This window comes from Desulfovibrio porci, from assembly GCF_009696265.1.
Lineage (GTDB): Bacteria > Desulfobacterota > Desulfovibrionia > Desulfovibrionales > Desulfovibrionaceae > Desulfovibrio > Desulfovibrio porci.
This window is the reverse complement of record NZ_VUMH01000007.1, coordinates 56,398-113,725: the sequence shown is the minus strand read 5'-3', so window position 1 is coordinate 113,725 and position 57,328 is coordinate 56,398. Positions and strand designations below refer to the sequence as shown.

Genomic DNA, 57,328 nt, shown 5'->3' with positions numbered 1-57,328 from the left:
ACGCGGACAAAGGACAAAAAGATCATTAATCAGTCTTTCCTTAAAAAAGACGGCCGATCAGATAGGCGCCCAGACCACGAGGATGCAGATCTGGGCGGTAAATTGCGCGGCGCTGCCCATGTCCTTGGCTTTTTTGGACAAAGGATGCGGTTCGGGCGAAATGCGGTCCACCACGTTTTCAATGGCGCTGTTCAGCAGTTCCACCAGCAGGGCGATGACCAGCACCAGGCCAGCAGCACGCGGTCGCTCCAGCTTTCACCCAGCCAGCAGGCCAGGGGCAGGCCCGCGAGACAGCCCCAGACGATCTGGCGGAAGGCCTGCTCGTCTTGCCAGGCCGCCGCAAAGCCGTCACGGGAATAACGGCAGGCATTCCAGAGCCTTTGCGGGCCGGAGCGGCCCTGAAAGCGTTACGAAGATTATCCGGTCTCTTGCTGACCATGCTTATCGCCTCCTGCATGCTTTTTTGCGCTTCCGGGGGAACCGCCGTCAGGCAGTGTGTCTGAAAAATCCCGGCGACGCCAGACACGGAGTATGACCATGCCCGATCTTGAACAACGCCTGACCCGGCTGGAAGAATTGAACTTCTTTCAGGAACAGCGCCTGAAAGAACTGGACGCCGCGCTGACGGCCCAACAGTCTCAACTGGACACGGTGGAGAAAGAGCTGGCTGACGCTCTGGCCGTGATCCGCCTGCTGCGCGAGAAGCTGTCCGAACAGCCGGACAACAGCCTGCCGCCACATTTCATGCCGGAACGCTATTAGAGCAATTTAACTTCAAAAAATTGCTCATGGAGTCGAATAAAACGAGACTCATCTCTGCTCTCTTCATCCGTAACTCGCTTCGCTCGAACGGCTGAAGGCATCGCGATGCCGGAGTAGCCGCAATTCAATTGCGGCTACTCCGGCGGAGGCGCGAAACTTACGGGTCAGAACATCGTGTCCCGGCCATGTATAATCTTAAAGTTAATTCACTCTTGGAGGTCAGATGGAAATCATTTCCGTCCGCGCGCAGCCGGACTACGCGGCTGCCGCCATCGCGTTTTTGCAACAGGCCTGGGGCAGCGGCAACAACGAGATCATGTATGAGGACTGCATCCGGCACTGTCTGGACAGCCCCAGTCCCCTGCCCCAGTGGTATCTGCTGCGGGACGGTGAGACGCTTACGGGTTGCGCCGGATTGATCCCCAATGATTTCATCAGCCGGATGGACCTCTGGCCCTGGATCTGCGCGCTGTATGTGGCGCGGGAGCACCGGGGGGCATGGGTACGGCCGCCGGCTGCTGGATTACGCCAGGGCTGACGCCAGGCGGCTCGGTTTCCGCAAGATCTATCTCAGCACGGAACATGTCGGTTATTACGAACGCTATGGCTTTGTTTATTTGGGGCAAGGCTGGCACCCTTGGGGAGAAAGCTCCCGCATCTACGCGGCCCCGCTCTGAGCCAGGCGCAACGCGCGTGTCCTTTCCGCAAAAAACGGCCCTTCCGCGTTGGCGGAAGGGCCGTTTTACTTACATATTGGACAGCCAGAGGCTAGAAACCGAAGCCGTCCGAATTGGAGCCGGAGGAGCCGAAGCCGAAATCATCCGGCACGGCATTTTCCTCAGCGGGCGCGGCCTCGGCGGCGTCAGCACCAGCAACGGCGGCTCCGGCGGCGCCGCCCACCACCATGCCCTTGAGGCCGTCCTTAATGGCGTCCTTGATGGTCTGCATCAGGTCGTCATGGCTCACGGCCACCTTGCCCTGGAATTCGGCCACCTGCTTGCGCAGACCGCCCATATCGGAATTCATGGTCTTGATCTTGGCTTCCAGTTCGTCGACCTTTTTCTGAAGCGCTTCGGCGCGGGCCTCGGCGGGTTCCAGTTCGCGCACGCGCTCTTCCAGCTTGACCACGGCGGCGGTCTGGGCAGCCAGACTGCTGTAGGTGTCCGCCAGATAATTCAGGCTCTGGGCGGCCAGCGCCTTGGTGCGGCCGTCCATGGGGGTCAGGGAGACGTTGTCGCCCAGCAGCCCCTTGGCGCGGGTGACAAAGCCTTCCCAGGACTGGTCCTCACTCCAGGTCATGTCCATGAATTTGGGGTACCAGCGGGCCAGCCAGGCAGCCGCGAACGGCCCCACGGCCTTGGCGCAGCAGTCGCAGGCGATGGAACGACCCACCACAAAACCGGCGACATCCTTGACGTCCACACCCTCTTTGCCCACCACCAGGGCCAGCACGGACTCCACGGGAAACACTTTGCGATCACTATCAGACATGGCGGCCTCCTCCTCGGAGATCGTTATTTTTTACTTCGATGCGTTGCTCTTTCTGATCCTGCCGGCAGGTGCGTTTTTTGTTCTCTGGCCAGAAAAACGAAGTCTGACGCCGCCAGAGGGCAAAAGGCGCGCCCGCCTAGTTGCTCCTGCCGTACATGCGAACGTACACCAGCGCAGCCGTGCGGTACACCAGGTGCCCCAACTTGGACCAGGGCAGATAGGCGAAGAGCATCCAGACAAAGACCAGGTGCAGGTAATAGACCATAAAGGCCGGTTTGATGGCGTCCGCCAGGCGGAAGCACTGGGAAAGCACGCCGGTCACGGCCACCAGCCAGATGATCCCCAGCAGGTACCAGTCATAGAAGCTGGAACCCTGATAGTCGGGATTCAGGCGCAGACGGCGCACCGTAAGGATGGCCAGGCCGCAGAGCAGCATGAGCGCGCCGATGTTGGCCAGAATCTTGACCGGGAAGGTCAGGGGCATGGGCGTCTCGATCTTGATCAGCGGAATGATCTTGCCGCCCCAGTGACCCAGGGCCACCACGGCGGTGACAAAGGCCAGAATGACGAAGCTCCAGACCAGGATGGCGTGCCCGTACTTGCGGTTGGGCGTGTCCTTGCCGGTGGCCGGGCCGTCCTCGCAATCGTTGAACTTGCGGTGGGTGATGATCTCATCCCAGAGCACGTCCCAGAGGTGCCAGACCCAGCACTTGGTTTTGCCGATGACCGTCATGCGGCCCTCGGGTTTGAACATGGCCCAGAGTTTCATTACCCCGCGCAGCAGGATGAAGCAGGCCCCGAAGAAGGTGAGCATGAAGATGGGGTCGATGGTGTAGTCGCCGTAGAAGATCTGGCCGAAGACGATGCGGCCGTCGGCGGCGCGCGGGAACCATTCGCCGTTGTTGTAGCCGGCGCGGATCCACCAGACAATCAGCCAGAGCACCGCCGGAATGGCGAAGAGGATGGGCAGGCCCGAGGCCTTGCTCATCCACTTGCCCACGATGGAAGGCGCGGTGAGGTCTTTATAGATCACGTTGCGGGCCGCGGCCATCATGTCCGCTGGCTTGGCGCCGCGCGGGCAGAGGTCCGAGCAGTTGCCGCAATTGTGGCAGAGCCAGAGGTCCACATCGGCGCGCAGCTTGTCCCTGAGGCCCCAGGAGGCCCAGACCATTTCCTTGCGCGGATAGGGCGCATTGGCCGGGGCAAGCGGGCAGGCCACGGAACAGGTGGCGCACTGGAAGCATTTCTTGAGGGATTCGCCCCCCGCTTCCGTGAGCTCCCGGGCAAACTCAAGATCCGGTTTAAGCGTACATTGTGCCATTGCTGCCATCCTCCTACATGCCCTTGAACGGGTTGGGGCCCATGGCCGTGATACGGGCCACAAAGCCGTCGATCAGGTCGGGCACCTTGTCATATTCGTCAATGGCCACTTCCAGCTGATCCACGCGCTCAGGCTGCACGCCCAGACGGTTGAGCGTCTCGGCGATATTTTCCTTGCGGCGGTTGCAGATTTCGGAGCCTTTCACAAAGTGGCACTGGTAATCATCGCCGTATTTGCAGCCCAGCAGCATCACGCCGTCAAAGCCCTTGCTCATGGCGTCGGACACCCAGATGGCGTTGACCGAACCCAGGCAGCGCACCGGGATGATGCGGCAGTACGGACTCCAGGCCTTGCGGCGCATGCCGGCCATGTCCAGAGCCGGGTAGGCGTCGTTTTCACAGGCCAGGATCAGGATGCGCGGGCCTTCCTTCTTGAAGTCCTTGGGGACCTGAACCTCGCGGATCATGGAGCCGATCTGGTCGATATTGTAGTTGGCGAAAGAGATCACGCGCTCGGGGCAGGCGCCGAAGCAGGTGCCGCAGCGGCGGCAGCGGGCCGGATTGGGCTTGGGCGTGCCTTTTTCGTCGTCGTCCAGAGCCCCGAAGGGGCATTCCTCGGTGCAGCGCTTGCACTGGGTGCAGCGCACGAAGTTGAACACCGGGTAGGAGCGGTCGCCGGAACGCGGATGCACGGCCACGCCATGCTCGGCCGCCTCAATGCACTGCACGGCCTTGAGCACCGCGCCCCTGGCGTCTTCCTCGCAGGCGTCCATGGTCAGGGGCTGACGCACGCAGCCCGCCGCGTAGACGCCGGTGCGCCGGGTTTCGTAGGGAAAGCAGATGTAGTTGGAGTCCGCGAAGCCGTCAAAGAGATCCAGATCCGGGAAGTCCGGGCCCTGGCGGTAGTCGAAGTTCACGGTCACGTCCTTGGCCGTGGTGGGCACCAGGCCCGTGGGCAGCACCACCAGATCCACGTCCAGATCGAAATCCATGCCCAGCAGGGTATTTTTGCAGGCCACCACCATGCGGTCGCCGTGATCGCGGATTTCGGTCACGTCGGCCTTGGTCATCATCACGCCCAGGCGGTCCTGCATCTTCTTGTAGAAGCGCTCCAGAATGCCGGGCACGGTCATGTCTTTATAGAGGATGAAGGCCTGGGTGGCGTCATCGGTCTTTTCGCAGATGGTGTTGGCCAGCCGCAACATGCCCACGCTGTTCACCGCGTTGGAGTACTGGAGATGCTTAATGCTTTCCAGGTCTTCCTTGACGAAGGGCTTGGCCTCGCCCTCTTCCCCTTCGGGGGCGGGCTTGGCGGCTTCAGCTTCGGCCGGAGCCTCGGCGGCTTCCTCAGCGGCCTTGCGCACGGCCTCCTCGGCCAGGGTGGTGTCCAGCACAAAGGCGATGCGCCGGGCGGTCACTTCGCCCGCCACCAGCATTTTGCCGAACTGGGCCGCATGCACCACCTTGGGGCTCACGCCCAGGCCCATGGGAGCCAGGTATTTTTCATCCAGCGGCACCCAGCCGGTGGCCAGAACCACCGCGCCCACCTGTACGGTCACCGGACCGCCGCTCGTGGCGATGACGGCCGTGAATTCGCCGGGCTGGCCTTCCAGTTTTTCCATGTGGGCGTTGCAGTGCACCGTGATTTTCGCGTCGCCCGTGACCTTTTCAATCTTGGCGGCCAGGTTGACGGGCTGTTTGTCGGTCCACAGCGGTCCCAGGGGCGAACCGGTGGGAATATTGTTGGCCGCGCCGCCCAGCTTGTCGGCTTTTTCCACCAGCACCACTTCGTAACCGGTGGCCGCCGCCTCGGCGGCAGCGGTCAGGCCCGTCCAGCCGCCGCCGATGACCAGAATGCGGGCCACGCCCGTGATGGCGGCGGAATCGGGCACTTCGCTCTTCTGCAGCTTGACCACGCCCATGTTCACATAGTCGCGGGCCATGAGGGTCAGCAGTTCCGGCGCTTCCTCGCCGTCCACCGGGCTGTTGCCCGGGTTCCTGAAGGCCAGCACGCACTGCTCGCGCAGGTTCACATGCTCCACCTGCACGGGGAAGCGGTAGAGATCACCGTCCACGCGCGGCGAAGCGCCGCAAAGCAGCACGCCGTCCAGACTCTGGGCCTCAATGTCGGCCTTGATTTCGTCCACCGCGCCCGCCAGCAGGGGAACGACCTTGACCACGGCGGTGAGGTCGCCCCACTTGTCGCGCGTTTGGGCGGCCAGAGCCTCCACGTCGAGGCCTCCGCCGATATTCTGCAGGTCAAAATAGACGCCAATTTTACCGGCCATGCCGCCTACCTCCCTTTCACCGTTTGTACCGCCTTCAGGGCGGCGGCTGTGCCGGACTGCGCCGAGCGCGTCACATCCAGAGGCATGCGCGCGCAACCTGCCGCGAAAATACCGGCCTCCTCGCCGCCCGCAATGAAGCCGTCTTCATCCAGCGGCACAGGCAACGGCGGATTTTCACCGGCCAGTGAAGGCTGCATGCCTGTGGCCAGCACCACGAGATCATAGTCCAGGGTCAGTTTTTCGCCGCGAACGGCGTCTTCCACCGTAACGCGCACCCTGTCGCCTTCGGCCTGGACCGCGTCGGCCACCTTGCCCTTGACGAAACGCACGTTGGGCAGGGCCTTGACCTTTTCCAGCACGTTCACGTAGCGGCCCGGGGCCCGCAGATCAATGTAATAGACGGTGACCAGGGTTTCCGGATTCTGCTCGGCGATGTACAGGCACTGCTTGAGTGTGGCCATACAGCAGATGTAGGAACAGTAATTCAGATGGTTCTGGTCACGCGAACCCGCACACTGCACAAAAGCCACGCTGTGAGGCGCGCGGCCGTCCGAAGGCCGGACAATGCGGCCGTTGGTGGGGCCGAAGGGCGAAGCCAGACGCTCCATCTGCATGTTGGAAACGCAGTTCTTCACCGAACCCGCGCCCAGATTGGTCAGGCGGGTCACGTCATAGGGCTTCCAGCCCGTGGCCAGCACAATAGCGCCCACGCTGAGCTCGATTTCGCGCTCTTTTTCCGTGAGGTCGAGAAATTTGTTGCCCGCCACCCGCGCCGCGTCGGACTTGGACAAGGTGGCCGGATCCAGCACATAGCGGCCGGGGAAGGCAAAGGGCATGGCCTTGTACAGGCCTTTGCGACCGCAAAGTCCCAGGTCGAATTCGCTGGGGCTTTCACCTTCCAGCGCGGAAGCCAGCAGGCTGAAGTCCACGTTGTGGGGCGCGGTGCGGCGCGGGCTCAGGCGGACCCGCACGTTGTAGTCGCCCTTGCTGCCCGTGAGCCCGACGACTTCGGCCAAGGTAAGGCATTTGATACGCGGATTTTTCCTGATGCGCTGGAACTGGATTTCCAAGCCGCAGGAGGGGGGACAGAGTTTGGGGAAATATTTGTTGAGCTGAGCCACGCGGCCGCCGAGCCAGGGCGACTTTTCGACGATATAGACGTCGTGGCCCAGTTCCGCCGCTTCAATGGCGGCTGTGAGGCCTGAAAAGCCGCCGCCCACGACGAGAATGGCATTGGACATCCTGGATATCCTCCTGCGTTGTTAGCGGCTGAAGAAGGAAAACCGGCCTCCCGCCGCGGGAAAAAAGAGGGCGGACCGCAAAAGGCCAACCCTGACAGATGCCGGCTCCGAAAAAGCAAGCCGCGCCACGGAACCCGCGCGAACCGCTTTCCATAACGGCCCCGCGCGCCGGATCACCGGCAAGGGGCGGGGGCGGCCCGAGGGCCGCCCCCTGATGGTCAATACCGCCGACTAGTCGGGGATGATCTGATGGTAGGGCTTCTTGAAGATCTTGGTCTCGCCGGTGGCGGGATCGTACTTGGAGTTCACGAAGCACTTCCACTTGCTGTCGTCCAGACCCATGAAGTCGGCACGATAGTAGAAGCCGGGGTAACGGGATTCCTCACGGAAGGCGATGTGCTGCATGTGCAGACGCACGGTCCAGAGGCGATGGTAGTTTTCCCAGCAGCGCAGCAGTTCGTGCAGGTCGCGGGCGGCCAGCTTCTGGGAGTCTTCTTCCATCATGCTCAGCAGATGGAAGCCCGTGTCGAGCAGCGCCTGGGAGGTGGTGTAGTAGGTGCCCACGCCGCCGCCGTATTCATCAGTGCACTTGATGAGGCGCATCATGAAGTTCTTGGGCGAGATGTAGTTCGGGTTCACCACGGGATCGGTGGAAGCGTCTTTGCCTTCCACGTAGTTGTAGTACGGGCGATAGATCAGCTTCCTCAGTTCGTCGGCCGATTCCTTGAAGTCGGGAGTGTAGTCCTTGTGGTCCAGGCACCAGCGCACCATCTGCTTGCCGGCGATGCGGCCTTCGGCATGCGAACCGGAGGAGAACTTGTGGCCGGAAGCGCCCACGCCGTCGGCGCAGGTGAACAGGCCTTCCACGGTGGTCATGCGGTTGTAGACCTTACCGTTGGAAGCTTTGACCTTGTAGTCCTCGGGCACCCAGGCTTCGTCCGGGCCGGACACCCAGATGCCGCAGCAGCCCGAGTGCGAGCCGAGCAGGTAAGGCTCGGTGGGCATGATTTCGGAGCCGCGTTCTTCAGGAGCGGTGTTGGTGCAGGCCCACAGGTTGGCCTGGCCCACGCACATGTCGAGGAAGTCTTCCCAGGCTTCGGACTCAAGGTCTTTCTGCTCTTCTTCGTTCAGGCTGGCGAAGGTGTTCAGCAGGGCGGTCTTGGTGTCCATGTAGATGGGGCCGCGGCCTTCGCGCATTTCACGCAGCATCATGTGGTTACGCAGGCAGGTGGGGATGACGTTGCCCTTGGCGTAGCCGCGGTCCTCGTAGGGCTTCAGCATGGCCTTGTTGGTGGCGCAGTAGTCTTCACCCTTGGAGTTGGTGGCCTTGGCCTTGAACAGCAGGAACCACGCGCCCACCGGGCCGTAACCGTCCTTGAAGCGGGCGGGCACGAAGCGGTTTTCCATCATGGTCATTTCGGCGCCGACCTGAGCGCACATGGTGTAGGTGGAACCGGCGTTCCACACGGGATACCAGGCGCGGCCCATGCCTTCACCGGTGGAGCGGGGGCGGTACACGTTCACCGCGCCGCCGGCGGCCACCATGATGGCGTTGGCTTTAAAGATGTGCACTTCGTTGGCGCGCAGGTTGAAGCCCACGGCGCCCGCGATGCGGTTGGGGGTATTTTTGTCGAGCAGCAGCTTCACGATGAAGATGCGTTCCATGATCCGGTCTTCGCCCAGGGCGTTCTTGGCCGCTTCGGCCACGATGCACTTGTAGGACTCGCCGTTGATCATGATCTGCCAGCGGCCGGAACGCACGGGCTTGTCGCCCTTGCGCAGGGACTTGCCGGCGGCCTTGGCGGCGGCGCCGTTCAGATTGTGGCCGTCGTCGGCTTTGATCCAGCAGGGCAGGCCCCAGTCTTCGAACAGATGCACGGAGTCGTCCACGTGACGGCCCACGTCGAAGATCAGGTCTTCGCGCACCAGGCCCATGAGGTCGGTGCGGACCATGCGCACGTAATCGTCGGCGCTGTTCTCGCCCAGATAGGTGTTGATGGCGGAGAGGCCCTGCGCGACGGCGCCGGAGCGTTCCAGCGCGGCTTTGTCGCAGAGCATGATTTTGAGGCCGTGTTTGTCGCCCCAGCGCACGGCTTCATAAGCGACGCCGCAAGCGCCCATGCCGCCGCCCACGATGAGCAGGTCAACCGCATGTTCTTTCACTTCGGGTTCGCTGATGGCTACGCCCTTGTTCGCTTCCTTAACGGGAATCATCGGCATAATCGTTTCTCCTTATCGCACTAGCGGTTGAAGCGGCTTAACGACCGTGTTCCATGCAGGTGAAGACCTTGTCGGCTTCGGACACGTCGAACTTCTTGCCCAGGACTTCCTTCGGAGTGGCCAGAGCCTGTTCGGTGAACAGCAGTTCATCTTCCAGGTTGGCGCCTTCGGGATGGCCTTCGAAGGGCTTGATGGAGCCTTCAGGCGTGGTGCGAATGGGGAACTTGAAGCGTTTCACGCTGCCGTTGCGGAACTTGACCGTCCACATGATGGAGTCGGCCGAACGCATGGGGATACAGGTGCCGCCCATGGGCGCGAAGTCCGCGTAGGGACGGGCCGTAATGGCGCCCTGCGGGCAGATTTTCACGCAGGAATAGCATTCCCAGCAAGCGTCGGGTTCCTGGTTGTAGGCCTTCATTTCCTCGGGATCGAGGATCATCAGGTCGTTGGGGCAAATGTACATGCAGGCCGTCTTTTCGCCACCCTTGCAGCCGTCGCATTTGGACGGATCGACAAACGTCGGCATACGTATCCTCCAACTCTTAAAGTGTTAAAAACATTCCGCCAAGCCCTCGGCGAGGCGTGCGCGCCCCTTGCCGGCACGCCAGATTAGTCGCGCGCCTCGAAAAATAGTGGGGGCGCATGGCTTGCGCATTTAGTAACAAGCGAGTGCGGTTTGCGTCAAGCCCCTTTTGCAAAATTTCGCGGGTTCTTTACAAGCCCGTCTCCCGGAAAGCTTGGATTTCCAATGCCTGGAGCATATTCGGAAAAAGAGGCCGCGTAAAGCCCCCCGTCATTTTTTTCCCGGTTCGGCGGCAAAAACACGCGCGTGAACGCCGCCGGGCGGCCCCCCGCCGCTTGCCAGCGGGCGCGTTTCGGGCTAACAGGCTTGCGCAGACAAAAACCCGCCGCACGCATTTCCCGCAGAGGACAGAGCATGACCGAGCAATCCCACGACACCCGCCCCCGCCGCCCTTTGCGGGAGGTGGTCAGCGACATTGACCGCGATATCCTGCGCCTGTTGCTGCGCCGCCATAATCTTTTGGCGCGCATGCACAACAGCAAGGGCTTCCTGGAACCGGCCGAGGAAAAGGCCCTGCGCGAATCCTGGGAGGCCGCCGTCTCCCGCGTGAGCCGCGACGCCCGCCTCTCGGGCCGCTTTTTTTCATTGATGCAGGAAGTGGAATTTCTGCCCCGTCCCAGCGCCCAGCGCGAGGAAGGCGAAGGCGGCGAGGACGGGCAGGCCGCCGGAGCGGAACGCCGCCCGGCCTTCAACCTGGCCCCGGCCCTCAGGCCCGTGCGCCTGGCCATGTCCGCGCCCCTGGCCTGTCGGGCCACGCGCGCCTGGCTCATGCTGGCCGCGGCTTCGGGCCAGGCGTTGCGCATTGAGCCCTGCCTGATGAACGACCCCATCGTGGACTGCGTGAAGGCGCTCAACCAGCTCGGCGCGGGTCTTAACCGCGAAGAGGACGGCGTCACCGCCCGCGAGACGGCGCCCGTAGGCGCGCCGGACAAGGTGCTGCACGTGGGCGACAGCGCCTGGAATTTCTTCCTGCTTCTGGGCCATTATCTGGGCCGCCCCTCACGGGCCAAGTTCACCGGCGAAACAAGCCTCAAACTGGCGGATTTCTCCGCCGTCCGGCGTTTTCTGCCCAATCTGGGCGCGCGGCTCGTGCATGTGGTGCCCAAAAGCGACGGCCTGCCCGCGCGTCTGGAATGCTCCGGGATTCTGCCGGACGCGGCGGCCCTGCCCGCCGACGTGCCGGCGGAACTGGCCGAAGGCATTCTGCTGGCCGCACCCTTTTATGAACGCGCCCTGACGCTGGATCTGGCCGCCCACCCGCAACAGCAGCTGATTTTGGCCCGTGTGCTGCCCATTCTGCGCGCCGCGGACGCGGATATCAGCGTGACGGAGGGCCGCGTGCGGGTCGCGCCCGGTCCCCTCCGCCTGCCCGCTCGGCCCCGGCTGCCTCTGGAGCCGGAACTGGCCGTCTTTCTGCTGGCCCTGCCCCTGGTTCTTTCCGGCGAGACCCGTCTGGACGGCGGCTGGCCGCAATGGCCGGGAGCCCAGGCCGCCTGGGAACTGCTCCAGGCGCTGGGCCTGGATCTGCGCCGCGAACAGCCCGGCGAGGGCAGGCCGGAAGGCACGGTATGCGCCCATGCCGCCGCGCCTCTGAAACGCGCTTCGCTGGCTGCCCTGCCCGCCGGGCTTCTGGCCGGACTGCCCACAGATTGGGCTCCTCTGCCTGTGGCTCTGGCCGCCTGCGCGGCCTTGCGCGGCGGTGAGGCAAGCCTGCCCGAACTGCCGGGCGCAGACATGAGCGAAGTGACCAGTTTTCTTCACACTGTGGGTCTGGAGCGGACTGCTGAAGGCCGCTTGTGCAAAACAGAACAAGCGACCCTCCAGCAAAATGCCGCGCAGGCCTGGAACGCCCCCTCCCCGGTCTGGGCTCTGGCCCTGGCCCTGGCCGCCTGCGCGCGCGACACGCGCAACCAGGGTTTCCGCCTGGGCAACCCCGGCATTATGACCGGCCTGTTCCCGGCCTTCTGGACCCTGTACAACGCCCTGCCCGAACCGGCGGCCAAAAAACCGGCCGGGAACGAAAAGACAACGGCGGCTCCCGCGCGGCGGCGGATCATCACCACTGCCGTGGCCGTGCCGCCGGAACTCAAGGAAGAAGAATAATTAGAACAGGTTTATCTTAACCTTGCTCCGGCGGCTGTGAGAGCAGACGCCCGCCACAAAGGCGTAAGCGCAGGTTATTTGCGCTGGTACGCGCCAAAGTGGGCGTCTTCAAATTTGAATATAACATTAATCTGCTCTACGTTGCCGGGCGGTCTGACCATGGCCGGCAATCCCGTAATATTCCGCGAACCGGCCTGGAAAGTTACGCAAAGCAAAAGCCCCGCACGGTTATGGACCGGGCGGGGCTCCTTGTTGCGAAAGGCATGGACGCGGCGTTTATTCCTGAGTAAAACGATAGAGCCGCACGGCCAGGGGCTGGATATTGTCCTTGCTCATGGCCGAAACGACAAAGGCGTAGTCCCGGCTCTCGCCCGCCGGGGGGCAGGGGCCGCGGTAATGGCGGGTCAGGCCGCCCTCGGGGATGACGCCCGAACCGTCGTTGGCCCAGGTGCCGCCGCCGAAGAAACGCTCCTCGTCGCCGTACTCCACCAGGCGCACGTCAAAAGACTCCGTGCCGGCGGGCATGTCGGTGACGAGAATTTCAGGAGAGATGCGCGAACAGCGATGCACGTCGCGCAGGGTGACGGCAATGGACATGCCCTGCTCTTCCTCGACCTCTTTGGCGGCGCAGGCGGGCAGCAGCAGGGCGGCGAAAAGCGCGGGCATAAAAAGCCGCGCCGTTTTTGCGAAGACATTCAGACGCATTCAGAGCCTCCAGTGGAGATTGCATTCTCTAGCTCGACAAAGCTATAACCAATAGTCATGGCGAAGACAACAACCATCAGGAGTCGTTTATGTCAATTCTTGCCGACAGCGTAACCGGATACCTGGGCAACGCTTCATGGATCCGCCGCATGTTCGAGGCGGGCGGCCAGCTCAAGGCGCGCTTCGGCGCGGAGAACGTCTATGACTTCAGCCTGGGCAATCCCGACCTGCCCGCGCCGCCCGCCGTGGCCGAAGGGCTGCGCGATTTCGCCGAACACGCGGGCGAACCCTTCGCCTTCGGCTACATGCCCAACGGCGGCTTTCCCTGGCTGCGCGAAAAACTGGCCGCACACCTCAGCACCGAACAGGGCGTCAAGCTCACGGCCGACGACGTGCTGCTGAGCTGCGGCGCGGCGGGCGGGCTGAACGCTTTTTTGCGCGCCGTGCTCAATCCCGGCGAGGAAATGATCAGTTTCGCCCCCTACTTTGTGGAATACGGCTTCTACGTCGCCAACCACGGCGGCACGTTCAAGGCCGTCATGAGCCGGAAGGACACCTTTGCCCCGGATCTCAAGGCGCTGGAGGAGGCCATCAGCAAAAAGACGCGTGTGGTGCTGATCAACTCCCCGCACAATCCCACGGGCGTGATCTACAGCCGCAAGGAACTCATCGCGCTTGCCGACCTTCTGGAAAACAAAAGCCAGGAATACGGGCGGCCCATCTGGCTGGTGGCTGACGAGCCTTACCGCTTCCTGGCGTACGACGGCGCGGAAGTGCCCTCGGTGCTGCCCCTCTATCCCTATGCCGTGGCCATCAGCTCCTTTTCCAAAAACCTCTCCCTGCCCGGCGAGCGGGTGGGCTATGTGGCCCTCTCGCCCCGGCTGCCGGAAAAAGCCGAGCTCATGGCCGGTCTGACCCTGACCAACCGCATTCTGGGTTTTGTCAATCCGCCGGTCATCGGCCAGCACATCATGGCCAAAGCCCTGGGCAGCCAGGTGGACCTCTCCGTGTACGCGGCCCGGCGCAAGGCCATGGCCGAAGTGCTGCGCGAGGCGGGCTATGATTTCCAGATGCCCGCGGGCGCGTTCTACTTCTTCCCCAAGGCCCCGGGCGGCGATGACGTGGCCTTTGTGAACCAGCTGCTGGAGGAACGCGTGCTGGCCGTGCCCGGCTCGGGCTTCGGCTGCCCCGGCTATTTCCGCCTGGCGTTCTGCGTGGACGAAAGCGTGATCCGCAACGCCGCCGACGGCTTTGCCAAAGCCCGCGCGGCCGTCAAATAAGGAAGCGGGCATGATTCGGCATCCTTTCCCGTCTCTCGTCGCCGCCGTTGCGCGCCGCATCCCGGCGGCCCGGCGTCCGTTGGTCCGCGCCGTGTTCTGCGCCGTGTTCTGCGCCCTGCTTTATGCCTGGCCGTGCGCGGCCCAGGCCAAGGACATCAGCGCGCGGGAAGCGGCGGCTCTGCTCCAGTCCCCGCCCGCGGGACTGTTGATTCTGGACGTGCGCACGCCCGGCGAATTCCGGCAGGGACACCTGCCCGGCGCGCGCAATATGGACTTCTTCGGCGGCCGTTTCGATCTGGACGCGGCGGCCCTGCCCAAGGATCATCCTGTGCTGCTCTACTGCCGCACGGGGCAGCGCTCCGCCGGAGCCGCCGAGGCGCTGGAACAGGTCGGGGTCAAAAACATCCTGCACATGAACCAGGGTATTGAGGCCTGGGAAAAAGCCGGTCTGCCCCTGGAAAAATAGACAGCGCGCAAACGCCAGGGGCTGTCTCTAAGATGAATTTTGTTTCCTGGCAAGAAAAAAGCCGTTCGCGGGCCGGGGATAGCACTCTTCCGGTACAGACCCGGGCCGCGAACGGCTTCTGACACAGTCCAGGGGGCAAAAGACGCTTTTGAGAGGCCGCCCCTGTGTCGTTGGCACGGATACTGCTTCATAGGGGGCGGGGAGGAAGATTTTTCCTCTTCGCCCGTTTTTTACGGGCAAGGTAACTTTAAGAGTGCCAATTCTTAAAGTTAACCCGTTCCAGGAGGCAGCAGCGTGAACTCGGCACTGTACATCGGCGCCACCGGCATGAAGGGCCTGAGCCAGGGCATGCAGGTGACCAGCAACAATCTGGCCAATGTCAGCACCATCGGCTATAAGCAGCAGGGCATCCTGTTCTCCGACCTGATCTCCACGAGCCAGGCCGGTATGGGCGAATGGTGGAACAACCAGGAGAACTCACGCGTGGCCCTGGGCCAGACCGGCAAGGGCGTACAGGTGGACTCGGTGCGCACCATTTTCAAGCAGGGGCCCATGGAGTCCAGCAATACGGTCACGGACATGGCCATCAACGGCAAGGGCTTTTTCCAGGTGACTGACGGCGTGAGCCTCTACTACACCCGGGCGGGCGACTTCCGTCCGGACAATGAGGGCGTCTGGCGCACCCCCACTGGCCTAGCCCTCAACGGCTACAAGTATAATGAGGACGGCAGCCTGGGCGACCTGCAGGAAGTCAAGATCGACAAATTCGGCACCATGCCGGGCAAGGGAACGGCACGGGTGGACCTGACCATGAATCTGAACTCGGGCCAGGACAATGCCGTAAACGCGGACAACCCCTATTTCGGCCTGCTGGGCCTCTACAATGCCACGGCCGCCAAGCCGCTTTCCAGCGGTTCATACAGTTACGCCCAGGGCATGACCCTCTATGACGCCGAAGGCAACGCGCGTACGGTCACGGCCTATTTCGACGGCGCGCCCGACAGCACGTCAGGTTCCATGATCGAATTTCTCATCGCCGCCGGGGCTTCCGCCGCGGGCAAGACCGATGCGGACGGCAACGTCATCCCGCCTTCGCCGGGCGACGGCCTGTTGATGAGCGGCGTGCTGCAATTCGACGCTTCGGGCCGCCTGACGGGCATGTCCGCTTTCACGCCCACAGTGGAAGGCAGCAAAAATCTGGCCGACTGGCAACCCGCCGAACTGAAGGACGGCCTGCCCCAGCTTACCCTGGACGGCGCGACCATGGCCGTGAACTTCGGCGTCAGCGCCGCCGGAGGCTGGCAGAACGCTCCGGCTTCGGCGGCGGATGTGGGCACGGACCAGAGCAAGCTGCCCTCCATGGGGGCGGACGCCGTGCGCGCTAAAGACGCCACCACGGCCTACAACAGTTCCTCGCCCACCGGCGCCTACAAGCAGGACGGCTATGCCGAAGGCGTTCTGAGCGCCATCAGCATCGGAACCGACGGCACGGTGGTGGGCCGCTATTCCAACAGCCAGGATCAGAACCTCTGGCAGATTCCGATCTGCCGCTTCACCAGTGAGGACGGCCTGCGCCGCGAGGGCGGCAATCTTTTTTCCGCCACGGACGACGCCGGCCAGATGGACATGGGCGTGGCCGGCACTGAAAACTACGGCGCCGTGAACGCCTATAATATTGAAGAATCCAACGTGGATATGGCCACGGAAATGGTCAACATGATCATCACCCAGCGCGGTTTCCAGTCCAACAGCAAGGTGGTGACCACGGCGGACCAGATGCTCCAGAAGGCCATGGAGCTGAAGCGCTAGGCTCAGCCCTTATTACATCGCCGTCCGCGCGAACTTTCACGCCGTGCCGGGAATTCCGGACGCCGGCTGCGCCGTTTCTCCGGCGGCCGCGAGAGGGTCCGGCCCGTAAAGGTTGGCCCCCCGCACGCCCCGTTGCAAGGTCATCCGGAGCAGGACCAAAGTATACACGCAGTTCACCAGCAGCAAAAAAAGCGGGATGCCGGGATCACCGCGCATCAGGCTATGTTCCGCCGCAAAGCCGGAAAAGAACTGCACGAGCGCATAGCCCGCCACCCAGCCGCCGCTGTGACCGGCATCATGCAGACGGCGCACCAGGACTGCCAGGCCCGGCAGCAACAGGGGCAGCAGCGCGATGCCCGCCAGCAGAAAAGGCTGGTCGGCGGCAAAACGCAAAAAGACCATGAACGGGGAGGAAAAGAGGTCCGGGTTTTTGCTTGCCAGCAGGCGGAAAACGCGCGGCGGCGTGTACAGTGAAAAGCACAGAGAGACGAAAATAAGCTGGCCCAGGGCGAAATACCAGTATTCGGCGCGACAGGCGCGACCGCGAAAGCCGACGTAGTTGCGCAGCACGCAGCTTTTGAGCGCCGTGGGAAAGTCCATGCCCGCGCGGGGCGCGGGCGCGCCCGCGGAATCCGGCGCGCCCGGCGCCGGTCCGTAACGGTTGGCGGCGTTTGTGCCCTTGCGCATCAGGCAGACTCCCAGGCCGATTACGGCCGGCAGGCTCACGGCCAGCCGTGCCAACTCAGGATGAAAATTGAACCGGTGCGGATCGACGCCATAGAGCCCCCAGAGGGCGTCCAGAGGAGTTTGAAAAAAGATCTGCGCCTGTTTTGCGGCGTTTTGCACCACGATCAGCAGCAAACGCGGAAGCTCGAGATTCAGCAGAAAACCCGCGCGCAACGGGATTCCCGTCCAGAACATCCAGACCAGCCAGAACGCCGCCCCGCCGACGGCCGAAGAGATGAGCATCCCCCAAAACCAGGCTCCGCTGCGGCCCGTATCATGCAGACGGCGGATCTGCGCGCCCCAGGCGGGCAGCAGTAAAAGAAGGAATACCGGGGCATGCGCCAGACGGAGAGCAAATGCGCACCCCCACGAATCCCTGCCGAGAAACAAAGCCAGCCGGAAAGCTCCCTCGACCAGCACGCAGAAGAGCAGAAACCACCAGAATTCGGAACGGCCGGCCCGGCTCTGGAAATCGGCGTATTTTGTGGTCAGGCAGACTTTGACGGCGGTAAAGAACCCCATACTCACCTCCGGCTAACTATGTCCCAGCGGCGCGCGGGCGCGGGCGACTCTGCCACGATACACGCCGCTGCCGCCTTCGGCAACGCCGTGGGCCGCCCCGGCATATTTTGCCGCTGTCCCGATCTGCGCGCCCCAGGGCAGGCGTATCGAAAAATCTTATTTTATTGACCCGGTAGCTCGAGAGACGGACAAAAAAGGGCAAAGCCACTTTTCTCCGCCGTAACGAAGCCCAGGCGGACGGCTGATGTCGGGAGAATACTGCGCCGGCCGTTGTCGCGCCGGCGGCTTGTTTGAGCCGTTCACGGCGAAGCCTTGTTACGGAACAAAACAGCATCGCTACGGACAGCGACAGTGACTTCCCTGGACATAATTTCGCGTAACCAATTGCTGTCTTTATCCGTACGGCTCACAAGCTCACCTACGGCTAAAGCTCCTGCGTCGCAACGGCTGAAGCAAGATTTTCCGGCGCGGGCAAAAAAAATGGCGCTTTTTGCGCGGAGACCGAGCGGAAGGCGGCCCAAGGGCTGTGCCGTTGGCGACTTACGGGCATCGAGAGCAGAGATGTACTCAGGCACGTGAGCAGCAAACAGCGCCGGATGACGCCGCCGGCGCCTAACAGGCTGGGACGGATAATCACGACAAATAACAGACCGGCAAAACTGAAATCAGCCGCGCCCGCCCCGGCTTGCGCGTCTGGAGCCTTCTTGCCCGCAAAAGCGCGATGGGCTATCGTGAACAAATGCACTCCATACCGCGCTATGCGCCGAAACTCTTTCTGCCCGCCGACCTCTACGGCGTGACCGGCTGGCCTCTGGCCCAGAGCCTTTCCCCCCTGCTGCACAACACCGGCTTTCAGACCCTGGACATTCCGGCGGTCTATCTACGCTGGGAAGTGCCGCCGGAACGCCTGCCCGCCTTTGTGGACAGCGTGCGCCTGCTGGGCATCCGGGGCTGTTCGGTGACCATACCGCACAAAATGGCCCTGCTGCCCCTGCTGGACCGGATCAGCGAGCAGGCGGAACTGGCCGGGGCGGCCAACACCATCTATTGGGACGGCCAAACCCTCTGCGGCGACAATACCGACGTGAGCGGCTTTCTGACGCCCCTGGCGGACGCGCCCCTGGAAAACACGGACGCCCTGCTGCTGGGCGCGGGCGGCGCCGCCCACGCCGTGGCCGCCGGACTGCGCCTGCGGCGCTGCCGCAAGGTCTTTGTGACCACGCCTTCCAACCGCAGTCATCTGCCCCTGGCCGAACGCTTCGGTTTTACGCCCGTGCCCTGGGAGCAGCGCCACGACGTGCCCGCCGGGCTGATCATCAACACCACGCCTCTGGGCATGCGCGGCAAGCATGAGGGCGAAAGCCCCTACGACTTCAGCCTGTCCGCCACCGCCCATGTCGCGGACACGACAAACGCGGCCGACGGAAAGGCCTATGCTGATACGGCCGGCATAGCCTACGACATTGTGTATAATCCGCTGGAAACCCGTTTTCTGCGCGAGGCGCGGCGGGCCGGGCGGCGTTGCGTCACGGGCCTGGACATGTTTTTCGGCCAAGGCGACGCCCAGTTCCGGCTCTGGACCGGCAGGTCCCTGCCCCCCGAAGCCCGGCAAAACCTGGAAAAGGCGCTCTACGGCGCGCGATGACGCATAGTCACACGACGGATACACCATGAACATTCTGATCCTGCACGGCGTCAATCTGAACATGTTCGGCAAGCGCGATCCGGCCCATTACGGCACGGCCACGCTCACGGACATCGACGCGGCCCTGGCGGACCTGGCCCGGGAGCTGGGCGCGGGCCTCGTCACCTTTCAGACCAACCACGAAGGGGAGATGGTGGAGCGCATCCACCGCGTCCCGGAGGAAGACATCCAGGCCGTGGTCATCAACGCCGGAGCCTGGACCCACTACAGCTACGCCATCGCGGACGCTCTGGCCATTCTGGCCGTGCCCGTGGTGGAGGTGCACATGTCCAACGTGCACGCGCGCGAAGCCTTCCGGCACAACTCCGTGCTGGCCCCGGTCTGCGCGGGCAGCATCGCGGGATTCGGCGTGAACAGCTATCTTCTGGGCCTGCGAGCCGCCTGCGGTATGGCGTAAAACACACGTGATACCAGGAGGTTGTGAAAGAAAAGATTTTATATTTGACTTTCTCCCGTCAGCACCTAGATTTTTACTATCTTCTCCTGTAGATACAAAAAAATTTGACTTTCATCCGCTCCTGTCCTTCAGCTTCTAACCAGAGAGTTGTCATGAACGACGCCATCAACCTGAGCCGGATGCGCGACGCCGCCTTTACGGCGGAAGTGGAGGCGCAAAGCGGCCAAAACGTGTCCACCTGCTACCAGTGCGGCAATTGCACCGCCGGCTGTCCGGCAGGCTTTGTCTACGACCGGCAGGTCAACCAGATCATGCGCGGCGTGCAGCTCGGCCTGAAAGACGAGGTGCTTAATTCGCGCTCCATCTGGATGTGCCTGTCCTGTTCCACCTGTTCCCTGCGCTGCCCCAACAATATCGACGTGGCGGCGGTCATGGAGACCCTGCGCCACATGGCCCGCAAGGAAGGCCGGGTGACCGTGCCCAAGGTGGAAAAATTCTGGTTCTCCTTCCTCGACACCGTGCGCGCCTTCGGCCGCACCTACGAAATCGGCACCATGGCGCTGTACATGATGCGCTCCATGCGCCTGTTCACGGATCTGGACCTCGCGCCCGAGGCGCTGAAAAAGAAAAAGCTGGGCTTCAAGCCCCACGTCATTCCCGGCGGCGGGGCCGACGCCGTAGCCCGGATCATGCAGCGCTATAAGGAGCGCGCCAAACGCGAGGGGGTGCGGCCATGAAGTTTTCCTACTATCCCGGCTGCTCGGCCAAAGGCTCCTCGGCGGATTACGAAAAATCCACTCAGGCCGTGTGCGCGGCTCTGGGCCTCTACCTTGAGGAACTGCCGGGCTGGAACTGCTGCGGTTCCACCCCGGCCCACGCCGTGGATACCGAGCTTTCCGCCGCGCTCTGCGTGCGCAACCTGGACATCGCGGCCCGCCAGCAGGCCGAAACCGTGCTGACGCCCTGTCCCAGCTGTCTTTCCAACCTGCGTCACGCGGCCAAGCGCATGGAAGATCCGGCGTTCCGCGCGCGCGTGGACGAATTGCTGGACACCCCGGCGGCGCAGTTTCCCGAGGTCACCTCGGTGATGCAGGGCATCGCCCGGGTTTACGACGCCGAGGCCATTGCCGCGCAGGTGAAAAAGAGCCTCAAAGGCATCAAGCTGGCCGCCTATTACGGCTGTCTGATGAGCCGCCCGCCCGAAATCATGGACTTCGGCGATCCGGAAAACCCCACGCTCATGGAAAGCCTGCTTTCCGCCTGCGGCGCGGAAATGGTGGATTTTCCGCTCAAGACCGTCTGCTGCGGCGCGTCCTTCGGCATCCCGGAACGGGCCATGACCGCGCGCAATTCGGGCCGCATTCTGGAGCTGGCCACGCAGATGGGCGTGGACGCCATTGTGGTGGCCTGTCCGCTCTGCCAGATGAATCTTGACCTGCGCCAGAAACAGGCCGCCAAGGAGGCTGACGCCTTCTTCCGCATGCCCGTGCTTTACTTCACGCAGATGATGGGCCTGGCCTTCGGCATCGCGCCCGAGCATCTCGGGCTTGAAAAACTCCGCGTCAGCGCCGACGAACTGCTGCGCAAGATTGACGGCGCGCAGGCCGGCGAAGGAGACAGATAATGAGAATAGGCGTCTTTATCTGCCATTGCGGCAGCAACATCGGCGGCACCGTGGACTGCGCGAAAGTGGCTGAAATCGCCCGCGGCTTCCCGGACGTGGTTTACGCCGACGACCCCATGTACACCTGCGCCGAGCCGGGCCAGGCCGCCATTGAGGCGGCCATCCACGAGCACAAGCTGGACGGCGTGGTGGTGGCCTCCTGTACGCCCCGCATGCACGAGCCCACTTTCCGCCGCACCGTGGAACGGGCCGGACTCAACCGCTACATGTTCGAGATGGCCAACATCCGCGAGCACGTCTCCTGGATCGGCAAGGACAAGGAAGCCAACACCAACAAGGCCGCCGAACTGGTGCGCCTGGCCGTGGAAAAGCTGCGCAACGACAAACCCCTGGTGGCCAAGTCCTTTGACGTGACCAAGAAGGTGCTGGTCATCGGCGGCGGCGTGGCGGGCATCCAGGCCGCGCTGGACTGCGCCGACGGCGGCGTGCCCGTGGTGCTGGTGGAACGCGAGGCCACCATCGGCGGCAAGATGGCCAAGCTGGACAAGACCTTCCCCACCGTGGACTGCTCGGCCTGCATCCTGGGCCCCAAGATGGTGGATGTGGCCCAGCACCCCAACATCACCCTCTACGCCTACTCGGAAGTGGAGGACATCTCGGGCTATGTGGGCAACTTCACGGTGAAGATCCGCAAGAAGGCCGCCTACGTGGACTGGAGCAAATGCACCGGCTGCGGGGCCTGCACCGAAAAATGCCCCAGCAAGAAGACGCCGGACGCCTTCAATGAATTCACCGGCCCCACCACGGCCATCACCATCGCCTTCCCCCAGGCCATCCCCAAGAAGGCGGTCATCAACGCCGCGCACTGCCGCCAGTTCGTCAAGGGCAAGTGCGGGGTCTGCTCCAAGGTCTGCCCCACGGGCGCCATCCAGTACGACATGCAGGATGAGATCGTCACCGAGGAAGTGGGTTCCATCGTGGCGGCCACGGGCTACGACCTCATGGACTGGACCGTGTACGAGGAATACGGCGGCGGCAGATACCCCGACGTGATCACCTCGCTCCAGTACGAGCGCCTTTTGTCGGCCTCCGGCCCCACGGGCGGGCACATCGTGCGCCCCTCGGACGGCCGCGAACCGCAAAAGGTGGTCTTCATCCAGTGCGTGGGCTCGCGCGACAGGTCCATCGGCCGTCCCTACTGCTCGGGCTTCTGCTGCATGTACACGGCCAAACAGGCCGTGCTGACCAAGGACCACATCCCCACGTCCCAGTCTTACGTCTTTTATATGGACATCCGCGCGCCGGGCAAGATGTACGACGAGTTCACCCGCCGGGCCATGGAGGAATACGGCACGGAATACATCCGCGGCCGCGTTTCAAGCATCTATCCCGACGGCAACGGCCAGTATGTGGTCATGGGCGTGGACACCCTGCTGGGCGAGCCCGTGGAGATCAGGGCCGACCTGGTGGTTCTGGCCGTGGGCATCGAAGCCAGCAAAGGCTCGCCCCAACTGGCCGAAAAGCTGCGCATCTCCTACGATCACTACGGCTTCTTCATGGAAAGCCATGTGAAGCTCAAGCCCGTGGAGACCAATACCGCCGGCGTATTCCTGGCCGGCGTCTGCCAGGGGGCCAAGGACATCCCGGCCTCCGTGGCGCAGGGCTCGGCGGCGGCGGCCAAGGTGCTGGCGCTCTTCGCCCGCGACAAACTGGAGAGCGATCCGCAGATCGCCCAGGTGGACATCCGCCGCTGCGTGAACTGCGGCAAGTGCATCCGCTGCTGCCCCTTCGGGGCCATCAAGGAAGTGGAAATCCGGGGCGAAGGCAAGGCCCAGGTCATTGAGACTGTCTGCCAGGGCTGCGGCCTGTGCACGGCCACCTGCCCGCAGGGCGCCATCCAGCTCTCACACGCCACCGACAACCAGATTCTTGCGGAGGTGAACGCGCTATGCCAGTGCTGAAAGGCAAAGAACTGCGGATTGTGGGTTTTCTCTGCAACTGGTGCTCCTACGGCGGCGCCGACACGGCCGGGGTCGCCCGCGCCGGGCAGCCCACGGACCTGCGGATTATCCGCGTGCCCTGCTCGGGCCGCATTGACCCGCTCTTTATCGTCAAGGCCCTGCTCAACGGCGCGGACGGCGTGCTGGTTTCCGGCTGTCACCCGCGCGACTGCCACTACGCCGCGGGCAACTTTTACGCCCGCCGCCGCCTGGAAGTGCTCAAACAGTTTCTGCCCGTGCTGGGCATCGACGACCGGCGCTTCGAGTATACCTGGGTTTCGGCCTCCGAAGGCCAGCGCTGGCAGCAGGTGGTCACGGTCTTCACCGACCGCATCCACAAGCTGGGCCCCGCGCCCCGCCTGGAGGACGCCGAGCCCCTGCTGAAAATCGCGGACATGGCCCTGACCTCCCTGCGTCCCCTGGGCACCGGCCAGAATGCCGCCCTGGACCAGCTCAAGGAAGCCATCAAGGCCAAACTGCCGGAACTGGACTGCGTCATCGGCTGGCAGCAGGGCTATGACGGCGCGCACACCGTGCCCCTGTTCATGAAGACCCCGGAAGACGTGGACAAACTGGTCTGGGGTCCGTTCAACGTCAACAATCCCGCCGTCTATCTGCCCTCCTTCAAGGGCAAGAAGGTGGGCATCGTGGTCAAAGGCTGCGATTCGCGCTCGGTGGTGGAGCTGCTGCAGGAAGACCTGATCAAACGCGAGGACGTGACCATCTTCGCTCTGCCCTGCGAAGGCACGCTGGACATGGCCCGGGTCAATCAGGAGCTCGGCCGCTACAGCAAAATCGACAGCGTGACCTATGACGAGGCCGGGGTGACCATCACGGCCGACGGCAAGGAACACCGCTTCTGCATGACCGACTGCGCTCAGGGCAAATGCTACGGCTGCACCACGCCCATGGCCGTGCTGGCCGACACCCGCGCGGGCGAGCCGGTCAAGGTGGAACCCGGCGCCTACACTCCGCCGGAGTTGGCCCTGCTGGATTCCATGAGCCTTGAGGAGCGCATGGCCTTCTGGCGCGGCCAGATGGAGCGCTGCCTGCGCTGCTACGCCTGCCGCAACGCCTGTCCCATGTGCGTCTGCCGCGACTTCTGCGTCTCCGACAGCCGCGACCCGCACTGGATGAGCCAGGAGGACAGCACGCGCGAGAAACTCTTTTTCCAGACCATTCACGCCCTGCATCTGGCCGGGCGCTGCACGGGCTGCGGCGAATGCCAGCGGGCCTGCCCGGTGGGCATTCCGATTCTGGCCATGCGCCAGCAGATCGCCCGCGCCGTGGGGCAGCTCTTTGACGACTACAAGGCCGGTCTTGACCCGGCCGCCGTGCCGCCGCTGCTGGGCTATGAACTGGAAGAAAAGAACATCCATGAGAGGGACTGGAAATGAGCATGACCCGCTTTGTCACATCCGACGGCCTGCCCGGCCTTCTGGCCTTCCTCTCGCAAAACGGCCGGCGCGTGCTTGTACCGGTGGAAAAACCGGCCAACAAGCGCTCCGTGGTCTTCGAGCCGTGGAGCCAGGGCATGCCCTTCACCCTGGAAAAAGCCACCGTGCCGCCCAAGGCCGCGGTGCTGCCCCAGTGTGAAACCCTGGTGCGCTATAAAAAGAGCAAGGACCCGGAAAATCCCGAGCGCGTGACCATGAGCCTGGACGACGGCATTGAGGTCCAGCCCACGGTGGTCTTTGCCTGCCGCCCCTGCGACGCGCGCGGCTTTTCCGTGCTGGACCGGCCCTATCTGGAAGGCCCCTTTGCCGACCCCTATTACAAAGCCCGGCGCGAGGCGCTCACGGTGGTCACCATCACCTGCCCCAGCGGCTGCAACACCTGTTTCTGCCACTGGGTGGGCGGCGGCCCCTCTTCCCCCGAGGGGTCGGACGTGCTGATGACCGAAGTGGAAGGCGGCTACGTGCTCCAGGCCGTGACGCCCAAGGGCGAGGAACTGCTGGCGGCCTCCAGCCTGCCCGACGGCGCGGAACAGTTCCCCCTGGCCGAAGCGGCGCGCAAGGCCGCCTGGGCCACGCTGGAACCCGCGCCGAACATCAAGGGCGCGCCGGAAAAACTGGCGGCCCTGTTCACCGACACGGAGTTCTGGCAGAGCTGGACCGACCGCTGCCTGTCCTGCGGGGCCTGCACCTACTTCTGCCCCACCTGTTACTGCTTCAGCATCACGGACGAAGGCGAGGGCCTGAGCGAAAAAGGCGGACGCCGCCTGCGCAGCTGGGACAACTGCATGTCCTCGTTGTTCACCCGCGAGGCCAGCGGCCACAACCCGCGCATGCTCAAGGCTTTCCGCATGCGCAACCGCGTGTCGCACAAGTTCTCCACCTATCCTGAAAACTGGGGGGCGTTCTCCTGCAACGGCTGCGGCCGCTGCATCAGCAACTGTCCCGTTTGCCTGGACATCCGCGCCATAGTGCTCGCCGCGCTCAACGCAGACCAGGCCACCGCCGAGTAGAGGAGCTGACGCATGGCTACCAAGAAAACTTCCGGCAAAGCCAAAACCGCATCCAAGGCGGCCCCCAAGGCCGCTCCCCAAACCGCGCCCAAGCAAGCTCCCAAGGCCGCAGCGCCCAAAAAGGACGTTGCGCCCAAGCCCCGGGCCGCCGAAGTGCCCGCGGCCGCCCAGGCGGTTTCACCGGCCGTGCGCCCGGACGCGGAGCTTGTGGCGCATGAGGAGCACGCTCCCGTGATTCGGGAAGAAGGCGAACTGGCCGTCAGGGAAAGCGCCGCGCCCGCCACGGTGAAAACGCCCGACGCGGCTCCGGCTCCCGAGGCCCCCAAGACTGAGACTAAACCCGCCGCGGCCCCCAAAGCCGCCAAGGGCAAGGGCATGCTGCGGGAAATCTCGCCCCGGCCCATGCCTCAGGGCAATCCCTACAAACCCATGCCCGCCACTGTGGCCGAGGTCATCCGGGAAACCGGCAACATCACGACCCTGCGGGTGATCCTGGACAACGCCGAGGATATGAAATCCTTCCGCCACGAGCCGGGCCAGGTGGGCCAGCTTTCAGTGTTCGGCGCGGGCGAAGCCACCTTTGTCATCAATTCCCCGCCGTCCATGAAGGACTATCTGCAATTCTCGGTCATGCAGGCCGGTGAAGTGACCGCCGCCATCCACCGTCTGTCGCCCGGCGACAAGGTGGGCGTGCGCGCCCCCCTGGGCAACTTCTTCCCCTACAACGACTGGAAGGGCAAGGACGTCTTCTTTGTGGGCGGCGGCATCGGCATGGCCCCCATCCGCACCATCATGCTGCATCTGCTGGAGCGCAAGGCGGATTACGGCAAGATCAGCCTGCTCTACGGCGCGCGTACGCCCCGCGACATGGCCTTCAGCTATGAGCTGGAGGACTGGCTGCGCCGCCCCGATCTGGACTGCACACTGTGCATCGACGCCCCGTTTGAGGGCTGGGAGCACAAGGTGGGCCTGATCCCCAACGTGCTGCTGGAGCTGAATCCCGATCCGGCCAATTGCGTGGCCGTGCTCTGCGGGCCGCCGGTGATGATCAAGTTCACGGTGCAGGCGCTGCAAAAGCTGAACTTCGCGCCGGAAAACATCGTCACCACCCTGGAAAAACGCATGAAGTGCGGCATCGGCATCTGCGGGCGCTGCAATATCGGCGGCCGCTACGTCTGCGTGGACGGGCCGGTGTTTACCTGGAAGGAATTGCAGGAACTGCCGCCGGAACTGTAGGCATCCGGCCTTTTTTGCCCGCTGGCTGTGTTAGCTCTGCTGCCCTCAGCCGTTGGCAGCATGGCCGCCCTACGGCTGAGGCAAACTGCGCGGCCGCCGGAGACTAACCGGCGGCCGTTTCTTGTCGCCTGTTGACAGGCGCGGGCTTGTGGGTAATGGAAAAACAACATTGTTCCATCCAAGGGAGAAAAAATGAGAAAACTGTTTATGCTCTGCTGCCTTATGCTGAGCCTGCCCGTGGCGGCCCAGGCGGCGGACGAAAAAATTGATCCGGCCACCTATATCTGCGCGGAACTGGTGGCCACCGGCGTTTCCGGCCAGCCGCCGCTGTTCGAGGGCCTGCAGATTGACGGCTATGCCGCCGCCGCGCTGGACAAGCCCGTGGCCGACCCGAACATCATGGCCCCGCTGCTGGAGCAGGTCTACGCCGCCTGTCAGGCCAAGCCCACGGAAAAGGTCATCCCCCTCTGGCAGGAAGCCCGCAAAAACCAGGCTGTGGCCGATGACGGCCCCTGGCGCGCGGACAAGACCACCTGCAAGCAATACAGCGAAAATGAAGACGACGGCAGCGGCTTTGTTATCTGGCTGGACGGCTACAACCGCCAGAAAAGCGGCAAGCCCGGCTCGGTGCTGGAAAGCGACGATACCCTCAAGGCCTATCTGGACGCCTGCGCCAAGCAGCCGGAAGCCCTGATGATCGACGTCATGCGGGAAAGCGCCAAGTAAAGTCGCCCGTCTTTGCCGATGACTGACAAAAAGGCCGCGCCGGTGGAGTCCCAACTCTCCAGCGACGGCCTTTTCAACGCCCGGAGGGAAGAATGCGACATATCCGCCCGTTCGGTCTCCTGTTACTCTGTATCGTCCTGGCGGCTTTCACCACCATACCCTCCTTGCCGCAGGCATCCACACGGCATAAAAAAATGTCGCCAGACTATAATATCAACTCCTTTACTCCTGCCACAGCCATCTGCGCGGACTTGGAAAAAATCCTTGCGTCCAGCCCACCGGCCGTCATGTTCATCCTGAGCCAGATCGACGGTTACAGCGCCGGACAGCAGCGGATTGATCTGGCCGTCTTCGTGGCCAACGCCTCTCCAAAGGACGGCTGTGATCCCACCCTACCCGTGCAGGATTTGTTCGCCGCCTGCGAGGCCGCTCCCCAACAGCCTCTGCTCCCGCTCTGGCGAAAAATCACGCGCGACTGGCGGCCCCGGAATGCGGAACAGAGCAATTGCGCTGAACTGCTCCGGGATCTGGCGAACACGGACAGCGGACAAGATAAGGATGAGCACGCCCTGGCCTTTCTGGCCTGGTTGCACGGCTATACGCGCCTGGGGCACGGCGGGCCTCGCATGGGACTTTTCAACAGCGACGCCCTGCGAGATGCGCTGACGGTCTGCGCGCTACGTCCCAGGCGTCTGATCCGGGATGTTTTACCGCCGGTCTCGCGAAGTTTGCCTTTGCCGCCAGCATGTATGAAAACGGATGAGGCTGCCGCGCACCGCGTCGCGTCAGATTTTGATCCTGTTTCCGCCACCTGCGCGGACTGGCTGTCACTGGACGGCGACCAGCCCCTGAAATACGGGGACACTACGCGGCTGGACGCCATGGAAAACGCGCTCATTCAGGTGGATGGCTACGCCAGCGCGTTGGATGGTGTTCCCCTGCCCAGCGCACTGGAATCCAAGCGCCACATCCGAGATCGCCTGAAAAACATCTGCATGGCCCAGCCCCGGAAGCGGCTGATCACACTCTGGCGCATTCTCAGGCCACTTACGCTGAAGGCGGACCAGACCACCTGCGCCGATTGGCTGACTCCATCGAGAAGCGGAGACAGCTTGCGGAATTTATTCTCTCTTTTCTGGCTCTACGGCTACAATCAGGCTGAAAGTGGAGTCCCCGGTTCTCTGTTTGCCCTGACCGGCGACCCGGATCGCGTGTTTGAACACGCCCTGGATGCCGTCTGCGCCCGACGGCCGGAAGCCCTGCTGCGCGACGCACTGCGAGATATGGAACGGCATTGGTAAGGAGGCGCGGTGTGAAAAAAACCATCTTTTCGTTCTGCTGGCCGGCTCTGCTTTTCCTGCCTTTGGCGGCGTTCCCGCAAAACGCGGCGCCGGACGCCGCCGGAGGGCATTCCTTCTCAAATCCTGCCACAGCCATCTGCGCGGCTTGGGCCGGACCAGCGACGGACGGCGAAAAAATGCGACGCTTTCTGGAGGCGTTGACGCTGGACGCCTATGTCAGCGCGCGGCACGGCGGCACAGGGTTCAACTGGCGTGACATAACTTCTCTGCTGGCCCGGGTGGAACGGATTTGCACCGCCGAACCCGCCCGCAGCCTGGCCGAAGTGTGGCAAGAACGGAAAACGGCCTGGCACCGGGGATCATGGAAGGCGAACACCGTCCGCTGCCGGGAGATTCTGGCCGCCGGGGATTGCAATGAAGACGCGTTTTTCTTCGGCATCTGGCTCTATGCCTATGATCAGGCCAAAGACGGCCGTAGCGAGGCGACACTACAGACTCTGCCGCAAGGAGGCGGCGCAATGGTTTGGGAGGAATGTGAACGCACCCCCGACGCGCGGCTTCTGGACGTCCTCCGCCGCATGCAGGGGAAGTAGCATCGTGCCGTATCTCCCGCTTACAGCAGGCTCATATAGATGGGAATGGTCAGGGCCGAAAGCAGGGTGGACAGCGAGACCATCAGCGCGCCGAATTCCGCGTCCGTGCGGTAATAGGCGCTGAGAATGGCCGCCTGCATCAGCACCGGCAGCGAGGCCTGCATGATGAAGACCTTGCCCATGAGCTCGGGAATGGGAAAAAGCGGCACAAGCAGCAGCACCACCAGCGGGCTCACCACCAGACGGCCCGCCAGGGCCAGCACCAGGTCGCGATCAAGCTTGAGATGGCGCAGATCCATGTTCTGCAGGGTGATGCCGATGAACAGCAGGGCCAGAGGCGTGGTCAGGTTGCCCAGGTATCTGGCCGCGTCCAGCAGAAAACGCGGCAGCTCCACCTTGAGCATGACCAGGCTCAGGCCGGTCAGAAAGCCCAGCATGGGCGGCGAAAAGATGTGCCGGACGTTGTCGCGGAGGCGGGTCCGCTCCCGCCCGTCCCCGTTGCCGTCGCTGCTGATGGCGTAGTTGCCCACGGTCCAGAAAAAAATGGTGCTGGCGAAGTAATAGAGCAGCACGTAGGGCAGGGATTCCTCGCCGAACAGGGCCAGATTGACCGGAATGCCCACAAAAATGGTATTGGAGTTGGACACGCAGGCGCAGAACAGGCCGAAGTGCTTGCGCTGCACGCGCACGGCCTTGCCCACCACCCAGGCCAGGCTGAAGGTGAGGATCAGGGAAGTGAAGGGCAGCAGCGCGCCGTAGAGCATGTGCAGCAGGTTGTCGCGGTCAAAGGACTGCAAAAACGTGCTCATCAGAAAAGGCGGCAGGGCCACGTAGGTGACCAGCCTGGGCAGGAGCATCTGGCATTCCGTGGAAAACCACCCCTTCCAGGCCAAACTGTACCCCACCGCCACCACCAGCAGCAGGCCGAAGATCCCTCCCAGCGCGTGCAGAAAAAGCATATCCTTTTTCTACAGGCTTTTACGGCATCCGTAAACCGGACGGGAACCGCCGCCGGGGCGGGCATACCTGAAAAATACGTGCTTGGTAGGTTTATTTTGTAAAATTTCAGATTGTTATTTGGGCACGTATGGCCGCCTGCAGTGTTGGGCAAAGCTGCCTTTGCTCCGCCGGAGCGGAGCGCAGGCGGATGGCCGGCGCCGGGAGAATCAGGCCTCCGGCTCCGCGCGCAAGGCCTCGCGGATGCGGCAGACCCCGCACAGATTGCCCGAGGACGTGGGATAACCGCACCGCGGGCAGGGGGCCAGCGCCACGCCCTCCTCGGCTTCGCGCCGGGCGAAGACGGGCCGCCCGCGCGCCAGAAAACCCTGGTAAAAATCCAGCTTGCGGCCCGGCATGGCCGTTTCCAGGCGCTGCAACAAGCCCTTGAGCACGGTGAAACTGGCGCCGGGGCTGTAGGGACAGGGCGCATAATGGTTTTCAATGCCCATCAGAAAGGCGTAATTGGCGGTTTCAAATTCCGTGAGCCGCCAGAGCGGTTTGACCTTGCGGGCGAAACCGTGCTCGCCGGGCAGCAGCGGCCCCTGATCCGAAAGATAGGCCGTGTCCCAGCGCAGGGTATTGCTGAACAGGCGGGCCACTTCATCGTCCAGGTTGTGGCCCGTGGCCAGGGCGTCAAAGCCCTCATCCAGGGCCACCTTGTTGAAGAAATGGCGCTTGATCTTGCCGCAGGCCGAGCAGATCGGCCGGTGCAGGCGCTCCCTGACCGCCGGGATGGGCAGGCCCTCGGCGGCCATATCCTTGACCAGCAGCTTGAGGCCGTGCCGGGCGCAGAAACGCTCCACCATGCCGCGCGCCGCCGCCGAGGAGCCGGGAATGGCCAGGTCGATGTGCAGGCCGGTGACGTCGTACCCCTGGCGGGACAGCTCCAGCATCAGGGCCAGGGAGTCCTTGCCGCCGGACAGGGCCACCAGAATGCGCTCGTCGCGGGTGAAGAGCTTCTGGCCTTCAATGCCGCGCGCCACCTGGCGGGCGAAAAAATCCTTGTAGCAGTCCGGGCAGAAGGCGGCATTGTGGCTTCTCAGGGCCACCACCGCCTCGGCCTTGCAGATCTTACATTTCATACGTGTCCTGAAACAGGCTGGGAGGTTAGGAAATCTTGTGCTCCGGGTCCGTGCCCGCGCCCGGCTCAGCCGGACTTTGCGCCGCCGGAGCGGACGCGCCGCCGCCCGCGTCCTCCGAATCCTGAAGCCAGGCCTCGAACAGGCGGCAGGCCCGTTCGGCCATGGCCTGCAGGCCCGTATCCGGAGCCAGGGCCGCGCCGCGTTGCGCCAGAACGCGCCGCAGCTCCGCGTCGCGCATGACCTCGATCATGGCTTTGGCCAGGGCCTGGGGATCGTTCTCCGCCACGGGCAGAACCGCGTCGTCATGCCCGTGCAGACGTTCCCGGTGCAGGCCGCTCTGGCTGCAGATCACCGGCAGGCCCGCCGCGAAGCCCGCCCAGAGGGTTTCCGGCGCTTCCTCGGGCGAGGAGCCGGGCGCGAGCCAGGCGTGACAGTTTCGCAGCGCGTCGGGCTCGTGCTGCTCGTTGAGCAGACAGAGGCGCGATTCCACGCCCAGACTGATGGCTTCGTCCAGCACTTCTTCAAAGCGCGGGCCGCCGCCCAGCATGCGCACTTCCCAGGGGGGCAGGTCGTCGCGCTGCCAGATGGCGGCCATGGCCCGCGCCACCAGCAACGCGCCGGAACGCGGCGCAAGACTTTCGCCCATGCCGAAAATGAAATGCTTTCCCTCGTCTTCGCGGAAGGGGGCCGGAGCCGGATCAAAACCGTCCAGGCTGATGCCCGGCGGCAGGGGCAGGAGCACATCGCCGGTCCCTGACGCGGCGGCCTGTTGCGGGGCCTGTTCCCAGGCGGCCAGAATGCGGCCCCGCACATGTTCCGAGCCGCAGAGGACATGCCGCGCCGCCGCCATGTCCTTGCCGTTGCACTGCTCCGGCGCGGGCGGGCGCAAAAAGAAGGCGTGGGCCAGCAGCCCGCCGCCCGCCGGGCGCATGCGCAGCACACGGCGGCCCAGGGCCGGGGCTTCCTCGCCCACGGTCAGGATCAGCAGTTTTTTATGCCGCCGCTGCCAGTTCCAGAGGCGCAGCAGGGTCAGGGGATTGCCCGCTCCCGCGCCGCCCACGGTCAGCAGGGGCAGATTCAGGGCGCGGGCGCGCTCGTGCAAACGGGAGCCCTTGAGGCAGACCAGCAGCGGGGCCAGACGGCCGCCGTCGCGCATGGTCCGGACCAGGGCCAGGGTCTGCTCTTCCTCCAGCCGCCACAGCCGCGCGCGCGTGGAACCGCCGCCGGGCGCGGCGTCCTGTTCCTCGTTCTGAAGGGAAAGCAGCAGAATACGCATCAGTAGGGCGTGCCCTGGGCCAGCATGCGGGCGAGCAGGGCGTCCTTGAGCCAGAGGGCCGTGGGGCCGGGCTTGCCCCGGTATTCCCCCTGTCCCACGGGCTTGTCGTCAAAACGGGTGACCGCCACGCAGAGCGTGGCGCTGGTGAACAGCAGCATTTCGCGGGCCGTGGCGATATCCTCTTTGTGGATGGGCCCCTGAAGCACGGGCATACGCTCCCCGGCCAGTTCCAGGGCCGCCAGCAGGGTGGTGCCGGGCAGGATGCGCCGGATCTCCGGGCTGCGCAGGCGGCCTTGCGCGTCCACAATGCCCAGATTGGCGATGGCCGCTTCGCCCATAAAGCCGTTTTCGTCAAAGGTCACGGCCACGTCCATGCCTTTCTGGCGGGCTTCCACGGCCATGAAGACATTGGGCAGATAATTGGTGCTCTTGATGCGGGCCAGATATTCCTGCTTGGGCGGAATGGCGCTGCTGAAGGCCGTGAGCCCTTTGCGGTACACGTCCTCATTGGGCAGTTTCGCGGCCAGGGCCACAATGTACAGACCGGCCTGCGGGCATTCCGCCGGGGAAATGCCGAAACCGCCCGGCCCCCGGCTGAGAAAGACGCGCAGGTCGCCGTGATCCCGCCCCGAGGCGCGGGCCACGTCCAGAATGCGCTCGCGCAGTTCCTCCCAGGAACAGGGCGGCGTGATGCCCAGAGCCCGCGCGCCGTCGCGCATGCGGGCCAGGTGCTCGTCCAGGACGAAAATCTTCCGCTCCCGGTAGCAGATGCTCTCGAACAGGCCGTCGCCGCGATGGCAGATGTGGTCGTCCAGGGGCAGCAGCAGAAGGCGCGGGTCCGTACCGATGCGTCCCACCCGGTGATCGTAAAAGGCCAGAAATTTGTCCGCCCCCGGCCGGGGGGCGGACAAAAGGGCTTGCAGATAGGCGTCGGAATCCACGGCCTGCATGACGTACCTCTCCGCCGGGGGCTCAGCTCATGAAGACGTTCTTGTCCGGCACGCGGACCAGATCGCGCCGGAGCAGTTCCTCGGCGATCTGCACCGCGTTGAGCGCCGCGCCCTTGCGCACGTTGTCGGCCACGATCCAGAGGTTCAGGCCGTTGTCGATGCTCTCGTCCTCGCGGATGCGGCCCACAAAGGTGGGGTCGTCGCCGATGCAGTAGGCGGGCATGGGGTACATGAGCTCGCGCGGGTTGTCGAAAACCTTCACGCCCGGCGCCTGGGAAAGCATGATCCGGGCTTCCTTGGCCGTGATTTTCTTTTCGGTTTCGATGTTCACGGACTCGGCATGGCAGAAGAACACCGGCACGCGCGCGCAGGTGGCCGTGACCCTGACCGAAGGATCGTCGAGGATTTTCACGGTCTCGTTGACCATCTTCATCTCTTCCTTGGTGTAGTCATTGTCCAGGAAGACGTCGATGTGCGGCAGCACGTTGAAGGCGATGCGGTAGGGATAGACCTTGTTTTCCGGGTCGCGGGCGTTGAAGAGGTCGCGCACCTGGCGCTCCAGTTCCTCAATGCCCTTCTGTCCCGTGCCGGACACGGCCTGATAGGTGGAAACCACCACGCGCCTGATTTTGGCCGCATCGTGCAGGGGCTTCAGGACCACCAGCATCTGGATGGTGGAACAGTTGGGATTGGCGATAATGCCCTGATGCGCTTCCAGAGCCTGGGGATTGACTTCCGGCACCACCAGGGGGCAGCGCTCGTCCATGCGCCAGGCCGCGGAATTGTCCACCACCACGCAACCGGCGTGGGCCGCGTGCGGCGCGAATGTGGTGGAGGCGCCCCCGCCGGCGGAAAAAATGGCCAGATCAATGCCGTTAAAGACGTCTTCTTTCAGTTCTTCCACCGTGAGTTCGCTCTCGCCGAAGGGAACCTTGCCGCCCGCCGAACGGGCCGAGGCGAAGGCCCGCACTTTTGTGGCCGGGAACTTCCGCTCGTGCAGCGTCTTGAGCATTTCACGGCCCACGGCGCCCGTGGCGCCCACAACGGCAACAGTCAATGTCTCGCTCATGGCTTTTGTGTCTCCTTGATGGAAGAAGCGGCGCGCGTTCCCACGCCGGATAGGGGCGCATCATAACCGCCCTTGTCCGAAAAGTGAAGCCGGAACCCGCTCTCCCGCCGGGACGGCTGTGGCGCCGTATGCCGCCCCGGTTCAGACCGCGCCGCCCCCTTTCACCCGCTCGGCATGGGCTTGAGCGGCTTTATCGCATGGCTGAACCAGTGCAGGCTCTGTTCGTAAAGCGATAAAACACACCCATGCGAAAGCAATGCCAATATTCTTCGTCGGCGCTGAGATGGAGTTTTTCCATTCTGTTCCTATTGAGCGATAACCTTTGCTGATAAAAATTATTTTTTACCGCGACCGCGCTTCGCGCGGATATGTTCTCAAATCAAAAAGGCAAGCTTTAAAGGCAGAATTTTCACGCGGGGGAGGAAAGACCTCCCCCTTGTAAACAAGACAAAGGTACCCTTACGGCAGACAAACCGTCTGGAAGGTATTGGTCACAACGTGGCTATGGAAGGTGCTGTCGCTAAGGATCAGGTCGTCCGCCTGGTAGGTGTAATTCCAGACCCTCGCAGTGCCCGTCCAGTAGGGGATGGTGGGGGGCCACCCGGCCGCATAGGCCGCGCCCTTGCCGCGACCAGAACCCTTGCCCACCGCTACAAGCTGCTCTACCGTGGGCAACTTGCTTGCTGAAACGTAAATGGTGCTGAAATTGGCAGGCGGATAATCGGAAAAGTTTATGATCTCGCTATCGCTGGCTCCGCATTGATTCGCGGCGGGAAAAGAGGTGGATGCAGCGCTTTCATTATTCCCCCAGTAGTAGGTCCCCTTGGGCGGCCCGGCAAACACAGCCAACGGCCCGTTGGGGAAGGATACGGTCGCTGTTTTCGTGAGGCCCTCCGCAGTCGCCTGAACCGTGACCACGCGCTCGCCCATCACGTCCGTCAGGCTGATCTCGGCAATGCCCGAGGCGTTGGTGGTGCTGCTCGTGGTCGTGGTCAATTCGTTTTCCGGCGTGCCGGGCGCGGATGCCCCCCAGGCCAGACCGGTTTTCTTGGTCTTATAACCGGCAACCACAGCCTTGGAATTGTTGCTTGCGTCCGTGACGAGCCAGGTGATTGTTTTGTTGGAAGCGGGATTGCCGTCCAGCAGCAGAGTAGCCGAAACTTTGCCCGTGCTCTGGTTGTTGCTGAAAGTTCCTCCAGCGGTTGGGGTCAGGGTAAGAGTGTAGACGCCTGGGTTCACCGTCAGGCTGAACGCCTTGCTGGCCGTCACGGCCGGGCTGGCGCTGTCCGTCATCGTCACCGTGAAGGTATATGTGCCGTCGGCCGTGGGCGTGCCGGTGAGCTTGCCATCGTTGCTCAATGACAAGTCGGAAGGCAAAGAAGAACCATCGGCCACAGCAAAGGTATATGCCCCCGTGCCGCCTGTCGCTACGAAGGTCTGGCTATACGCTAAGCCCTTCGTAGCACTCGACAGGGGGCTGGTCGTAGTGATCGACAAGGGCGCGGCTCCCACCGTCAGGCTGAACTCCTTGCTGGCCGTCGCAGCCGGGCTGGCGCTGTCCGTCACCGTCACCGTGAAGGTATATGTGCCGTCGGCCGTGGGCGTGCCGGTGAGCGTGCCGTTGTTGCTCAATAACAAGCCGGAAGGCAAAGAAGAACCGTCGGCCACGGCAAAACTGTACGGACTCGTGCCGCCTGTCGCTACAAAGGTCTGGCTGTAGTTCGTACCCACTGTGGCATCCGGCAAACTGGCCGTAGTGATGGACAAGGGCACGGCCCCCACCGTCAGGCTGAATTCCTTGCTGGCCGTCGCGGCTGTCGGGCCGGCACTGTCCGTCACCGTCACCGTGAAGGTATATGTGCCGTCGGCCGTGGGCGTGCCGGTGAGCGTGCCGTTGTTGCTCAATAACAAGCCGGACGGCAAGGAAGAACCATCGGCCACGGCAAAGGTATACGCCCCCGTGCCGCCTGTCGCTACAAAGGTCTGGCTGTACGTCGTACCCACTGTGGCATTCGGCAAGGGGCTGGTCGTAGTGATGGACAAGGGCGCGGCCCCCACCGTCAGTTTGAACTCTTTGCTGGCCGTCGCGGCTGTCGGGCCGGCACTGTCCGTCGCCGTCACCGTGAAGGTATATGTGCCGGTAACCGTGGGCGTGCCCTCAAGCTTGCCGTTGTTCAGAGCCATACCCGCGGGCAGAGCGCCGTTGGTCACGCCGAAGCTGTACGGAGCCGTGCCGCCTGTGGCCGTAAACGGCTGGCTGTACGCCGTGCCGTTGACGGCATCAGGCAAGGGGCTGGCTGTGGTGATGGACAGCAGGTTGGCCACCACGTTCACGGTAAAACTCTGGCTGTTATCTCCTGCCTGGATGCGCAACGCCACCGGCCCGGCAAAGGAACTGCCGATCCGCACGATGAACCGGCCCTGCCCGTCCGAGGTGTAGCTTTGCGAAAAGTCCGCCGCATGGGCCGTGGGCGTGGAGAAGAAATCGGCAATGGCCCCGCCGAGGCGGGCCAACAGGGAGGTTTCCGGCAGGGCGGGCGCGGCGGCAAGCGTCACCCCGGAAGCCGTCACCCGCACGGTCTGCCCGGCCTTGTACTCGTCAAAGCCGTTTCTGATGCGGAACACGAACTCGTTGACCGCGCCGCCGTTCGGCCCCAGGTACTCGATCATAGAGGCGTTCTTGGCCCGGTATTCCAGGATGATCCGGTTCTCGCGGTCCACGAATTCGTGGCGGCTGCCCGACACGCTGCGCAGTTCCGCCACCTTGGCGTGCGAAACCTGCTCATCCCAGGGCATCCCGAAATGATAGGTAAATTGCAGGCCGAACTCCGTGTCGGTCTTGCCCCGTTCCGTGCTGCGTTGCTTCACAAAGCCCGAAACCAGGGGCACGGGCGTGTACTCCACGCCGTAGGACCAGACTTTCGGGTCTTTTTCCAGATCATCGCTGGAGCCGTACATGGCCACATGGTCGCCGTACCATTGCGCGTAAGCCCCGGTCAGGGCCACATTGCGGTAGAAGGGCAGATAGGCTTTCAGGCGGGCGTCCCAGCCACGCGCCGGGCGCTCTTCCACAAAGTCCCCGTCAAAGTCGCGGGAGGCCTTCCAGCCCGACAGCGGCGTGTAGTAGTTGGCCGCCACGTGGAACCAGTCGTACTGCGCCTCGACGCCCGCGCCCCCGCGCTGGTGGGAGCGGGTGAAGTCGTTGTCGAAAAAGACGTTGTAGCCCAGCATCAGGTTTCCGGCATTATCCAGGTCTTCGGCCAGGGGGAACCAGCGCTGGCCCAGGCCGAAATTGCCGATCCAGCGTTGGGAGCCGTCGTCCTCCCCGCCGTTGACGTCCATGCTGCGCGCGCCGAGCTGAGTGAAGAGCGTGGTGTAACGGCCATCATACAACGGCAGGAGCACGTCGCCCTCGCCGGACAGGCGGCCGTCCTTGTTCATCTGGAAGTTCAGCCGGGCGCGGCCGTTGTCCGTGAGGCCGGACAGAGCCGCTTCCCCGGCGGAATTGAGCAGGCCCATGCCGTAGTTCAGGCCCCGCTCCACAGCCATATCAAAGGGATTGAGGCTGTCCAGGGAGCGCGATCCGTTGCGGGCGTCCCGGCGGCCGCTGTAGTCCACGTCATGCCAGAGCGCGGCCGTGCGCTCGTCGCCATAGGACGGCGCGAGGCCGTTCAGGCCCGCCATCCCGGCTCCCGGGCCGGTCCCCAACCCGGCCCGCTGATAGGCGCGGGCGCGCTGGCCGTCAAAATCGTTGTCGCTTCCGGCCCTACGCGTTGTGCCGTCCTGATGAAAGCCCAGGCCCTCGTCCAGGCTGCCGTCCACGCCGCGTTGCGGCGCAAGGCCCGGCAGGCCCATGAACGAGGGCACGGTATTGAACAGCGCCTCGTTCAGGCCGCGCGGGCGGGAATTTTCCTCGCGCGCGGCGTCGCGCCGGGAGGAGGAAGCACCTGCCGTATTTTCCGCCAGAGCAGGAGACGGAGCACGGTTCCGGCTCAGGCCGGAAGTCGGGGCGTCGGCGCGGTAGTCCCTGTTGCGAGAAACGCAGCCCGTCAGGGAAGGCGGCAAAACCAGGGCGGCCATCAACATCCAGACCAGAACCTTACACCACATCTTCACTTCATCCTTCACTGAAAGACACGAAAAACGCCATGCCGCACAGCGCAATACGGCCAGGCCTTTAAACTGCTGCCACAGCTTGTGGCGCAGGAAAGAATTTTCAGAACTATACAGGGAGGAACACGTGAAAGCCTATTACCCGAACGGGTAAATACGCTGCCGAGAATTTTTTTGAGGATGGGAAGCCGCGGGAGCAGACGTCCGCCGCGGCGGCGTAAGCGCCATGTATTTGCGCGCTTACGGCATGCAACATATTCAAGAGCCATTCCGCAAGAAACTTGCGGAATGGCTCGTCATACGTTGAAGCGATTGCTTCAACGGATATGGGGAAACGATTTTCCCCGTGTTCACCTCAGATCATCCATCCGTTCAAAAACACAGGCCTAATAGAACCGTGCGATGTTGACAATGGAAGCCTTGTCTCCCGCGCCTTCCAGGTGGAGGAGAACGGTAACATAATGCCTTACAGGCGGATTCGTCACCAGGGTCTGCTCGCAGATGAAGAGGAAATTACGCGCGCCTGCCTGGCTGCCGCTCAATTGCAGCATTTTGTAGGACGCCCCGCAAAGGCTGTTCATGGTTTTCTCGAAAACAGCCGCCAGATCCTTCGGCACATCATTCGGTTGCAGAGGCTTTGTAAAATCCCATTGACCACACATAGTGACCTCCCACTGTTAGAGGGTTATTGAACGGCCGGGGCGTTGGCCGCCCACAGTATGCGGGGCTCCGCCCCACGCCCCGGCATGCGTTTCGTCCGGCGGCACTGTCGCCGGACAAAACAGTTGTGGGTACGGGGAATACTGCTCCTGTCTATTTTTTCGGCGGAATATATCCCGCATCGCTCAATTTCGCGGAGCGGAACAAATCCCCCGGCGAAACAAAGGCGTAACGCAGTTTTTTCAAGTCGTCCGCGCTCGCGTCGGCGGTCATGGCCGACATGGCCGCGCCGGATTCCGGCACGCCGTGCAGAGCGATACAGGCAAAAGCCGAAGCGGCGTTCACAAAACTTTCCGGCAACAACGCTTCATCCGCGGCTTCGGCCGTTACCTCCGCGGCCGCGTCTCCAGGACACGAAGCGCAAGGGGATTTCTTTCTCCCGTCCCACTCCTCCATAAGGCGCAGTAAGGTACAGCAAAACCGTTCAAATTCGTCTTCCAGGCCTTTTGAGTCCGTGGCGGACAAACTGCCGGACGCGCCCGTCCAGACCGGGGCGGCGGCGCCGGGCGCGCGCAAGGCCGTGGCCGCCAGATCGGCCAGGCAGACCCCGGCGGCGGCATCCGCGCCGCCCGCGCGGCTCTCCGGCGCGTCCGGAACCAGTTCGACGCCCGCCGCGTCATAACAGCAGGCAACAAACTGCGCGCAGGTCATGGGGTTTTTGCCGGGGTAGCACAGAAGCAGCAATTCGCACACATTACGGAGGCAGGATTCCACCGTCTTGATGTACGCAGGGTCGTCGACGTAGCGTTTGGTCAGCAGCAAGAAGCCGGCGCAGATCAAGCCGGCCAGGGAGTACGGCTCTTTGTTGTTCAGATATGTCGCGGCGGCGGCGAGCACCGCGGGCATGTCGCAACCTTTCACGTTACAGCGGCGAATATGGACGGTGCGCGGGCTTTCGCTCGGCGCGGGAAGCGGAGACTCCACCAGGCCGCCCAGATTTTCCTCGGCCATGATGTGCCGGCGCGTCTTTTCGTCATACCTGTAATACAAAGCCGCATGGCTCACGGGACTGTTGTCCAGCTTGCAGATAAGCAGAGAGATGCAGTCCTGCCGGACTTCGTTGCTCTCTTTGTCCTCTATCCATTCCGGGTCCAGAAGCAGGACGTCGCCGGGAACCAGTTCCATGTCGACCATGTTTTCCTCCGGTTGTTTGACGCAGGGAAACCAAGGGCATTTCACGCTTGAGACGGCCAGAGCAGTCTGGCGGCCTCTCGCGCCAAGGGCTTGCGGAGCGATCCCGCCTCTCCAAAGTCAAACCGCTCCATACCCCGCTTTGCGGACAATGTATGAAATGAGCTTGAGGAACAGGTTAGCCCAAATCCATAGATGAGGCTATTCCCCGAACGGGTAATTTATGAGGAAAAGAATATTTTTTTGAAGAGGAGGCGGTTCAGCGTCGCCCGGTGAATTTGCACACGGCCTCGGCCCGGTTGGTCGCGCCCAGACGCTTGTAGGCGGAGGAAAGGATTTTTTTCACCGTTTCCGGCGAGACGTTCAAGGCTGTGGCAATCTCCGCGTTGCGCAGGCCCCGGGAGGCCAGACTCAGGACATCTTTCTGGCGTGAGGTGAGCCGCATCGGCCCGCAGCCTTGGCTTGCTTCTTCCCGCGAAGCACAGGGATAGCGCCCGGCCAGACCGGCCAGGGCCGCGAGGTAGCCGTCCGGCTTGTGTTCACGCGAGGTCGGCGACAAGGGCGGGCAGGGCAACAAGGGCAGGAGATGCGGCCCGTATTCAGCAAGGGAAAGGAGGATGCCGTCCGGTCTGGCCAGATCCAGCGCCTCGCCCAGCAAAACGCCGCCTTTTTCCGGGCCGTACAGGCGGTGCGCGGCAATGGCTTCCAATACTTTGGCCTGGATGCGGGCAAAAAGATTGTCAAAGGGGCCGAGATATTCCGGAATGCTTTTGGCGATGGACTCCAGGCGGGCGTCGTCGCCCGCAAGCAACGCGGCCTTGGCGTGGGTGAACTGGATGAAGCCGAAAATCTGCGGGATGGTACGGGTCGGGCCGAAATCGCCCTCGCGCAGCCAGGCCGGTATGGCCTCCGCGTGGCCCAGACAGGCGCTGACGTAGCCCAACGCCAGATCCAGGCAGGTGGACAGATCAACATGGCCCAGGGCATCCACGCGCGGCCTCCAGTCCCGCAGCTGGGCCAGGGCTTCTTCGCCCCGGCCCGTGGCCAGACAGAGCCTGGCCCTGGTAAAGGCCGCGTTGAGCAGCGTGGTCACCTGATCCTTGCTTTCCGCCAGGCGGGCGGAGGCCGCGAGCAGGCCTTCCACATCGTCGAATTCGCCGCGCTCCAGCAGCCATTCGGCCCGGAAGAGAGGCTGCGCGCCCAGGCTGCAACCGTCGGTCAGTTCATGGAAATAGTGCAGGTTGCCTTCGATGAGCGCGATCATGTCCCTGTAGGTTCCCGGTTCGCGCAGATACAGATAGGCCGAGTGCGGACAGGCGAAAGTCCAGATCATCTGCCGGTTGGCAATGGCCGAACGCCCGTGCAGCAATCCGTGCGCCGCCTCGTGGATGTCGCGCATGGCCCACAAATCGTTGAAGGCGAGCATATTGCGGATGAGCAGGACCTCGCCCGCCAGACGGCGCTTCAGGGGAGCAGCGATGCCCCCGGCACGCGCAAAGCGCTCTTCGGCCTCCTCCAGAAGGGTCACGGCCCGCAGGTCGTGCGCCTCGGCCAGGCAAAAATAGAGAAAAGCCAGGTACTCCAGGGGCCGCTTCTCCCGCAGCGGCCAGGCTATGGCCTGGACCGCTTCCATGACTTCATCCGCGAAAAAGAAAAGCAGCAGGTTGCCGCCCGGCAGGGCAAAAAGCTCCAAAAGGCGCAGCTTGTCTTCATCCCGCCCGGCCCGGACAAGAAACCGCAGGGCGGAAATCAGCTCTTCACGGCCTATATGACATTCGGCCACCCGGCGGCACAGCGCGGCCTGATCGATGTCGCGGGCGGAAGGCAGGCGCTTTGCCAGAAAGGTCCCGAAAATACTGTGCGGCACATAGCTGTTCGTGGCGGGATCAAAACGGATGAAGGAGTTGTTGCAGGCGCTCGCGCGAGCCCGGCCCGCCGATGTCGTCGGCCTCGCGCGCCGTGTAGTGGTCAAGAAGGGAAAGTTGCAGCAGCAAACGCCGGTCTTCCGGATCATAGGCGGAAAAAATCGATTCCTCGAGCATGGCCTCCATGCGCGCGAGGGGCGCGCCTGAAAAGTCTTCCCGGCTTTCCGGATTCCGCAGGCAGAGCCAGAGCGCGGCGGGCCAGCCCTCGCTGAACAGCCAGGCCCGGCGGGCGGTTTCCGCATCCTTGTTCCCGTATCGGGTGAAGAGCGCCGCCGTCTCGGCTTCGGAAAAAGCCAAAAGGCTCTGATCAAAGCTCTCGGCCAGAGATTTCAGGCGCAATTCCTCCAGGGGCAGATTCGGCCGGGATCGGGAAAGAAGCAGTATGTGCAGGCCCGCTATGCCCTCGCGCGTCAGCGCGGTCAGGTAGGCGTCCATGGCCGGGTCGGCCACCCAATGATAATCGTCAAGGACCAGCAGCACCCGCTCCGCCAGCGCGCGGCACCGGGCAAAGACATGCTGCCGCCGCTCCGCATCGCCGGGAAAGCCGTAAGCCTTGACGGATTCGGCGAATTCCAGGCCCTGAGCCGCGAGGCGGCCCCAGATGAAGTTCCACAGGTAGGGGGCGCTGTAGGGTTCCGGCGGGAGGGTGACGAAATAGGCCCGCGCGACCGCCGCATCTTTTTTTTCGCCGGACAGGAGAGCGTCCGCCAGTTGCCGCGCCGCCGTGGTTTTGCCGTAACCCATGGGCGCGGTGAGCGCCGTGAGCGGATATGCGGCGACAGCTTCCGCCAGGGCGGAGGTGACGCGCTCGCGCGGCAGAATGGGGCTTTGCGGGCATTCGGCCATACAACTGTCGTTATTCACAGGGCGTCACACTCCATGCGCCGGGCAAAGCTCCCCCGCTCGCTGGGCGACCCCGCTTCGCGCATTTTGCACCCTGCGGGCATAAACGCCGCACAACGGCGGCGGAGCTCAGGGCGGAAAGGTACGGACAACCGTCCCGAAAGACGGAAAAACTGCTTCTTTGACGGCACGGAGCGCAAAAAAAGCCCTGCCCCAGGAAAAGGACAAGGCTGTGTTTTTGTGAAGGACGGGAAACGCTGAAAGCCGCGCGGCGCTTGGGCGCGGGCGCGGTTAACGGGCGGTGGAGCTGTGTGTGTGTGTGTGTGTGTGTGTGTGTGTGTGTGTGTGTGTGTGTGCAAGAATCGTGCGGTCACGCGCGGGGCTGAGGCGCGACAGCCCTCCCGGCTTGCTCCATGACGATACTTACCCGCCAGCTTCCTCACAAACAGCACCTCTCTGATCAGTTTAGAAAAAATGACGATAATTCGCAAGCGCCGGTTCGTATCAGTTACGGCAAAAGCGTTCCGGCTTTCCCCGGCGGCGGGGCATATCCCGGCCGGAAGCGCGCCGACAGCCGTTTTTTACAGTTTGATTATTCAACTCAGTAAAACACTCTGATATATTTTATCTTTTTTTATGCTCCGACAGCTTGACATTTTTTTCTCAATATGGGACTGGGGAAGTGCGAGCGAAAGTTGCAAGAGAGCATTCGCGCGGGACCGGCAGGCCGGGTCCGCCACGGAGTCGCCGAAGGGGCAAGGCCGCAAGGGCTGAAACTCTCAGGCATCAGGATTGCAACCGGACGCATCTCTGAACCGCATGCGCGCGACAGAGCCAACGCAAACCCAGGAGTTTTGCTGTGGCCGGTCGCGCGATTCTCATTACCAACAATCCCACGTTTTCTTCCCACGTTCCGGCGGGTGTGGAAGTTCTTGTGCTGGACGGCGGCGCGCGCGACGCGCTGACCGCGGCGCGGGACCGCGTGCATCAGGGCTGGCGGCTTGCCAATCACCCGCTGTACGGCAATTTCCGTCCGCATCAGCAACCCTACCGTTCCCTTCTGTTGTTGCCGCCCATGGGCGACGCCACGGCCGTCGGCGCCGGGCAGGCGGCAAGCACTGGCGTGGGAGAAGACGGGACCGCGTTCCCGTCTTCGGCTCCGCAAAGCCGCTCAGGCGGCTTTGCCCCCGTGGACATTGAATCCCTGCATTTTCTGGAAGAAGCCCTGCAACTCTACCAGAGTCCCGCTTCCAAAATCCGGCAAAGCCTGCCCGGCGACCTGCCCGAGGCCATGCGCCGCGACTGCGCGCTGCTGGACCGCGAACTGCTGAAAGCCACGCTGGAAAGCCTGCACTGACTCCCTTCCCCACCGGGCCGGTCGGCTCGGAACCACGGGAGGCTGTCAGCCGCGGGCGCTTCCCGTTGCGATGTCCCCAGGATTTTCCGGGCGACATGCCCGAAGACGTCTGACCCAAGGAGTCTGTTGTGAATCTCGAACTGCATAAGATCGCCATCCGCAAGCTGGAATGGGGCCCGCGCACCGGCGCGCGGGATCATGTGCTCACCGTCAACAAGGAGGAACTGGTCGCCCTGCTGCTGGAAGATCCGGCCCTCAAGAAGGTGGAGGCGGAACTGGTCCACCCCGGCGACAGCGTGCGCATCCTGCCCTGCAAGGACGCCGTGGAGCCGCGCTGCAAGCTGGAAGGGCCGGGAGAGGTCTTTCCCGGCTGGATCGGCGACGTGGAAACCGTGGGCCAGGGCAAGACCCTGGTGCTGGAAGGCGCGGCGGTGCTGACCACGGGCCGTCTGGTGGCCCCGCAGGAAGGCATTGTGGACATGAGCGGCCCCGGCGCGGAATACACGCCCTTTTCCAAGACCTGCAACGTGGTCCTGGTTTTCGAACCCGTGGAGGGCGTGGAACTGCACGAACTGGAAGCGGTCTACCGCCGGGCCGGGTTCAAGGCCGCCCATTACCTGGCCTCCTGCTGCAAAACGGACAAGGCGGACACGGTGGAAAGCTACGCCTTCCCGCCCCTGGCCGAAGCCATGAGCGCCTTCCCCGGCCTGCCCAAGGTGGCCTATCTGTACATGCTCCAGTCCCAGGGCCTGCTGCACGACACCTGGGTGTACGGCGTGGACGCCAAAAAGATCCTGCCCACCATGATCAGCCCCACGGAAGTCATGGACGGGGCCATCATCTCCGGCAACTGCGTCTCGGCCTGCGACAAGAACAGCACCTACACGCACGTGAACAATCCGGTCATCAAGAGCCTTTACGCCCATCACGGCAAGGACATCAATTTCGTGGGCGTGATCATCACCAATGAAAACGTCACCCTGGCGGACAAGAAGCGCAGCTCCTCCTACGCGGTGAAACTGGCGCAAATGCTGGGCGTGGACGGTCTGGTGATCTCCGAGGAAGGCTTCGGCAACCCGGACGCGGACCTGATCATGAACTGCTGGAAGGCCGAGCGCGCGGGCATCAAGACCGCCCTGATCACCGACGAATACGCCGGGCGCGACGGTTCCAGCCAGTCCCTGGCCGACTCCTGCCCCGAAGGCGACGCCTGCGTCACCGCGGGCAACGCCAATGAAGTCATCGTGCTGCCGCCCATGCAAAAGGTCATCGGCGAACCGGCCACGGCCGACGTCATCGCGGGCGGTTTCTTCGGCTCCCTGCGCGAGGACGGCAGCATGGAAGTGGAACTGCAGGCCATCATGGGCGCCACCAGCGAACTGGGCTTTAACCGCATCGGCGGCCGCACACTGTAAGGAGAACATCATGGCATATCGCGTCATTCACTATATCAATCAGTTCTTCGCCGGCATCGGCGGCGAGGACAAGGCGGACGTGGCCCCCGAAGTGCGCGAGGGCGTGGTGGGCCCCGGCATGGCCTTCAAGGCCGCTCTGGGCAACGAGGCCGAGATCGTGGCCACCTTCATCTGCGGCGACAACTACTTCGCCAACAATATGGACGCCGTCTCCGCCCAGGTGGTGGAAGCCGTGCGCAAGCACAAGGCCGACGCCCTGGTCGCGGGCCCGGCCTTCAACGCCGGGCGCTACGGCACGGCCTGCGCCTCGGTCTGCGCGGCGGTCAAAAAGGCTCTGGACATTCCGGTGGTCACGGCCCTGTACCGCGAAAATCCCGGCGTGGACCTTTTCCGCAAGGAAATTCCCATTGTGGAGGCTTCCGACTCCGCGCGCGGCATGGCCAAGGCCGTGCCGGCCATGGCCAGGGTGCTGCTCAAGCAGCTCAAGGGCGAAGCCCTGGGCGCTCCGGCCGAGGAAGGCCTGCTTGAAAAAGGCATCCGCCAGAATATGTTCTACGAACAGCCCGGCGCGGAGCGCGCCGTGTCCATGCTGATCAAAAAGCTCAAGGGCGAACCTTTTGTCACGGAATACGCCATGCCGGTCTTTGACCGCGTGACTCCGCGTCCGCCCGTGGCCGACATGCGCACGGCCAAGATCGCCCTGGTCACCTCCGGCGGCATCGTGCCCTTCGGCAACCCGGACCATATCGCGGCCTCCAGCGCGCAGAACTTCGGCGAATACGACATCACGGGCGTCACGGATCTGCTCCAGGGCAAGTACCAGACCGCTCACGGCGGCTACGACCAGACCTACGCCAATCAGGACCCGGACCGCGTGCTGCCCGTGGACGTGCTGCGCGATCTGGAAAAGGAAGGGGCCATCGGCTCCCTGCACCCGATCTTTTACAGCACCGTAGGCAACGGCACGGCCGTGGCCAAGGCCAAGAGCTTCGGCATCGAGATCGGCAAGCGCCTCAAGGACGCCCAGGTGCAGGCGGTGATCCTCACCTCCACCTGAGGAACCTGCACGCGTTGCGGTGCAACGCTCGCCAAGGCCATTGAGGATACCGCCGACGTGCCGGTGGTTCACATGTGCACCATCGTGCCTATCTCTTTGAGCATCGGGGCCAACCGCATTGTGCCCACGGTGTCCATTCCCCATCCGCTGGGCAATCCCGAACTTTCGCCGGAAGCGGAAAAGGCCCTGCGCCGCGAACTGGTGGAACGCGCTCTCAAGGCGCTCTCCACCCCCGTGGACGAGCAGACGGTCTTCAACAAGTAGCAACAGCGACGGCAACCCGGCGGGCCTGACAGCGCCCGCCGGGTTCCACGGGAGCATATATCATGGAACAGCGTGAACTGGTCATCATCGGCGCGGGTCCGGCCGGGCTTACCGCCGCCATCTACGGCAAACGCGCGGGCCTGGACGTGCTCGTGCTGGAAAAAGGCAAGCCCGGCGGCCAGATCCTGATCACCAGCGAAATCGAAAACTGGCCCGGCACCATCAACGCCTCGGGCGCGGGCCTGGCCGACAGCTTCCGGGCGCATGCCGAGCATTTCAAGGCCGAATTCCGCACCGCCACGGTGACGGAACTGCGCCCGGCGGGCGGCAAAACCGTGCTGGTCACGGATCAGGGCGAGATTGAAGCCAAGGCGCTGATCATTGCCACCGGGGCCAATTTCCGCAAGCAGGGCTGCCCCGGCGAAAAGGAATTCACGGGCAAGGGCGTGTCCTACTGCGCGGTCTGCGACGCGGCCTTTTTTGAAGAGCTGGAAGTGGCGGTCATCGGCGGCGGCAACACCGCCGTGGAAGAGGCCTGCTACCTGACCCAGTTCGCGGAGAAAGTTTACATCGTGCACCGCCGGGACCAGTTCCGCGCCGACAAGCTGGTGGCCGAGCGCGCCCTGAAGAACCCCAAGATCGTGCCCATCTGGGACAGCGTGCTGGAAGCTATTGAAGGCGACGGTCTGGTGGAACGCATGGTGCTCAAGAACGTCAAAACCGGCGAGAAAGACGTGGTGGCCGTCAACGGCGTGTTCATCTTCATCGGCACCCTGCCCAACGCCACCTTTATCGGCGACGCGGTGAAAACCACCGAGAACGGCTGGATCGTCACGGACGAGAACATGAAAACCTCCACGCCGGGCATTTTCGCAGCGGGCGACGTGCGCGACACGGCCCTGCGCCAGGTGGTCACGGCCGCCGGGGACGGGGCCAGGGCCGCCATGTCGGCCTATGCCTACATCATGGAAAACAAATAGGCGGCAACGCCGCATGCACAATTTTCGCATACGAGGAGCATGCTTATGGCCACTGTGGGCATCAAAAGCACGGCTTACTGTTTGAACTTCGCGCCGGAACTGGCGCTGCATTACGGCGGCACGCCCTCCCAGGAGCGGCACGCCAAACCCGATTCCGACTATCTGAAGGCCCTGCCCGGCCAGGCCCAGAGCTATGAGGAAGCGGCGGGCTACGCCCCCAACAAGACCTATATCGGGGCCATGAGCGTGGAGGAACTGACCGCCGCGCCCGCGCCCTGGCTGGAACACCTCGGCGCGCCCGAGCGCTACGGCAAATACGGCGAAATCATGCCCGAAGACGAGTTCATCGGCTTCATGGACATCTGCGACGTCTTTGACCTGATCTGGCTGGACAAGGATTTCGCCGCGCGCATCAAGGAAAAGCTGGCTCAGGATCCGGTCATGGGCGAAAGCCAGATGGCCCGCCTGGAAGCCGGGCACGAGGCCGCCGAAATCGCCGAAGCCGTGGAAAAGCACGGGGCCCTGCCCCTGTATCTGGACGGCGCGGTGGTGGGCTGCTGCCGCCGGGCCCATGACACGGACGAAAACCTTTCGGCCCACGTCATGCTGGAAAATCTGGCCTGCAAGGCCAGCGGCGTGCTGGCCCTGCTCCATCTGATCAAAAACAGCGGCCTGACGCCGGGGGACATCGACTTTGTGGTGGAATGCTCCGAAGAGGCCGTGGGCGACACCATGCAGCGCGGCGGCGGCAACATGGCCAAGGCCGTGGCCGAAATCGCGGGCTGCGGCAACGCCAGCGGCTTTGACGTGCGCGGCTTCTGCGCGGGCCCGGCGGCGGCGGTCATCACGGCGGCGGGCATGGTGGCCTCGGGCGTGCGCCAGAATGTGGCCGTGCTGGGCGGCGGTTCGCTGCCCAAGCTGTACATGAACTCGCGCGACCACGTCAAAAAGGGCCTCAAGGCTCTGGAAAACTGCATCGGCAGCTTCGCCGTGCTGCTCGTGCCCGACGACGGCACTGAACCGGTGATCCGCCTGGACTCCGTCGGCAAACACAGCGTGGCCGCCGGAGCGGCCCCGCAGGCCATCACCTCGGCCCTGACCTACGAGCCGCTGACCCGCCTGGGCCTCAAGCTCACGGATGTGGACAAATACGCGCCGGAACTGCACAATGCGGAAATCACCCTGCCCGCCGGGGCGGGCAACGTGCCCGAGGCCAACTTCAAGATGATCGCGGCTCTCTCGGTCATGAAGGGCCAGCTCAAGCGCGAGGAAATTCCGCAATTCGTGGCCGAGCACGGCCTCCCCGGCTTCGTGCACACCCAAGGGCACATTCCCTCGGGCGTGCCCTACATGGGCCATGCCCGTGACTCCATCAAGGCCGGAAACATCAAGCGCGCCATGATCATCGGCAAGGGCAGCCTCTTTCTGGGCCGCCTGACCAACCTAGCCGACGGCGCGTCCTTCCTCATTGAAGCGCCCGCCGGAACGGGCGGAAGCGGCGCGGGCGTGACCAAGGACGAAGTGCGGGAACTGCTGCTGGACGCGCTTGCCGATCTAGCCGCCAACCTTCAGAAAAACTGAGGTCTGCCATGGCGGAAGTCAACGAAAATAAACGCGCCCTTATCGGCGCGGCCCTGGCGGAACTGGTGGCCACGGCCCGCAGCGGCGGTCCGCGTAACCGCGTGGGCCTGATGGCTGCGGGCAGCGAACTGCCGGTGGAAGAGTTTCTGCTGGGCGCGGCCACGGCCATGCGCCGGGACAGCCGCCTTCAGGTGGTGGGCCTGGGGCCACGGCCCGAGGCCGCCCTGCCCGAGGGCATGGACTGGATTGAAACGCCGGACTGCGAGGCCGACATCGCGGCGGCCATGGAAAAAGCGCTGGATTCCGGCGACCTGGAAGGCGCGGTGGCCCTGCACTATCCCTTCCCGGTGGGCGTGACCACCATGGGCCGGGTCTTCACCCCGGCCAGGGGCAAGCCCATGATCCTGGCTTCGTCCACGGGCATCAGCGCGCCGCAGCGGGCCTGCGCCATGCTGCGCAACGCGGTCTACGGCCTGGCCGTGGCCAAGGCCATGGGCATTGCCGAACCGACCCTGGGCGTGCTGAATCTGGACGCCGCGCCTCAGGTCATGCGCGCCCTCAGCCGCATGGCCGAAAAGGGCTATGCCCTGCGCTTCGGCCAAAGCGTGCGCAAGGACGGCGGCGCGCTGCTGCGCGGCAACGATATCCTGGCGGGCGCGGTGGACGTCTGCGTCTGCGACACTCTCACCGGCAACGTGCTGGCCAAGGTCTTCGCGGCCTTCGGCACGGGCGGCGGCTACGAGGCCGCGGGCTGGGGCTACGGCCCCTCGACGGGCGAGGGCTGGAACAAGGTGGTGTCCATCATCTCGCGGGCCTCGGGCGCGCCAGTCATCGCCAACGCCCTGAGCTACACGGCCCAGGCCCTGCGCGGCGGCCTGCCCGCCAAGGTGGCGGCGGAACTCAGGGCGGCCCGCGCCGCCGGTCTGGACGCGGAACTGGAAGGCCTGCTGCCCAAGGCCGAGGCCGGAGCGGGCGACACGCCGGCCATGCCGCCCGTGGTGCCCACGGATGAGGAAATCCACGGCATTGACGTGCTGGATCTGGAAAACGCCGTGCATGTGCTCTGGAAGGAAGGCATCTATGCCGAAGGAGCCATGGGCTGCACCGGTCCGGTGGTCAAGCTGGCGTCGTCCAGCCTGGAAAAGGCCAAGGGGCTGCTCCAGTCGGCGGGTTATCTGTAAACAACGTTTTTCCCTTCATGCAATACAAAACAGGCAAGCAGCGAGGTGCATCATGATTATCGTGGACAAGGAAAATTTCGAAGCCGAAGTGCTCAAGAGCGATCTGCCCGTCATCGTGGACCTCTGGGGTCCGCAGTGCGGTCCCTGCTTGGCGCTGATGCCGTCGGTGGAAAAACTGGCTGAAGAGTATGAAGGCAAAATCAAGTTCTGCAAACTGAACGTGGCTGAAAACCGCCGTCTGGTCATCTCCCTCAAGGTTATGGCCGTGCCCACCATCCTGTTCTACAAGGGCGGGGAGAACGTGCAGCGGATGAGCAGCGACGAAGTGACCCTGGAGGCCATCAAGGCCGGGGCGCAGAATTTGTTGCAGTAGGCTGTGGAGATAACGCGTCGAACAACACAAGGAGTGCGAAATGGGTAAGTTAACCGGCAAGAAGCTGCTGCTGCTGGGCGAACGGGACGGCGTTCCCGGTCCGGCCATGGCGGCGGTCTTCGCCAACTCCGGGGCCGAGGTGCTGTTCTCGGCCACGGAATGTTTCGTCTGAACCGCCGCGGGCGCCATGGACCTGGAAAATCAGCAGCGCGTCAAGGACGCCGCTGAGAAGGTCGGGGCGGACAACCTGGTGGTGGTGCTCGGCTCTTCCGACCCTGAAGGGGCGGAAATCTATGCCGAAACCGTCACGCTGGGCGACCCCACCTTTGCCGGTCCTCTGGCGGGAGTCCCGTTGGGACTCTGCGTGTACCACGTGTTTGAAGAAGAGATGAAGAGCGAAGCCGATCCCGCGGCCTGGGAAGAACAGATCAGCATGATGGAAATGGTGCTGAACACCGAGGCGCTGGCCGCTTCGGTGAAAAAGATGCGCGACGCCAACAGCAAGCATACGCTGTAGGACGCGTAAACGGCCTGAACTCAACCCCGTGGGGCGTCGCGCGTTCCACGGGGTTTTCATTGGCCTTGGGAAACGGTTGACGCCCGGCGCGGGCAAGGCTTGTCACTGGCTTGTGTGATGTTTTGCCTTTCGGGCACAGACGGTTACGGCGTCCCGCCGTTTGGGCCGCCTCCCGGCGCGGGGCAGGGGCCTGGGGGGCTTAAGCAGCCCCCCAGGCCCCTGCCCCGCGCTTTACAGCCTAACGCTTGGACGCGGCGTAAAGCGGAGCTTGCCCGCGTATCTATCAACTGTCGGCGGCTAGATATTTCCCATTCTCAACGACAGCCAGTGGATGGCATTGCGCGGCGCGGAGGGAGATCACCTGAGTCTGCGAAAGCAGACGAAGAAAGCTCCCGCAGCAAAAGCCGCGCAGCCCTCGTGGTTGTGAGCGTTGGAAAGCCCGGCAGGGTGCTCCGGGGGGTTGCAAGGGGGCGGAGGAGGGGCGCAGCCCATAACCCGCCCCCTGCCCTCGCCGGAGGCGGCCCAAACTGGAGCGGAGCGAAAAATCCCGCGCCTGAAGGGCAAAAAAGACATCGCCCGAACGACAAAACCCATCAACTCGCAGGGCAAAGTAAATCCCTACCCGGGCGACAAGCCTTGCCCATGCCGGAACAACAACGATAGGCGGCTCTTCGCCAGTCTGATGAAAACTTTGTGCGGGAGGGTGGCCCCCTCTCCCGCTTTACCCCCGCACCGATCCGGGCTAGTTTCAATCCTATGAACATTCTGCGTAAAGCTCTGCAACGGGGCCTGACCCCAGGCAACATCATCAGCTATCTCTGCCTGGAAAGCATGCGCCTCTGGGGCGTGTGCTTCGGCACGTTGCGCCTGCGCTGCAAGGCCTTCCTGCTGGGCGTGGCCGTGGGGCCGGGCGCGCGCGCCCACGGGCCCGTGGGCCTGCTGCGCTGGCCGGGCGGCAGCATCCGCATCGGCGCGGGGGCGAGTCTGATTTCCTCCTGGCGGCGGGCCACGGCCGCCAGCCTGGCCGCGCCCGTGCGCCTGCGCGTCTTCGGGCCCGGCGCGGCCATTGAGATCGGCACGGGCGCGCAACTGAGCGGCACGTCCATCACCGCGCGCTCGCAACGCGTCAGCATCGGCCGCCAGGTTCTGCTGGCCCCCAACTGCGTGATTGTGGATTCTGATTTCCACGCCCACTGGCCGCCCGAGGCCCGCGCCACGGAACCAGGCATGGAGCGGGACGCGCCGGTAAGCATCGGGGATTATGCCTGGATCGGCATGAACTGCCTGATTCTCAAGGGCGTGAGCATCGGCGAGGGGGCCATGATCGGCGCGGGCAGCGTGGTCACGCGCGACGTGCCGCCCTTCTGTCTGGCCGCGGGCGCGCCCGCGCGCGTGTTGCGCCGTCTGGGGCCGGAGGACGGAAAAATTTGCGCGGCCCCACCAGCGTCCGGGCAAGCTTCCGGCCGGACTTCCGGAGCATGATATGAACTCTGAAGCAGGCTCTTCCACGGGCGTGGGCGAATACATTGCCGCGCTGCTGGCTTCCGCCAGACTAGGCAATCAGGTCACCCACCACCGCCTGCTGCCCGGCGCGGAACCCGTTTTCGCGCCCAATCGCCTGCCCTGGCCGCGCGCCGTGGGCAAGCTGCTGGAAGAACGCGGCGTTCGCCTGTACAGCCATCAGGCCCTGGCTACGGACCACATCCGCGCCGGGCATGCCGTGGTGGTGGCTACGCCCACGGCCAGCGGTAAGAGCCTGATCTACAATCTGCCCGTGCTGGAACGCCATCTGCACGATCCCGACGCACGGGCGTTGTACCTTTTTCCGCTCAAGGCCCTGGCCCAGGACCAGCTGGCGGCCTTCTCCGCCCTGACCGCCGCCTGGCCCGAAGCGGCCCGGCCCACGGCCGCGCTCTACGACGGCGACACCAGCGACCACTTCCGGCGCAAGATCCGGCGCGATCCGCCCACGGTGCTGGTCAGCAATCCGGAAATGCTGCATCTGGGCATTTTGCCGCATCACGAACAGTGGGCCGCCTTTCTGGCGGGCCTGAGTTTTGTGGTGGTGGACGAGGCCCACACTTATCGGGGTGTATTCGGCGCGCACATGGCCCAGGTTTTCCGGCGGCTGCACCGCTTGGCCGGACGCTACGGCGCGCGGCCCACCTATGTGCTCTGCACGGCCACGGTGGGCAATCCCGGCGAGCTGGCGGCCGGGCTTATCGGCGCGGGAGACGGAGCGGGCGCCGGCGCGGCGGTCGCGCCGGTGGTCATCGACCAGTCCGGCGCACCGCGCGGGCCGCGCCATTTCGTCTTTCTCAATCCCGAGCAGAGTCCGGCCACGGCGGCCATTGACCTGCTCAAGGCGGCCCTGGCCCGCAATCTGCGCACCATCGTCTACTGCCGCTCGCGCCGGATGACCGAGCTGGTCAGCCTCTGGGCGGGCAGCCAGTCCGGCCCGTACAAAGAGCGTATTTCCGCCTACCGCGCGGGTTTTCTGCCTGAAGAGCGCCGGGCCGTCGAAGCCCGTATGGCCTCGGGCGAGCTGCTGGCCGTGGTCAGCACCAGCGCCCTGGAACTGGGCATCGACATCGGCGGCCTGGACGTCTGCATTCTGGTGGGCTATCCCGGCACGGTCATGGCCACCCTCCAGCGCGGCGGCCGGGTGGGCCGGGCCCGGCAGGAGTCGGCGGTCATCGTGGTGGCCGGGGAGGACGCCCTGGACCAGTATTTCGCCCGCAATCCCGAGGATTTTTTCAGCCGCGCGCCGGAAAAGGCCGTGGTCAACCCGGACAACGAGGTCATCCTGGCCCGCCATCTGGAATGCGCGGCCGCCGAACTGCCTCTGGCAACGGACGAACCCTGGCTGCAATCAACGGGCGCGCGCCGGGCCGTGCGCGAACTGTGCGCCAAAAGCCTGCTGCTGCAATCCGCCGACGGCGCGCAATGGCTGGCCGCGCGCAAACGGCCCCAACGCCTGGTGGACCTGCGCGGCACGGGCCAGAGTTACAGCATCGAGGATCAGGACGGCGCGGTCATCGGCTCGGTGGACGGCTTCCGGGCCTGGCGCGAAACCCATCCCGGCGCGGTCTATCTGCACCGGGGCCGCACCTACGTCATTGAGGAAGTGGACCCCGGCCGGGCCAGGATTCTGGCCAAGGAGGCCAGAGTTTCCTGGTTCACGCGCACGCGCGGCCAGAAAAGCACGGACATTCTGGAAGAGACGGAACGCCGCGCCCTGGGTCGGGCGCTGGTCTGCCGGGGCAGGCTGCGGATCACCGAGCGGATCACCGGCTACGAAAAGCGTTCCACGTCCGGCAACCGTCTGCTGACCATCGTCCCGCTGGACGCGCCGCCCCAGGTTTTTGAAACCGAAGGCCTCTGGTACGTGATTCCGGACGGCATCCGCGCCGGGCTGGAAGAGCGCTTCCTGCATTTCATGGGTTCCATTCATGCCCTGGAGCACGCCGTCATCGGCCTGCTGCCCCTTCAGGTCATGGCTGACCGCAATGACTTCGGCGGCATTTCCATTCCCTTGCATCCCCAGGTGGGCCTGCCCTGCGTTTTTGTCTACGACGGCCTGCCCGGCGGCGCGGGCCTCACCCGCCAGGCCTTTGCCAATGCGCGGGATCTGCTGGAAGCCACCCGCCGCGCCGTGGGGGCCTGCCCCTGTGAGGACGGCTGCCCCTCCTGCGTACACTCGCCCAAGTGCGGTTCGGGCAACCGGCCCATCAGCAAACAGGGCGCTCTGGCCCTGCTGGATGAGTTGCTCGCGCCGGGCAATGAAGGCGAAACGCTTTTCCGGGAACTGCGCGTCAGCCCGGCCCCGGAACGGCTGGAGGTTCAGGAAATGCGCGGGGAGGATCAGAAGGACGTCCCGGCGGACGGATGTCCGCCGCAGCCGGGCCGGGAGGAATACATGGACAAAAATCCCACCGCCGCGCCCGACGGGCTCACGGCCCATGTCCCGACGCCGCCGCCCCGGCATTATGTGGTCTTTGACGTGGAAACCCGGCGCTCCGCCGCCGAGGTGGGCGGCTGGCACAAGGCCGGGCAGATGGGCGTGAGCGTGGCCGTGCTTTACGACAGTCTGGCCGACGACTATTTTTCCTACAGCCAGGACGAGCTGCCCGCCCTGTTCGAGCGCCTGCGCGCCGCAGACCTGGTGGTGGGCTTCAACAGCCTGCGTTTCGACTACGCGGTGCTCGCGCCCTTCGCGCCCTATGAACTGCGCGGCCTGCCCGGCCTGGACCTGCTCCAGCGCGTGCAGGAACGCCTCAACTACCGGATTTCGCTCAATAATCTGGGCCAGGCCAGCCTGGGCGAACCCAAGAGCGCCGACGGCCTGCAGGCTCTGCAATGGTGGAAGGAAGGCCGTTACGAAGAGATCGCGGCCTATTGCCGCAAGGATGTGGACCTGACCCACCGTCTCTATCTCTTCGGACTGCGCGAAGGCTATCTGCTGTTCAGCAACAAGGCCGGGCAACGCGTGCGTGTGCCCGTGGACTTCCGGAAACGGCCATGAGCATATATACGGACGCGGAGCTGGCCACGGCCATGATCGGCTGGCGGCGCGAACTGCACCGGCGGCCCGAAGCGGGCTGGACGGAATTCTGGAGCACGGCCTTCGCGGCGGACGTGCTCCACTCGCTGGGCTACGCCCCACGCGTGGGCCGCGAAATTCTCGATCCGGACCGGCGCATGGGCCTGCCCGCCCCCGCCGTGCTGGAACAGGCGCGCCAACGGGCCGCGGCCGAGGGCGCGGACGCCCGCTGGCTTGAACGCATGGGCCAGGCCACCGGCCTTGTGGCGGACCTGCGCCCCGGCCGGGAGCCGGATCTGGTAGTGCGCTTCGATCTGGACGCCCTGGAAATGCCGGAAGCCGACGACGCGGAACATTTTCCGGCGCGGGAGGGCTTTGCCTCGCGCC

General features: G+C 63.9%; 49 protein-coding genes, 1 pseudogene and 1 riboswitch (1 of these 51 cut by a window edge). Of the genes and pseudogenes, 30 read left to right on the top strand and 20 right to left on the bottom strand.

The genetic code is table 11. The features are described from left to right. Nucleotides 1–57: 57 nt before the first annotated feature. Nucleotides 58–305 (bottom strand): annotated as a pseudogene (locus FYJ44_RS08370) (diacylglycerol kinase). A gap of 232 nt (nucleotides 306–537) precedes the next feature. Between FYJ44_RS08370 and FYJ44_RS08365 the strand changes: the two are divergent. The 3 genes from FYJ44_RS08365 to FYJ44_RS15035 all read left to right on the top strand — a co-directional run bounded on the left by FYJ44_RS08365 (nucleotide 538) and on the right by FYJ44_RS15035 (nucleotide 1,439). Next, the gene (locus FYJ44_RS08365; protein WP_195840979.1) at nucleotides 538–762 is read left to right on the top strand and encodes a SlyX family protein; all 225 of its coding nucleotides are present in this window, start codon (nucleotides 538–540) and stop codon (nucleotides 760–762) included. A gap of 223 nt (nucleotides 763–985) precedes the next feature. Continuing rightward, nucleotides 986–1,300: a GNAT family N-acetyltransferase gene (locus tag FYJ44_RS08360; protein ID WP_229772611.1), complete on the top strand. Its 315-nt coding sequence runs from the start codon at nucleotides 986–988 to the stop codon at nucleotides 1,298–1,300. After that, nucleotides 1,188–1,439: a GNAT family N-acetyltransferase gene (locus FYJ44_RS15035; protein ID WP_407643777.1), complete on the top strand. Its 252-nt coding sequence runs from the start codon at nucleotides 1,188–1,190 to the stop codon at nucleotides 1,437–1,439. The genes FYJ44_RS08360 and FYJ44_RS15035 overlap by 113 nt, the downstream gene beginning before the upstream one ends. Nucleotides 1,440–1,530: 91 nt before the next feature. Here the strand turns inward: FYJ44_RS15035 and FYJ44_RS08355 are convergent, their stop codons facing one another. The 6 genes from FYJ44_RS08355 to aprB form a co-directional block, all read right to left on the bottom strand. Beyond that, nucleotides 1,531–2,253 (bottom strand): coiled-coil domain-containing protein, encoded by a 723-nt coding sequence (locus tag FYJ44_RS08355; protein ID WP_154511082.1) that lies wholly within the window; start codon nucleotides 2,251–2,253, stop codon nucleotides 1,531–1,533. 136 nt (nucleotides 2,254–2,389) lie between these two features. Further along, a complete protein-coding gene (gene qmoC, locus FYJ44_RS08350; protein ID WP_154511081.1) occupies nucleotides 2,390–3,574 on the bottom strand; it encodes a quinone-interacting membrane-bound oxidoreductase complex subunit QmoC in 1,185 nt (394 codons plus the stop codon). 13 nt (nucleotides 3,575–3,587) lie between these two features. Next, entirely contained in the window at nucleotides 3,588–5,861 is a 2,274-nt protein-coding gene (locus FYJ44_RS08345) for an FAD-dependent oxidoreductase (protein ID WP_154511080.1), read from the bottom strand. Between the two features lie 5 nt (nucleotides 5,862–5,866). Next, nucleotides 5,867–7,102, bottom strand: coding sequence for a CoB--CoM heterodisulfide reductase iron-sulfur subunit A family protein (locus FYJ44_RS08340; protein ID WP_154511079.1), 1,236 nt, complete (start codon nucleotides 7,100–7,102; stop codon nucleotides 5,867–5,869). A gap of 231 nt (nucleotides 7,103–7,333) precedes the next feature. After that, complete coding sequence (gene aprA, locus FYJ44_RS08335; protein WP_154511078.1) at nucleotides 7,334–9,322, bottom strand: adenylyl-sulfate reductase subunit alpha; 1,989 nt, start codon at nucleotides 9,320–9,322, stop codon at nucleotides 7,334–7,336. A 37-nt stretch (nucleotides 9,323–9,359) separates the two neighbouring features. After that, entirely contained in the window at nucleotides 9,360–9,848 is a 489-nt protein-coding gene (gene aprB, locus FYJ44_RS08330; protein WP_154511077.1) for an adenylyl-sulfate reductase subunit beta, read from the bottom strand. 411 nt (nucleotides 9,849–10,259) lie between these two features. Between aprB and FYJ44_RS08325 the strand changes: the two genes are divergently transcribed. Next, nucleotides 10,260–12,008, top strand: a complete 1,749-nt coding sequence (locus tag FYJ44_RS08325; protein WP_154511076.1) for a carboxyvinyltransferase — start codon at nucleotides 10,260–10,262, stop codon at nucleotides 12,006–12,008. 276 nt (nucleotides 12,009–12,284) lie between these two features. Here the strand turns inward: FYJ44_RS08325 and FYJ44_RS08320 are convergent, their stop codons facing one another. Next, nucleotides 12,285–12,713, bottom strand: a complete 429-nt coding sequence (locus FYJ44_RS08320; protein ID WP_154511075.1) for a YbhB/YbcL family Raf kinase inhibitor-like protein — start codon at nucleotides 12,711–12,713, stop codon at nucleotides 12,285–12,287. 89 nt (nucleotides 12,714–12,802) lie between these two features. On the opposite strand from FYJ44_RS08320, the gene FYJ44_RS08315 reads away from it, so the two are divergent. From FYJ44_RS08315 to FYJ44_RS08305, 3 genes are all read left to right on the top strand, one after another. Continuing rightward, a complete protein-coding gene (locus tag FYJ44_RS08315; RefSeq protein WP_154511074.1) occupies nucleotides 12,803–13,993 on the top strand; it encodes a pyridoxal phosphate-dependent aminotransferase in 1,191 nt (396 codons plus the stop codon). Between the two features lie 10 nt (nucleotides 13,994–14,003). After that, nucleotides 14,004–14,459: a rhodanese-like domain-containing protein gene (locus tag FYJ44_RS08310; RefSeq protein WP_154511073.1), complete on the top strand. Its 456-nt coding sequence runs from the start codon at nucleotides 14,004–14,006 to the stop codon at nucleotides 14,457–14,459. Nucleotides 14,460–14,753: 294 nt separating this feature from the next. Then, entirely contained in the window at nucleotides 14,754–16,268 is a 1,515-nt protein-coding gene (locus tag FYJ44_RS08305) for a flagellar hook protein FlgE (protein ID WP_288230461.1), read from the top strand. 36 nt (nucleotides 16,269–16,304) lie between these two features. Here FYJ44_RS08305 and FYJ44_RS08300 read toward each other — a convergent pair whose 3' ends face one another. Next, entirely contained in the window at nucleotides 16,305–17,516 is a 1,212-nt protein-coding gene (locus FYJ44_RS08300; protein WP_154511072.1) for a DUF805 domain-containing protein, read from the bottom strand. Nucleotides 17,517–17,940: 424 nt separating this feature from the next. Then, the gene (locus tag FYJ44_RS08295; protein WP_154511071.1) at nucleotides 17,941–18,255 is read right to left on the bottom strand and encodes a hypothetical protein; all 315 of its coding nucleotides are present in this window, start codon (nucleotides 18,253–18,255) and stop codon (nucleotides 17,941–17,943) included. Here FYJ44_RS08295 and FYJ44_RS08290 point away from each other — a divergent pair, their 5' ends adjacent. The 11 genes from FYJ44_RS08290 to FYJ44_RS08240 all read left to right on the top strand — a co-directional run bounded on the left by FYJ44_RS08290 (nucleotide 18,256) and on the right by FYJ44_RS08240 (nucleotide 29,565). Beyond that, nucleotides 18,256–19,161 carry a shikimate dehydrogenase family protein gene (locus FYJ44_RS08290; RefSeq protein WP_154511165.1) on the top strand — a complete coding sequence of 302 codons (906 nt, stop codon included), beginning with the start codon at nucleotides 18,256–18,258 and terminating at the stop codon, nucleotides 19,159–19,161. Nucleotides 19,162–19,186: 25 nt separating this feature from the next. Continuing rightward, nucleotides 19,187–19,618 carry a type II 3-dehydroquinate dehydratase gene (gene aroQ / locus FYJ44_RS08285; protein ID WP_154511070.1) on the top strand — a complete coding sequence of 144 codons (432 nt, stop codon included), beginning with the start codon at nucleotides 19,187–19,189 and terminating at the stop codon, nucleotides 19,616–19,618. Between the two features lie 152 nt (nucleotides 19,619–19,770). Then, complete coding sequence (locus tag FYJ44_RS08280; protein ID WP_154511069.1) at nucleotides 19,771–20,355, top strand: 4Fe-4S dicluster domain-containing protein; 585 nt, start codon at nucleotides 19,771–19,773, stop codon at nucleotides 20,353–20,355. Then, nucleotides 20,352–21,242: a CoB--CoM heterodisulfide reductase iron-sulfur subunit B family protein gene (locus FYJ44_RS08275; protein WP_154511068.1), complete on the top strand. Its 891-nt coding sequence runs from the start codon at nucleotides 20,352–20,354 to the stop codon at nucleotides 21,240–21,242. The genes FYJ44_RS08280 and FYJ44_RS08275 overlap by 4 nt, the downstream gene beginning before the upstream one ends. Beyond that, nucleotides 21,242–23,203, top strand: a complete 1,962-nt coding sequence (locus FYJ44_RS08270) for a CoB--CoM heterodisulfide reductase iron-sulfur subunit A family protein (protein WP_154511067.1) — start codon at nucleotides 21,242–21,244, stop codon at nucleotides 23,201–23,203. Before FYJ44_RS08275 ends, FYJ44_RS08270 begins: the two co-directional genes overlap by 1 nt. Then, nucleotides 23,191–24,639, top strand: coding sequence for a hydrogenase iron-sulfur subunit (locus tag FYJ44_RS08265; protein WP_154511066.1), 1,449 nt, complete (start codon nucleotides 23,191–23,193; stop codon nucleotides 24,637–24,639). Before FYJ44_RS08270 ends, FYJ44_RS08265 begins: the two co-directional genes overlap by 13 nt. Next, nucleotides 24,636–25,709 (top strand): 4Fe-4S dicluster domain-containing protein, encoded by a 1,074-nt coding sequence (locus FYJ44_RS08260; RefSeq protein WP_154511065.1) that lies wholly within the window; start codon nucleotides 24,636–24,638, stop codon nucleotides 25,707–25,709. The genes FYJ44_RS08265 and FYJ44_RS08260 overlap by 4 nt, the downstream gene beginning before the upstream one ends. Nucleotides 25,710–26,084: 375 nt before the next feature. Then, the gene (locus FYJ44_RS08255; protein WP_154511163.1) at nucleotides 26,085–26,945 is read left to right on the top strand and encodes an FAD/NAD(P)-binding protein; all 861 of its coding nucleotides are present in this window, start codon (nucleotides 26,085–26,087) and stop codon (nucleotides 26,943–26,945) included. Between the two features lie 192 nt (nucleotides 26,946–27,137). After that, nucleotides 27,138–27,671 (top strand): hypothetical protein, encoded by a 534-nt coding sequence (locus FYJ44_RS08250; RefSeq protein ID WP_154511064.1) that lies wholly within the window; start codon nucleotides 27,138–27,140, stop codon nucleotides 27,669–27,671. Between the two features lie 194 nt (nucleotides 27,672–27,865). Beyond that, nucleotides 27,866–28,972: a hypothetical protein gene (locus tag FYJ44_RS08245; protein WP_195840978.1), complete on the top strand. Its 1,107-nt coding sequence runs from the start codon at nucleotides 27,866–27,868 to the stop codon at nucleotides 28,970–28,972. A gap of 11 nt (nucleotides 28,973–28,983) precedes the next feature. Continuing rightward, on the top strand, nucleotides 28,984–29,565 hold the full coding sequence (locus FYJ44_RS08240; protein WP_288230466.1) for a hypothetical protein: 582 nt from the start codon (nucleotides 28,984–28,986) through the stop codon (nucleotides 29,563–29,565). A 20-nt stretch (nucleotides 29,566–29,585) separates the two neighbouring features. Here the strand turns inward: FYJ44_RS08240 and FYJ44_RS08235 are convergent, their stop codons facing one another. From FYJ44_RS08235 to FYJ44_RS14465, 10 genes are all read right to left on the bottom strand, one after another. Further along, a complete protein-coding gene (locus tag FYJ44_RS08235) occupies nucleotides 29,586–30,524 on the bottom strand; it encodes an AEC family transporter (RefSeq protein WP_154511060.1) in 939 nt (312 codons plus the stop codon). A gap of 207 nt (nucleotides 30,525–30,731) precedes the next feature. After that, a complete protein-coding gene (locus FYJ44_RS08230) occupies nucleotides 30,732–31,646 on the bottom strand; it encodes a PP-loop family protein (RefSeq protein WP_154511058.1) in 915 nt (304 codons plus the stop codon). A 25-nt stretch (nucleotides 31,647–31,671) separates the two neighbouring features. Beyond that, nucleotides 31,672–32,922 carry a glycosyltransferase family 4 protein gene (locus FYJ44_RS08225; protein WP_154511056.1) on the bottom strand — a complete coding sequence of 417 codons (1,251 nt, stop codon included), beginning with the start codon at nucleotides 32,920–32,922 and terminating at the stop codon, nucleotides 31,672–31,674. After that, nucleotides 32,922–33,872: an aminotransferase class IV gene (locus FYJ44_RS08220; RefSeq protein WP_154511054.1), complete on the bottom strand. Its 951-nt coding sequence runs from the start codon at nucleotides 33,870–33,872 to the stop codon at nucleotides 32,922–32,924. The genes FYJ44_RS08225 and FYJ44_RS08220 overlap by 1 nt, the downstream gene beginning before the upstream one ends. 22 nt (nucleotides 33,873–33,894) lie before the next feature. Next, complete coding sequence (locus tag FYJ44_RS08215) at nucleotides 33,895–34,941, bottom strand: aspartate-semialdehyde dehydrogenase (RefSeq protein WP_154511052.1); 1,047 nt, start codon at nucleotides 34,939–34,941, stop codon at nucleotides 33,895–33,897. A gap of 459 nt (nucleotides 34,942–35,400) precedes the next feature. Beyond that, a complete protein-coding gene (locus tag FYJ44_RS08210; RefSeq protein ID WP_154511050.1) occupies nucleotides 35,401–39,051 on the bottom strand; it encodes an inverse autotransporter beta domain-containing protein in 3,651 nt (1,216 codons plus the stop codon). Nucleotides 39,052–39,440: 389 nt separating this feature from the next. Further along, nucleotides 39,441–39,716, bottom strand: a complete 276-nt coding sequence (locus FYJ44_RS08205; protein ID WP_154511048.1) for a hypothetical protein — start codon at nucleotides 39,714–39,716, stop codon at nucleotides 39,441–39,443. A gap of 151 nt (nucleotides 39,717–39,867) precedes the next feature. Next, nucleotides 39,868–40,908 carry a hypothetical protein gene (locus FYJ44_RS08200; protein ID WP_154511046.1) on the bottom strand — a complete coding sequence of 347 codons (1,041 nt, stop codon included), beginning with the start codon at nucleotides 40,906–40,908 and terminating at the stop codon, nucleotides 39,868–39,870. A gap of 256 nt (nucleotides 40,909–41,164) precedes the next feature. Next, nucleotides 41,165–42,772, bottom strand: coding sequence for a LuxR family transcriptional regulator (locus FYJ44_RS14945; protein WP_195840977.1), 1,608 nt, complete (start codon nucleotides 42,770–42,772; stop codon nucleotides 41,165–41,167). 19 nt (nucleotides 42,773–42,791) lie between these two features. Beyond that, nucleotides 42,792–43,694: an AAA family ATPase gene (locus FYJ44_RS14465; protein WP_195840976.1), complete on the bottom strand. Its 903-nt coding sequence runs from the start codon at nucleotides 43,692–43,694 to the stop codon at nucleotides 42,792–42,794. 392 nt (nucleotides 43,695–44,086) lie between these two features. Between FYJ44_RS14465 and FYJ44_RS08190 the strand changes: the two genes are divergently transcribed. The 12 genes from FYJ44_RS08190 to FYJ44_RS08135 form a co-directional block, all read left to right on the top strand. Beyond that, nucleotides 44,087–44,281, top strand: coding sequence for a hypothetical protein (locus FYJ44_RS08190; RefSeq protein WP_154511042.1), 195 nt, complete (start codon nucleotides 44,087–44,089; stop codon nucleotides 44,279–44,281). Between the two features lie 80 nt (nucleotides 44,282–44,361). Continuing rightward, nucleotides 44,362–44,478, top strand: a riboswitch (glycine riboswitch). A gap of 54 nt (nucleotides 44,479–44,532) precedes the next feature. Next, complete coding sequence (locus FYJ44_RS14460) at nucleotides 44,533–45,030, top strand: GrdX family protein (protein ID WP_288956770.1); 498 nt, start codon at nucleotides 44,533–44,535, stop codon at nucleotides 45,028–45,030. A gap of 128 nt (nucleotides 45,031–45,158) precedes the next feature. Continuing rightward, nucleotides 45,159–46,445 (top strand): glycine/sarcosine/betaine reductase component B subunit, encoded by a 1,287-nt coding sequence (locus FYJ44_RS08180; protein ID WP_287702142.1) that lies wholly within the window; start codon nucleotides 45,159–45,161, stop codon nucleotides 46,443–46,445. A 10-nt stretch (nucleotides 46,446–46,455) separates the two neighbouring features. Next, the gene (grdB, locus tag FYJ44_RS08175) at nucleotides 46,456–47,766 is read left to right on the top strand and encodes a glycine reductase complex selenoprotein B (RefSeq protein ID WP_154511040.1); all 1,311 of its coding nucleotides are present in this window, start codon (nucleotides 46,456–46,458) and stop codon (nucleotides 47,764–47,766) included. A 62-nt stretch (nucleotides 47,767–47,828) separates the two neighbouring features. Further along, entirely contained in the window at nucleotides 47,829–48,746 is a 918-nt protein-coding gene (gene trxB, locus FYJ44_RS08170) for a thioredoxin-disulfide reductase (protein WP_154511038.1), read from the top strand. A 45-nt stretch (nucleotides 48,747–48,791) separates the two neighbouring features. After that, nucleotides 48,792–50,327: a glycine/sarcosine/betaine reductase complex component C subunit beta gene (grdC, locus tag FYJ44_RS08165; protein ID WP_154511159.1), complete on the top strand. Its 1,536-nt coding sequence runs from the start codon at nucleotides 48,792–48,794 to the stop codon at nucleotides 50,325–50,327. 8 nt (nucleotides 50,328–50,335) lie between these two features. Continuing rightward, nucleotides 50,336–51,508, top strand: coding sequence for a glycine/sarcosine/betaine reductase complex component C subunit alpha (grdD, locus tag FYJ44_RS08160; protein WP_154511036.1), 1,173 nt, complete (start codon nucleotides 50,336–50,338; stop codon nucleotides 51,506–51,508). Between the two features lie 52 nt (nucleotides 51,509–51,560). Further along, a complete protein-coding gene (locus FYJ44_RS08155) occupies nucleotides 51,561–51,881 on the top strand; it encodes a thioredoxin family protein (protein WP_154511034.1) in 321 nt (106 codons plus the stop codon). Between the two features lie 40 nt (nucleotides 51,882–51,921). Beyond that, nucleotides 51,922–52,398, top strand: a complete 477-nt coding sequence (grdA, locus tag FYJ44_RS08150; protein ID WP_154511032.1) for a glycine/sarcosine/betaine reductase complex selenoprotein A — start codon at nucleotides 51,922–51,924, stop codon at nucleotides 52,396–52,398. Between the two features lie 756 nt (nucleotides 52,399–53,154). Then, nucleotides 53,155–53,880, top strand: a complete 726-nt coding sequence (locus FYJ44_RS08145) for an acyltransferase (protein ID WP_229772609.1) — start codon at nucleotides 53,155–53,157, stop codon at nucleotides 53,878–53,880. Between the two features lies 1 nt (nucleotide 53,881). Continuing rightward, the gene (locus FYJ44_RS08140) at nucleotides 53,882–56,923 is read left to right on the top strand and encodes a DEAD/DEAH box helicase (protein WP_154511030.1); all 3,042 of its coding nucleotides are present in this window, start codon (nucleotides 53,882–53,884) and stop codon (nucleotides 56,921–56,923) included. Beyond that, nucleotides 56,920–57,328 carry the 5' portion of an amidohydrolase gene (locus FYJ44_RS08135; protein ID WP_154511028.1) on the top strand. The gene runs 923 nt beyond the window's last position, so only the first 409 of its 1,332 coding nucleotides appear in the window; it begins with the start codon at nucleotides 56,920–56,922; its stop codon lies beyond the right edge, outside the window. Before FYJ44_RS08140 ends, FYJ44_RS08135 begins: the two co-directional genes overlap by 4 nt.

Bases quoted from the DNA above. Each gene is read 5' to 3' on its own strand.
- aprB (WP_154511077.1), bottom strand. From the start codon at position 9,848: ATGCCGACGTTTGTCGATCCGTCCAAATGCGACGGCTGCAAGGGTGGC.
- aroQ (WP_154511070.1), top strand. From the start codon at position 19,187: ATGAACATTCTGATCCTGCACGGCGTCAATCTGAACATGTTCGGCAAG.
- qmoC (WP_154511081.1), bottom strand. From the start codon at position 3,574: ATGGCACAATGTACGCTTAAACCGGATCTTGAGTTTGCCCGGGAGCTC.
- FYJ44_RS08145 (WP_229772609.1), top strand. From the start codon at position 53,155: ATGAACATTCTGCGTAAAGCTCTGCAACGGGGCCTGACCCCAGGCAAC.
- FYJ44_RS08230 (WP_154511058.1), bottom strand. From the start codon at position 31,646: ATGAAATGTAAGATCTGCAAGGCCGAGGCGGTGGTGGCCCTGAGAAGC.
- trxB (WP_154511038.1), top strand. From the start codon at position 47,829: ATGGAACAGCGTGAACTGGTCATCATCGGCGCGGGTCCGGCCGGGCTT.
- FYJ44_RS08360 (WP_229772611.1), top strand. From the start codon at position 986: ATGGAAATCATTTCCGTCCGCGCGCAGCCGGACTACGCGGCTGCCGCC.
- FYJ44_RS08140 (WP_154511030.1), top strand. From the start codon at position 53,882: ATGAACTCTGAAGCAGGCTCTTCCACGGGCGTGGGCGAATACATTGCC.
- FYJ44_RS08275 (WP_154511068.1), top strand. From the start codon at position 20,352: ATGAAGTTTTCCTACTATCCCGGCTGCTCGGCCAAAGGCTCCTCGGCG.
- FYJ44_RS08265 (WP_154511066.1), top strand. From the start codon at position 23,191: ATGCCAGTGCTGAAAGGCAAAGAACTGCGGATTGTGGGTTTTCTCTGC.
- grdD (WP_154511036.1), top strand. From the start codon at position 50,336: ATGGCGGAAGTCAACGAAAATAAACGCGCCCTTATCGGCGCGGCCCTG.
- FYJ44_RS08250 (WP_154511064.1), top strand. From the start codon at position 27,138: ATGAGAAAACTGTTTATGCTCTGCTGCCTTATGCTGAGCCTGCCCGTG.
- FYJ44_RS08340 (WP_154511079.1), bottom strand. From the start codon at position 7,102: ATGTCCAATGCCATTCTCGTCGTGGGCGGCGGCTTTTCAGGCCTCACA.
- FYJ44_RS08270 (WP_154511067.1), top strand. From the start codon at position 21,242: ATGAGAATAGGCGTCTTTATCTGCCATTGCGGCAGCAACATCGGCGGC.
- FYJ44_RS08300 (WP_154511072.1), bottom strand. From the start codon at position 17,516: ATGGGGTTCTTTACCGCCGTCAAAGTCTGCCTGACCACAAAATACGCC.
- FYJ44_RS08365 (WP_195840979.1), top strand. From the start codon at position 538: ATGCCCGATCTTGAACAACGCCTGACCCGGCTGGAAGAATTGAACTTC.
- FYJ44_RS08220 (WP_154511054.1), bottom strand. From the start codon at position 33,872: ATGCAGGCCGTGGATTCCGACGCCTATCTGCAAGCCCTTTTGTCCGCC.
- FYJ44_RS08325 (WP_154511076.1), top strand. From the start codon at position 10,260: ATGACCGAGCAATCCCACGACACCCGCCCCCGCCGCCCTTTGCGGGAG.
- aprA (WP_154511078.1), bottom strand. From the start codon at position 9,322: ATGCCGATGATTCCCGTTAAGGAAGCGAACAAGGGCGTAGCCATCAGC.
- FYJ44_RS08235 (WP_154511060.1), bottom strand. From the start codon at position 30,524: ATGCTTTTTCTGCACGCGCTGGGAGGGATCTTCGGCCTGCTGCTGGTG.
- FYJ44_RS08315 (WP_154511074.1), top strand. From the start codon at position 12,803: ATGTCAATTCTTGCCGACAGCGTAACCGGATACCTGGGCAACGCTTCA.
- FYJ44_RS08255 (WP_154511163.1), top strand. From the start codon at position 26,085: ATGCTGCGGGAAATCTCGCCCCGGCCCATGCCTCAGGGCAATCCCTAC.
- FYJ44_RS08225 (WP_154511056.1), bottom strand. From the start codon at position 32,922: ATGCGTATTCTGCTGCTTTCCCTTCAGAACGAGGAACAGGACGCCGCG.
- FYJ44_RS08190 (WP_154511042.1), top strand. From the start codon at position 44,087: ATGACGATACTTACCCGCCAGCTTCCTCACAAACAGCACCTCTCTGAT.
- FYJ44_RS08155 (WP_154511034.1), top strand. From the start codon at position 51,561: ATGATTATCGTGGACAAGGAAAATTTCGAAGCCGAAGTGCTCAAGAGC.
- FYJ44_RS08290 (WP_154511165.1), top strand. From the start codon at position 18,256: ATGCACTCCATACCGCGCTATGCGCCGAAACTCTTTCTGCCCGCCGAC.
- FYJ44_RS08280 (WP_154511069.1), top strand. From the start codon at position 19,771: ATGAACGACGCCATCAACCTGAGCCGGATGCGCGACGCCGCCTTTACG.
- FYJ44_RS08355 (WP_154511082.1), bottom strand. From the start codon at position 2,253: ATGTCTGATAGTGATCGCAAAGTGTTTCCCGTGGAGTCCGTGCTGGCC.
- FYJ44_RS08200 (WP_154511046.1), bottom strand. From the start codon at position 40,908: ATGGTCGACATGGAACTGGTTCCCGGCGACGTCCTGCTTCTGGACCCG.
- FYJ44_RS08345 (WP_154511080.1), bottom strand. From the start codon at position 5,861: ATGGCCGGTAAAATTGGCGTCTATTTTGACCTGCAGAATATCGGCGGA.
- FYJ44_RS08245 (WP_195840978.1), top strand. From the start codon at position 27,866: ATGTCGCCAGACTATAATATCAACTCCTTTACTCCTGCCACAGCCATC.
- grdC (WP_154511159.1), top strand. From the start codon at position 48,792: ATGGCCACTGTGGGCATCAAAAGCACGGCTTACTGTTTGAACTTCGCG.
- FYJ44_RS08210 (WP_154511050.1), bottom strand. From the start codon at position 39,051: ATGTGGTGTAAGGTTCTGGTCTGGATGTTGATGGCCGCCCTGGTTTTG.
- FYJ44_RS08320 (WP_154511075.1), bottom strand. From the start codon at position 12,713: ATGCGTCTGAATGTCTTCGCAAAAACGGCGCGGCTTTTTATGCCCGCG.
- FYJ44_RS08310 (WP_154511073.1), top strand. From the start codon at position 14,004: ATGATTCGGCATCCTTTCCCGTCTCTCGTCGCCGCCGTTGCGCGCCGC.
- FYJ44_RS15035 (WP_407643777.1), top strand. From the start codon at position 1,188: ATGATTTCATCAGCCGGATGGACCTCTGGCCCTGGATCTGCGCGCTGT.
- FYJ44_RS08215 (WP_154511052.1), bottom strand. From the start codon at position 34,941: ATGAGCGAGACATTGACTGTTGCCGTTGTGGGCGCCACGGGCGCCGTG.
- FYJ44_RS08260 (WP_154511065.1), top strand. From the start codon at position 24,636: ATGAGCATGACCCGCTTTGTCACATCCGACGGCCTGCCCGGCCTTCTG.
- FYJ44_RS08205 (WP_154511048.1), bottom strand. From the start codon at position 39,716: ATGTGTGGTCAATGGGATTTTACAAAGCCTCTGCAACCGAATGATGTG.